The sequence below is a fragment of the Streptomyces sp. P9-A4 genome, assembly GCF_036634195.1.
Taxonomy (GTDB): domain Bacteria; phylum Actinomycetota; class Actinomycetes; order Streptomycetales; family Streptomycetaceae; genus Streptomyces.
Genome location: NZ_JAZIFY010000001.1, coordinates 2,650,396 through 2,705,451, shown reverse-complemented (window position 1 = coordinate 2,705,451; position 55,056 = coordinate 2,650,396). Strand labels below are relative to the sequence as shown.

Genomic DNA, 55,056 nt, shown 5'->3' with positions numbered 1-55,056 from the left:
CGGGGGAAGGGGAGGAGGGGGTGGGGGTGGTGCCTTGGGTGGCCGTAGGTCACGTCCGTGGTCACACCCCCTGCGATGTCCGTGATCACGCGCGTACCGCTTCGGAACCCACCGACAGCTCCGCCGCCAGCAGTTCCGAGGACTGCCGGGCCAGTGCCGCCACGACCCGGCCCGGCAGCCAGCCCGGGGCGAGGAGGGAGCCGGCCGAGTTCAGTACCGTCCCGTGGGTCGTCGGCGGGGCGAGGGCGGTCATCAGGGCGGCGGCCGTCGGCCGGTCGGCCGGGTCGCGGGCCAGGCAGGAGGCGATCACCGGGCGCAGGGCGGGCGGGAGTTCGTCGCGTTCGGGCACGGTGTGCCCGGTGGCGGCGTACGCGAGGACGGCGCCCAGCGCGAAGATGTCGCCCGGCGGGCGGGGGCGTCCGCCCGAGGCCTGTTCGGGGGCGAGCGCGCCCGGGTCGAGGCCCGGCAGGCCGGTGCGGGGCTCGCCGTCGGCGGAGGCGGCTCGTACGGCTCCGTAGCAGGTCAGGCGGGGTCCGTCGGCGGTGAGCAGGACGGCGGCGGGGGAGACCCCGGCGTGCGTGAGGCCCTGCCCGTGGGCCGCGGCGAGTGCCTCGGCGAGGGTGGCGCCGACGGCCCGGACGGTGGCCTCGGGCAGCGTGCCGCCGTGGACGGCGAGGGCGACGGGGAGCGGGAGGGCGGGGACGTAGGGACTGGCGTACCAGGGCGTCTCGCCGGGGCCGGCCATCGCCGTCACGGGCGCGATCCAGGGGCCGATGAGCCGGCGGCCGGCGTCGGCCTCGACGGCGAAGCGGCTCGGGTCGGTGCCCGGGAGGGGGGTGTTGAGGAGCACGGTCTGCTCGCCGTCCTCGCTGCGGGCGACGAACCGGCGGCAGGGGAGCGGGGATCCGGGACGGGACGGGTCGAGGCGGGTGATCAGCCGGTACGGGCCGATCCGCCGCGCGGACTCCTGCTGCGTGCGCGCCCGTTCCACCGTTCCTGCCCCCCGTCGTCCGTGCACCCCGTGGTGACGGGGGCGGGGTCGAGCCTATCGAGGCGGGGGCGGTGGCCGTGCCCGGAGGGGGGTCCGGCGGTGGGGGCGGAGCGACGGCGGGCCCGGGAAGTCCGAGGTGTCCGAGTTGCGATGGTGAACCATGTGTACGGACGTCGCGAAGACGTCCGGGGTGGCGTCGATTCCAGTTGGGACAAGCTTCAACAGGTGCTTGTGGCGCTACGATCGTCGTGCTTTCGGGGCAGGGAACTTGCTGAGGCGAAGCCGAAACGATCATCGTACGGGGGAGAATATGTCGTTCGAGCGGGAATGGGCGTCGGTGCGGTCCACGGCCACGGCCCCTGTGGGCATGAGGCTCAACCAGGTCGCCCCCGGGCCCGGCGGTGGCGGCGGAGGCAAGGCCGACCTCGGCGTCGACCAGGACAAGCTGGGAGCCATCGGCAGCGCCGCGTACGCGCTGCACGGCCGGCTGGCCAAGGACGGCAACCACGCGCGTACGAGCACCACGGAAGCGGCCACGGGCCTGTCCGGCCACGGCTTCCTCACCGGCTCCGCGCTGACGACCGTCCAGGAGACGTGGGGCTCGCAGCTGAACACGCTGCTCGACGCCTGCGCGAACATCTCCAACCACCTCGACTACAGCGCGGCCTCGCACGCGAAGGAAGAGGCGGACATCGCGGCGGCCCTCTCGGCCTCCAGGATCAACGAGTACCTCAAGTAGGCGGGGGACCTGCTGTGCTGACCTTCGACAACGTGTACCACGCCCCGCTGGACAGGATGAAGGCCTCGGCCGACGACTGGGCCGCGATGAAGGGCAAGCTCGACACCCTCGCCGAGGACGCGCGGTCGACGATGGCCGCGAAGGCCAGGGACGACTACTGGCGCGGGGTGAACGCCGAGGTCACCAAACCCTTCGTGGACAGGACGGCCAAGGAGTTCGCCGACGCTGCCAAGGCCGCCGACGGTATCCACAAGGTCCTGGAGGACGGGTACAACGCCTTCAGGAAGGCGAAGGACGACCTGAAACGGATCGTCGACACGGAGGCCCCCGCGAAGGGCTTCTCGGTGAAGGCCGGCAGGGTCGAGGCCGTCGATCCGCTGGCGCGGACGAAGGACCAGGGGATGCGGCACGACCCCGACTTCCAGGAGATGGTCCGCAAGGAGCGCGCCGACATCGAGGCCATGCAGCGGCGGATCGACGCCATCGTCGAGACCTGCGACGACGCCGACGTGTCCTGCTCGAACGCGCTCAAGGCCGACATCACCGGCGACACGCACGACTTCAGCGCCCCGAAGTACACGAGCCTCGACGCCGAGGAGGCGCAGCGCGCCGTCGACCTCGCCAAGAAGGGCCGGGACATCTCCCACGAGGAGCTGACGCGCCTCAACGAGCTGCTGGGGGACAACAGCGGCTCCAAGGAGTTCTCCAGGACCTTCTACGACGGCATGGGCCCGAAGGGCGCGCTGGAGTTCTTCGGGCAGCTGTCCACAGACACGTACGACCCCACGAAGGCCGACAAGGAGCGCCTCGCCGACGTCCAGGACCTGCAGAAGAACCTGGGCCTCAACCTGGCGACGGCGACGCGGGGCGGCGACGCGTGGACCGAGAAGTGGTCCGCCGACATGCGCAAGCTCGGCACGGAACGCATCCCGCTGGTCAAGTACGACAACAACCCGGCCTTCGGCTACCAGCTGCTCGGCGGCATCATGCGCTACGGCGACTACGACAAGAAGTTCCTCGTCCCGATCGCCGAGCACGTCACCCAGCTCCACGCGAAGGACCCGTACCTCTTCGCCAACAGCAAGCCGTTGATCGGCGGCGGGCTGCAGAACCAGTACAACCCGTCGGGCGTCAACGGCGCGGGCTTCGACCCGATGATCTCGATGCTGGAGGCGCTGGGGCACAGCCCGGAGGCGGCGAAGGACTTCTTCTCGAAGGAGTCGCTGACGTCGTACAAGGAGGACGGCAGCGTCGGCGGCGAGCTGAACCTCGGGAAGGGCAAGGACGGCAAGCCGATCGAGAACTACCTCGACTTCTTCGCCAACGAGAAGTACGACCTCTTCCCCGACATCGACGGGCACGATCCGGACGCCGCCAAGAAGTCCGCCGACTACATGCCCGACGCGCTCGGCCACGCCCTGGAATCGGCGACGCTGGGCCATGCCTGGGACGACTCGACGCCGGAGCTGAAGCGCGACGGGGACACGGCGAAGATCATGACGCAGGTCGTGGAGAAGTACGGTGGCGACGCCGAACTGCTCAAGAAGTGGCAGTCCCCGTTGGCGGACAGCCTGGGCAACATGGGTGCCGGCTACATCGACGACCTCAACTGGGGTCTGGACAAGAACACTCCGGACAGTTCCTTCATGCCGGGGAAGGACAGGGCGGCCCACCCCGAATTCGGGCGGGACGCGACGATCAGGTTCCTGAGCAGCCTCGGTCAGCACCCGGACGCCTACGCCACGGTCTCCACGGCCGAACGCCTCTACTCCACGAGCGTGCTGGAGGCGCAGGTCGGTCCGGACGGCAGGATCGACGAGGGACGCGCGCGGGGCATCGTGTTCACGGGTGCCATGCTTCAGGGCGTACTCGACGAGTCCCGCGGCGGCCAGGTCGAGGCCGAGGGCATGAAGAAGCACGAGGAGTACGAGAAGGCGCAGGCCGCCAAGGCCGGCTGGGTGGGGCTCGGTGCCACGGTGGGCATCGCGGCCGGTGTCGCCTTCCTGCCGGCCACCGCCGCGGTCGGCGCGGCCGCCGTACTCGTGCCGCTCGCCGTCGACACCGGTTCGGGGGTCATGGAGCAGCTCGCCGGGCAGGTCATCGGTGACTGGTCGGACAAGTCGATCGAGGACCACAAGGACAAGGCCGAGGACGAGATCCACGAGAGCAACAAGGCCATGTACACGGCCGGCCGGTACAGCGCCGAGTCCCCGATGGAGCGGTTCCTGTCCGAGCACCGCAGCCAGGTGAGCAGCGACTTCCGCCAGGACATGATCGAGTCCGTGAGCAACGGCTACGGGCGGGGCAACGACCAGGCGAAGCAGGAGGGCAACGCCCCCGAGACCGGCTGAACCTCCGCCCCCGACTTCATGAGGAATCCCGAGGCACCCCGATGAGAAGAGCGTCCGCATCCGTATCGACCGCGCTTGCCCTCGGGCTGCTCCTCACCGCGTGCGGGAGCCAGGACGAGGAGGAGCCGCCTCGGGTCACTGCCGCCCAGCAGTGCGACGGTACTCTCTCGCCCGCGGCGGCCGCCGCGCTCGAGTCGGTGCTTGGTACGAAGAGGTTCGCGGGGGCCGGAAGCGGTGGTCTCGGGCGGACGGTGAACGTGCTGATCGAGGATCAGGCGAGGGAGCACAGGCCGCCGGGCCATCCCGCGATGTGCGAGGTCGACGCCGCCGCCTCGCCGAAGAACGAGGTCCGCATCAACTTCACGCTGCACGACCGGGGTGCCCTGTACGACGACGGCACCAGGTGGTGGGCCTTCGGCCGGAGCCTCTACGCGATGGGCCGGGAGGCGAGCGCGGACAACAAGTCGGCGTCCCTGTTCGTCACATGTGTCAGTCCGCGCCTGAAGGGGTCCGACGAGGAGCCGACCCCCATCGGCGCGACGCTCGGGTTCGACAAGTCGCTGAAGGGCGCCTACCCGGCCAACACGCCCGCCACCCGCGAGGCCTACCTCACCGTCCTGCACTCCACCATGCTCGCCGTCGTGAAGGGGCTGGGCTGTGAGAACGACGCCGGGCTCGGCGAGAAGCCCGTCTTCGACACGAAGAAGTGGCGCGGCGAGCCGTAGGCCCTCCCCCCCCGTCAGTCCTCCGCCGTCTCCGCCGCCGGAGACAGCTGCGACAGCAGCACCACCGTCGCGCGGGTGATCAGCGCCGCGAGGAGGATCGTGCCCAGGCCCTCGACGCGGAGGTCGGACATCTTCGGGCCCAACCAGGAGATCAGCCACCAGATCAGGGCGTCCTGGACGAAGCCCGCCAGGCCGAAGGCGAGCAGCGCGGGGAGCGGGACGCGGCCGGACGGGCCGATGAGGATCAGCTGGGTGAGGACCGCCAGGACCACGGTGGCGAAGAGGACGGAGAAGGCCGCGTCGACGGTCTCCGCGCCCAGCGTGATGCCGGGCAGCAGGGCCCCGGCGAGGGAGACGCCCACGAGGACGCCCAGCTTGCGTCTGCCTTGATCGCTCATGCGCGGACTGTGGCACACCCGAAGGCCGGATGTGAAGGTTCCGTAAGGAAGATCATTAAGGGCCCCCGTCAGGGGTGCCCATCAGGGGCGCCCATCAAGGGCGCCCCTCAAGGATCTCCATTCAGAGACCGTGGCGGGAATTGAACCCACGTAACTCGCTTTGCAGGCGAGCCCCTCAACCACTCGGGCACACGGTCGTGCGGTGCATGAGCAGAACCGTAGAACGGCGGCCGGGAGGGGCTCAAGGGTTCCCGGGGGCGTGCCATGCGACTGCAATGGCGCTGCCACACCCCGTTCACAGTCGTACGGCCAAGGGCTGAGGCCGACCGGGACTCCTGACAGGGGTCACCGGGGCATTGACCTCTTACCCTGGGGGAATGAGCGCCCTCGAACCCCGCGACGCAGCGGCCGACCCCGACATGGCCGTCACCACCGACGTCGCCCCCCGCCCCGGCCCCAGGGCCGCCCTGCCCGACGGCGACGGGGCCAAGGACTCCGTCCTCGACTCCGCCCACCGGGCGCTCAGTATCGGCATCGTCTCCGTCGTCCTGCTCATCGCCTTCGAGGCGACCGCCGTCGGCACCGCCATGCCCGTCGCCGCCCGCGAGCTGAACGGCGTGTCCGTCTACGCCTTCGCCTTCTCCGCGTACTTCACCACCAGCCTCTTCGCCATGGTCCTGGCCGGGCAGTGGTCCGACCGGAGCGGGCCGCTCGCGCCCCTCACCGTCGGCATCAGCGCCTTCGCCGCCGGACTGCTGCTCTCCGGGACCGCGGGCACCATGTGGCTGTTCATCCTCGGCCGGGCCGTGCAGGGCCTCGGTGGCGGGCTCGTCATCGTCGCCCTGTACGTGATCGTCGGCCGGGCCTACGCCGAACACCTCAGGCCCGCGATCATGGCCGCCTTCGCCGCGAGCTGGGTCGTCCCCTCCGTCGTCGGCCCCCTCGCCTCCGGAACCGTCACCGAGCACCTCGGCTGGCGCTGGGTCTTCCTCGGCATCCCCGTCCTCGTCGTCTTCCCGCTGGCCCTCGCGCTCCCCGCGATCCGCCGCACCGCCTCAGGACCCGCCGACCCGACCGTGCCCGTCGCCCCCTGGGACCGGCGCCGCATCCGGCTCGCGTTCGGCATCTCGGCGGGCGCGGCCCTCCTCCAGTACGCGGGCCAGGAGCTGCGCTGGCTCGCGCTGGTCCCGGCCGCCGTCGGCGTCGCCCTCCTCGTGCCCGCCGTCCGGGGGCTGCTCCCGCAGGGCACCTGCCGGGCCGCCCGCGGCCTGCCGTCCGTCGTGCTGCTGCGGGGCATCGCCGCCGGCGCGTTCATCGCGGCCGAGTCCTTCGTGCCGCTGATGCTGGTCACCCAGCGTGGCCTGAGCCCCACCCTGGCCGGGCTCTCCCTCGCCATGGGCGGCCTCACCTGGGCGCTGGGCTCCTGGATCCAGGCCCGGCCGTGGACGGAGCCGTACCGGGAACGGATCGTCGTTCTCGGCATGGTCCTGGTCGCGCTCGCCATCGCCGCCGCACCGAGCGTGCTGATCACGGCGGTGCCGGTGTGGGTGCTCGCGGTGGCCTGGGCGCTCGGCTGCCTCGGCATGGGCGCGGTGATCGCCTCCACGAGCGTGCTGCTGATGAAGCTGTCCGCGCCGGAGGAGGTCGGCGCGAACTCGGCCGCCCTCCAGATCTCGGACGGCCTCTCCAACGTGCTGCTGCTCGCGGCGGGCGGCGCGGCGTTCGCGGCGCTGGGCGGCGGGGCGGTCGGCCACGCGGTCACGACCGCGACGGGCACGGGCTCCCACCCGGGGGCCTTCGTGGCGGTCTTCCTGCCGATGGCGGGGGTGGCGGCGGCGGGAGCGTGGGTCGCTACGCGGCTGCACGGGAGCGAGGCTCGGGCCTGACGAATTCAGTACCACTCCGGCCCCGACGTGAGCTGAATCGCAACCGGGCCACACCCCGCCCCGTTCGTACGAGGTTCCGGCCGGGCCACCGGTAAGGTGGCCCGGTTGTCATATCTGGACGAGCGTCGAACCCGGAGATCGTGACTACTACCACCACCTCCTCCCATCACCTCTCTCCCGCCTTCCCCGGACGGGCCCCCTGGGGTACCGCCGGCAAGCTGCGTGCCTGGCAGCAGGGCGCGATGGAGCGGTACCTCCAGGAGCAGCCCCGTGACTTCCTCGCCGTCGCCACCCCCGGCGCCGGCAAGACGACCTTCGCGCTGACCCTGGCGTCCTGGCTGCTGCACCACCACGTGGTGCAGCAGATCACCGTCGTCGCGCCCACCGAGCACCTCAAGAAGCAGTGGGCCGCCGCCGCCGCGCGCATAGGGATCAAGCTGGACCCGGACTACAGTGCCGGGCCGCTCAGCAAGGAGTACGACGGGGTCGCCATCACCTACGCCGGCGTCGGAGTCCGGCCCATGCTCCACCGCAACCGCTGCGAACAGCGCAAGACCCTCGTCATCCTCGACGAGATCCACCACGCCGGAGACTCCAAGTCCTGGGGCGAGGCCTGCCTGGAGGCCTTCGAGCCCGCCACCCGGCGGCTCGCCCTCACCGGCACCCCCTTCCGCTCCGACACCAACCCGATCCCCTTCGTCACGTACGAGGAGGGGAACGACGGCATCCGGCGGTCGTCGGCGGACTACACGTACGGCTACGGCAACGCCCTCGGCGACGGCGTCGTCCGGCCCGTCATCTTCCTCTCCTACAGCGGCAACATGCGCTGGCGCACCAAGGCCGGCGACGAGATCGCCGCCCGGCTGGGCGAGCCGATGACGAAGGACGCCGTCTCGCAGGCCTGGCGCACCGCGCTGGACGCCAAGGGCGACTGGATGCCGAACGTGCTGCGCGCCGCCGACCAGCGGCTCACCGAGGTCCGAAAATCGATCCCCGACGCGGGCGGCCTGGTCATCGCCTCCGACCAGGACTCGGCCCGCTCCTACGCCAAGCTGATCCGCGAGATCACCGGCACCAAGGCCACCGTCGTCCTCTCCGACGACACCGGCGCCTCGAACCGCATCGACGAGTTCAGCGAGAACAACGACCGTTGGATGGTCGCCGTCCGCATGGTGTCCGAGGGCGTCGACGTACCCCGTCTCTCCGTCGGTGTGTACGCGACGACGATCTCGACCCCGCTGTTCTTCGCGCAGGCCGTCGGGCGCTTCGTGCGTTCACGCAGGCGCGGCGAGACCGCCTCCGTGTTCCTTCCGACGGTTCCCAGCCTCCTCGGTTTCGCCAACGAGATGGAGGTCGAGCGCGACCACGTCCTCGACAAGCCCAAGAAGCAGGGCGAGGAGGACCCGTACGCCGAGTCCGAGAAGGAGCTCGCGGAGGCCGAGCGCCAGCAGGACGAGGACACCGGCGAACAGGACATGCTGCCCTTCGAGGCGCTGGAGTCCGACGCCGTCTTCGACCGCGTCCTCTACAACAGCGCCGAGTTCGGCATGCAGGCCCACCCCGGCAGCGAGGAGGAGCAGGACTACCTCGGCATCCCGGGCCTCCTCGAACCCGACCAGGTCCAGCTGCTGCTGCAGAAGCGCCAGGCCCGGCAGATCGCGCACAGCCGCAAGAAGCCGGACGACGAGGCGGACCTGCTCGAACTTCCCGCCGAGCGGCGCCCTGTCGTTTCCCACAAGGAGCTGCTCGAACTGCGCAAGCAGCTCAACACGATGGTCGGGGCGTACGTCCACCAGACCGGCAAGCCGCACGGTGTGATCCACACCGAGCTGCGCCGGGTCTGCGGCGGTCCGCCGAGCGCGGAGGCCACCGCCGGCCAGATCCGCGAGCGGATCAAGAAGGTGCAGGAATGGGCCACCCGGATGCGGTGACCCGCCCCGGCGGGGGATGTGGCTGAGACTCGTCCCCGCGGAGCACATGGCTGAGGCCCGTACGACGGCGTTCGTACGGGCCTCACTCGTCCCACCGCGGCGGAACCGGCATGTGCGGGACCGGCCTGCGGGACCGGCATCGGAGACCGGCCCCCACGGTCGGCCTCCGGGCGCCTCCCACGCTACGTGCACGACAAAGCCGATCTTGTCCGCCAAAGTCCCGCGTGCGACCGACGAAAGTCCCGAACCCTCTCTATCCGGTCGCCGACGCCCGGATTCTGGACGAGGTCTTCCGCTGAGCGGAGCGGGTCGCTACTGTCCCGGCTCAAAAGCAATCGCCCCGTGGCAGCGCCGCCGCGGAGCGCAGCCGGTGTACCCCTTCCTGCCGGCGGCCTCTGACGTGCGTCGCCGACGGGACCGGCGACGCAATCCCGTGAGAGCCCGCCGCCACTCACTCCGAAGGAGAGGGCGTCGTGACCGCGGAGACCTCCCAGACGCTCGACCGGGGACTCAGAGTCCTCAAACTGCTCGCCGACACCGACCACGGCCTGACCGTCACCGAGTTGTCCAACAAACTCGGTGTCAACCGGACCGTGGTCTACCGTCTGCTGGCCACCCTCGAACAGCACGCCCTCGTCCGCCGCGACCTCGGCGGGCGCGCCCGCGTCGGCCTCGGAGTGCTGCGGCTCGGCCGCCAGGTCCACCCCCTGGTGCGGGAGGCCGCGCTGCCCGCGCTCCGCTCGCTCGCCGAGGACATCGGGGCGACGGCCCATCTGACGCTGGTCGACGGGGCGGAGGCGCTCGCGGTCGCGGTCGTCGAACCGACCTGGACCGACTACCACGTCGCCTACCGGGCCGGATTCCGCCACCCGCTCGACCGGGGCGCGGCCGGCCGGGCCATCCTCGCCGCCCGCCAGGGCGGCCTGATCGAACCCGGCTTCACCCTCACCCACGGCGAACTGGAGGCCGGTGCCAGCGGCGCGGCCGCACCACTGGTCGGCGTGACGGGTGTGGAGGGCAGCGTCGGCGTCGTGATGCTCGCGGACGCGGTACCGGAGCGGGTCGGCCCGAGGGTGGTGGACGCGGCCCGAGAGGTCGCGGACGCGCTGCGGTAGGCCGTGGGGCGCGGCTGCGGCCGTCGCCACGGCTACGGCGCCGCCGGCAGCGTGCCCAGGGCCGTGCGTGCGTGGTGGACCGATCTCCCCGTGCGGGTGGTCGTGATCAGGCCCGCCGCGCGGAGCGCCGCCGCGTGGGGCTCGGCGGCGCCCGGCAGCGCGCGCAGCAGCCTGCTCCGCCAGCCCCCGAAGAGCAGCCCCTCGTGCGGGGCGCCGAGCATCATCAGGGCCGCGTGCAGCTCCGGGAGGGGTGACGGCCGGGGCGCGATCCGCACCCGGGTGAGGTCCTCCGCCGTGAAGTGGATGCCCAGCACCCCGTCCGTCCCCCTCCGCCGTCGTTCCGCAAGCCTTTCGGGCCGAGCCTGAACCTTCGCGCACGCCCCCGCCCCGGCACCGGCGCGTGTCCCAGTAGATTGGGGGCGTGCTCTCCGGTCTCTCCCGCCTCTCCCGTCCCCGCGCGCTCGCGGTGTGCGCCCTGCCCGTCGCCGCGCTCCTCGCCGTCGTCGCGCTCGCGCCGCTGCCGTACGCCATCGCGCAGCCCGGCACCACCGCCGATGTGCTCGGCGAGGACCAGGGGCGGGAGGTCATCACCATCACCGGCGCCCCGGTCCGCCCCACCAAGGGGCAGCTGCGGATGACGACCATCCTCGCGACCGGGCCGTCCACCGAGGTGGACCTGGCGGACGTGACCGACGCCTGGTTCCGTACCGACCGGGCCGTCCTGCCGCACGACTCCGTCTACCCTTCGGGGAAGTCCGACGCCGAGATCGAGAAGCACAACCTCGGGCAGATGCAGGAGTCGCAGGACGCGGCCACCCTCGCCGCCCTCGGGTACCTCAAGAAGGACCCCGAGAAGGTGAAGGTGACCCTGCACCTCGCGGACATCGGCGGGCCCAGTGCCGGACTGCTCTTCTCCCTCGGCATCGTCGACAAGCTCGACGGCGACGGGAACGGCGGTGACCTCACCGGCGGCCGGACCGTCGCCGGTACGGGCACGATCGAACCGGACGGCACGGTCGGCGCCGTCGGCGGCGTCTCCCTCAAGACGCAGGCCGCCGCCCGCGACGGGGCCACCGTCTTCCTCGTACCGAAGGCCGAGTGCTCGGACGCGCAGGCAGAACTGCCCAAGGGGCTGCGGCTCGTCCCCGTCACCGCGCTCAGCGACGCGGTGTCGTCCCTCCGGAACCTGGAACAGGGACAGGAGTCGAAGGTTCCGTCCTGCTGACGCCGCCTTCGCCGTCCCCCTTGCCCTCGCCTTCGCTCTCGACCGCGACCTCGACCTCGGCCTTGCCGACGGCCGGCGCGGCGTGCGGTGCGTCCATCGCCCGCCAGGAGGGGAAGACCAGCGGGCAGAGCGTGGCCAGGAAGTACACCCCGGCGAGGCTGAGCAGCGTCGTGGTGATCCCCACCCGCTCCACCAGATAACCGGCCGCGAGCCCGCCGAGCGGGGTCGTGAGCAGCACACTGGCCGTACTGGCGCTGCCGACCCGGCTGCGCAGCCCCTCGGGGACTATCTCGTAGAAGACGGCGCCGAGGATCGGGTTGAGCACCCCGGCGCCGAGACCGCCGAGCGCCATCACCACCAGCAGCGGCGGGGTGGTGTCGGTGACGGCCGCCGTCACGTACACGGGGGCGCCGCAGAGGAGGAAGCCGACCGCGAGGACCGGACGGCGGGGGAAGCGATGACCGACCGCCGCGTACAGCAGGGCGCCTGCGAGGGCGCAGCCGCCGAACACGGCGACGAGCAGGCCGAGCGCCGCCGAACCGCCGAGCTCCTCCCGGGCGTGCACCGGCAGCAGGACCGAACTCCAGCTCTGCGCCAGGCCGTTGGTGATCATCACCATGAGGTTGACGCCGAGGAGCAGCCGGGTGCGCAGCATGAACGAGTAGCCCTCGCGCAGGTCGGCCCGGTATACGGCCAGCGACAACGGCGGTGCTCCGCGCGCCGGTTCGGCGGAGGGGACCCCGCGCAGGCCTATGAGGACGAGGAGCGCGGAGACGGCGAAGGTCGCGGCGTCGATGTACAGCACGGTGTCGGCGCCGAGGAAGGCCACGAGCAGGCCGGCGAGGGCGGCGCCGGTCATCCTGGCGCCGCGCGAGACGGCGTCGTAGAAGCTGGTGGCGCGGGAGAGCGGGGTGCCGGCCCGCTCGGCCAGGTCGGGCGTGAGGACGTTGCGCGCGGTCTCGCCGGGGGCGTGGAAGAGGCCGGTGACGGCCATCAGCGCGCACAGCATCCAGAACCGGAGCACGCCCGCGTGGTTGAGCAGCGGGATGGCGGCGAGCGCGAGGGCGCAGACGAGGTCGGAGGCGATGGAGACCCGGCGGCGGCCGATCCGGTCGATGACGGGGCCGCCGACGATCGCGGAGAGTATGACCGGCAGGGCGGCGCAGAAGGCGACGAGGCCGGCCTTGCCGGGGCTGCCGGTGGTCTCCAGGGCGAACCAGGGGACGGCGATGAGAGTGAGTGAATTGCCGCTGATGGAGATGGCGTTGGCGGCCAGTACAGTGGCCAGCGGTGCCCGGTCGTTCCGCTTCGTCGTCACGTCGTGTCCCCCCGGTCCCCCCGCCCCGGTCACGCGGCCAGAGTGGCCGGTCGCCCGGCGGGCGTGACCATGTGAAGCCCCAGCTCGACGAGCTTCCAGCCGAGCTGGACGCGGAGGGGCGGCGAGGTCACGGTGGGGACCTCGACGGTGCGGTCGGCGGTGCGGTGGAGTTCGGCGGCGCTCAGGTGGTGCAGCTGGAGGTGGATGTCGGCATGCATGGTCGCGTGGTTCCTTCCGTCAGTTCTCGTGCTGCGGGAACGCGTGCAGGTGCATCCGGACGCGCTCGGCGCCGGGAGCGTCCGGGTCGGCGGTGTCGCGGTAGTCGTTGATCAGCGCGTGGATCTTCAGGTTGAGCTCGCGCAGCCGCTCGGGCGGCAGGGTGAGCGTGAAGTCGCTCATGTTCGAGGCGCCGTACCAGGCCTCGTCCCAGGTGTCGCGGGTGCCGAGCCAGGTCGACATCTCCTGGGAGTGTATGGACGCGATCTCGTGCACGTAGACCTCGACGGCCCCCTGGACCTCGGGGTCCGGGTTCGTGTACAGCGCTTCGTCGAACGTCGTGCCCTGCTGGGCCGCCTTCCACCACCGCTCCCGCCCCTTGCCGCGCGTCGGGTCGTCCTCGACGAAGCCGTGGGCGGCGAGCTGGCGCAGGTGGTAGCTGGTGGCGCCGCTGGATTCACCGAGCCGGTCCGCGAGCTGGGAGGCGGTGGCGGGTCCGTGGCGGCGCAGGGCGCGCAGCAGCTGGATGCGCAGCGGGTGGGCGAGCCCGCGCAGGGAGCGCGGGTCGAGGCTGCGGCTCAGGTATTCCTCGGGCTCGGACATGACTCAACCGTAGAGTTGCAAAGGATGAGTTGCAACCCCTTTTTTGCAACTCATCCTTTGCATTCACTCCTTTGCGCTCGCCGCCTCGCGGTGCCTCCCGTGTGACGCGCCTTCGAGCGGCGCGCCGCCGCGCTACAGCGGCTTCCCGCTCGCCGCCTGTTCCACCAGCGGGATGATCCGCAGCGGCACCGGGTTCTCCATCACGATCGCCGTCGACGCCCGCACGATCCCCTCGAAGGCGACCACCTTGTCGATCACCCGCTGGAGGTCCGCGTTGGAGCGGGCGACCAGCCGGCAGAGCATGTCGCCGTGGCCCGTCGTCGTGTGCAGTTCCAGCACCTCCGGCACCGTCGCCAGATGTTCCCGTACGTCCGCGCCCTGCCCCTGCTTGATCTCCAGGGTCGCGAAGGCCGTCACCGGATAGCCGAGCGCCGCCGGGTCCACCTGCGGTCCGAAGCCCCGGATCACCCCGCTCGCCTGGAGCCGGTCGAGCCGCGCCTGCACCGTGCCCCGGGCCACGCCCAGACGCCGGGAGGCCTCCAGGACCCCGATGCGCGGCTCGCGCGCGAGGAGCCCGAGCAGTCGTCCGTCCAGATGATCGATCGCCACAGCGGCCTCCCCATGGTCAGGATGTACAAGTCGCACGGCCATACTCGCCGGTTGCTGTGCACATTGACCAGCAGATCAACGAACTATTGCGCACCTTGCGAAGCGGCGGGACGCTTCTCCCATGACTGAGACCATCGATCACACCCCTTCCACCGCGCGTGAGGCCGATCCCTTCCCGGTCAAGGGAATGGACGCGGTCGTCTTCGCCGTCGGCAACGCCAAGCAGGCCGCGCACTACTACTCCACGGCCTTCGGCATGAAGCTGGTCGCCTACTCCGGACCGGAGAACGGCAGCCGCGAGACCGCCAGTTACGTCCTCACCAACGGCTCCGCCCGTTTCGTGTTCACCTCCGTCATCAAGGTCTCCACCGACCATGGCCGCTTCCTCGCCGACCACGTCGCCGAGCACGGCGACGGCGTCGTCGACCTGGCGATCGAGGTGCCGGACGCGCGCGCCGCGTACGCCTACGCCGTCGAGCACGGCGCCACCGGCCTCACCGAGCCCCACGAGGTCAAGGACGAGAACGGCACCGTCGTCCTCGCGGCCATCGCCACCTACGGCAAGACCCGCCACACCCTCGTCGAGCGCTCCGGCTACGACGGCCCGTACCTCCCCGGTTACGTGGCCGCCGACCCGATCGTCGAGCCGCCGGCCAAGCGCACCTTCCAGGCCATCGACCACTGCGTCGGCAACGTCGAGCTCGGCAAGATGAACGAGTGGGTCGGCTTCTACAACAAGGTCATGGGCTTCACGAACATGAAGGAGTTCGTGGGCGACGACATCGCGACCGAGTACTCGGCCCTGATGTCGAAGGTCGTCGCGGACGGCACCCTCAAGGTGAAGTTCCCGATCAACGAGCCGGCGATCGCGAAGAAGAAGTCGCAGATCGACGAGTACCTGGAGTTCTACGGCGGCGCCGGCGTCCAGCACATCGCCCTCGCCACCAACGACATCGTCGCCTCGGTGCGGGCGATGCGGGCGGCGGGCGTGCGGTTCCTCGACACCCCCGACTCGTACTACGACACCCTCGGCGAGTGGGCCGGCGAGACCCGGGTGCCCGTCGAGACCCTGCGCGAGCTGAAGATCCTCGTCGACCGCGACGAGGACGGCTACCTGCTGCAGATCTTCACCAAGCCGGTCCAGGACCGTCCGACCGTCTTCTTCGAGATGATCGAGCGCCACGGCTCGATGGGCTTCGGCAAGGGCAACTTCAAGGCCCTGTTCGAGGCGATCGAGCGCGAGCAGGAGAAGCGCGGCAACCTCTAGTCGCCCGTCAAGCACGTGTACGCCGTGGGCCCGGGGCACTGTCGCCCCGGGCCCACGCGCGCGTACCGCCCGTCCCTAGCCCCCGGCGGGCTTCGCGGCCGGCTCCGGAGCCGGCTTCGTTTCGGGCTTCGCCGCCGGCTTCTCCTGCCGCGCCCGCTGTCTCGCAGGCTCCTCCTGCGGGGCCTCCCTCGGCCGCAGTTCCTTCGGGAGTTCGTCCGAGGGCTCGCCGAGCGCCGCCACCGCCTCCGTCGCCCTCGGCGCCAGCAGCGGCGAGAAGGCCGGGTTGATCCGCAGCGCCTCCGCCAGATGGCGGCGGGCCGGGCCGGTCAGCTCCAGCGTCCGTTCGATCTCGCCCCGGTGGTACGCGAACAGCGCACTCCGCAGCCCCTCGTCCGTGGCCCGCTTCGCGTACTCCAGCGCCTCCTTGGACTCACCCGACCGGTGCAGCGCCCAGCCCAGCGCGTCCGCCACCGCCACCGAACGGTGCCCGCGCGCCCACTCCGCCCGCATCCGCCGCACCGCCGCCGCCGGGTCGCCGTGGTCCGCGTCGAGCAGCGCGAGGGCCACCTCCCCGCGCGCCCACGTGCCCGTCCGCAGCCGCTCGTACAGCGCCCGCGCGTCCCCGTCCAGGCCGACCGCCTCATGCAGCTCGCCCGCCTCAAGGACGTACTCCGGCAGCGGCAGCCGGTCCAGCGCCGCCCGCCAGTCCCGCAGCGCCTCGTCCGTACGGCCGAGCCCCGCCAGCGCCCGCGCCCGCCCGGCCAGCGAGGGCCCGTGGTCCCGTACGAGCCGCAGCGCCGCCCCGAACTGCGACAGCGCCTCCTCCGGCTCGCCCCGCTCCCACGCCAGGTCCCCGAGCCGGGCCAGCGAAGCCGCCTTCTCCGCGTCCGTCTCCGCGAGCGCCGCCGCGTCCAGCGCCGCCGCGTCGGCGTCCTCGCGCCAGCCCCGGTCCCGGAAGGACTGCGCGGCCCGGGAACGCGTCAACGCGCCCGCGTGGAGCCCTTCCAGACCCTCCATGGCCTTCCGGGCCGCCCCGTACTCCCCGAGGCCGTTGTACGCGTCGATCAGCACCGGGTACACCGGCCAGCGCTTCGGATCCGCCTTACGCACCCGCTCGCCCCACTGCTTCGCCGCCCGCCAGTCGCCGCGCGCCCCCGCGAGCGCCCCGAGCCCCAGCTGCGCGTCCAGGTTCCCGCTCGCCGCCGGCCGTTCCGCGAGGGACCTGCGCAGCGCCCGCTCGGCCCGCGGATAGTCCCGTACGTCCCCGAGGCGGGTGCCCCGCTCCGTGTACGCCGTCCCGAGCGCCGCCCAGGAGGCGTCGTCGTCCGGGTGGGCGCGCAGCCACCCCTCACGGTCGGTGATCAGCGCGGCCAGGTCCGGGAGCGCCGCCTGCGCGCCCGCGTGGGCCGCGATCTCCGCCCGCTCCGCCGGTCCGGGCGGGGGCGGCGGACCCTGGCCGACGAGCTCGGGGACGTACAGCAGGGCCGTCGCCGCGAGCACCGCGCCCACTCCGGCCGCCAGGACCGTCCTCGACACGTTCTGGGTCTTCATGGCGCTCACTGTGCGCCCGTCCGCACCTGTACGAAGAGCACACGATGCGCCTGCTCCGGCGGGTTCACACCGATGGCCCCGGGTGCCACGCTGGAGGCATGGACGATCTTCTGACGCGGCTGAGCGCCGGGCTTCCCGCCGAGGCGCTGCTCACCGATCCGGACGTGACGGACTCCTACTCCCGCGACATGGCGAGCTTCTGCGCGGCGGGCACCCCCGCCGTCGTCGTGCTCCCGCGCACGGTCGAACAGGTCCAGCACGTCATGCGCACCGCGACCGAACTCCGCGTCCCCGTCGTGCCTCAGGGGGCCCGTACCGGCCTGTCCGGCGGCGCGAACGCCTCCGAGGGCTGCATCGTGCTCTCCCTGGTCAAGATGGACCGCATCCTGGAGATCAACCCGGTCGACCGGATCGCCGTCGTCGAACCGGGCGTGATCAACGCCGTGCTGTCACGGGCCGTCGCCGAACACGGCCTGTACTACCCGCCGGACCCGTCCAGCTGGGAGACGTGCACCATCGGCGGGAACATCGGCACCGCCTCGGGCGGCCTGTGCTGCGTGAAGTACGGGGTGACCGCCGAGTACGTCCTCGGCCTCGACGTCGTCCTCGCCGACGGTCGCCTCCTGCGCACCGGGCGCCGCACCGCCAAGGGCGTGGCCGGCTATGACCTGACCCGGCTGTTCGTCGGTTCCGAAGGCAGCCTCGGTGTCGTCGTCGGCGCGGTGCTCGCGCTCCGGCCGCAGCCCCCGGTGCAGCTCGCGCTCGCCGCCGAGTTCCCCTCCGCGGCCGCCGCCTGCGAGGCCGTCTGCGCGATCATGGAGCGCGGCCACACCCCGTCGCTGCTCGAACTCATGGACCGCACCACCGTCCAGGCGGTCAACAAGCTGGCGCGCATGGGTCTGCCGGACACCACCGAGGCCCTGCTCCTGTGCGCCTTCGACACCCCGGACCCGGCCGCCGACCTGGCCGCCGTCGGGGAGCTGTGCACGGCGGCGGGCGCCACCGAGGTCGTCCCGGCCGCCGACGCCGCCGAGTCCGAACTGCTCCTCCAGGCACGCCGGCTCTCCCTCACCGCCCTGGAGACGATCAAGTCCGCGACGATGATCGACGACGTGTGCGTGCCGCGGACGCGGCTCGCCGAGATGCTGGACGGCACGGCGGCCGTCGCGGAGAAGTACGGCCTGACCATCGGCGTCTGCGCGCACGCCGGTGACGGCAACACCCATCCCGTCGTCTGCTTCGACCACACCGACGAGGACGAGTCGCGGCGCGCGCGGGAGTCCTTCGACGAGATCATGGCGCTCGGGCTCGCGCTCGGCGGCACGATCACCGGCGAACACGGCGTCGGCGTCCTCAAGAAGGAGTGGCTGGCACGGGAGCTCGGGCCGGTCGGTCTGGAACTCCAGCGCGGGATCAAGGCGACCTTCGACCCGCTGGGGCTGCTCAACCCCGGAAAGCTCTTCTGAATCCGCCTCCACGCGTACGCGTGCGGGGGTCACAGCTCGCCGTCCTGCGACTCGTCCGACGGCCACGGGTCGCGCAGCCACAGGTCGTCGGCGATCACGGTGGTCGCCAGGAGTTCGGCGAGCCCGTCGTCGATGCCGAGGCGCTCGGACTCGGTGCCCGGCGGCACCGCGCGCAGGGTCCGCTCCAGCCAGGCGGACACCTGCGCCGACGGGGCTTCCAGCAGGGCGTCGCCGTCGGGGGAGGAGAGCGCCATCAGGATGACGCTGCGGCCGTCGACCTTCGTCGGCCAGATGCGGACGTCACCGTGCCCGCAGGCCCGGAACACGCCCTCGACGAGCAGTTCGCGCGCGAAGGTCCAGTTGACCGGGTGCTCCGTGCCGATGTGGAAGGTGATGCGCACGGCGTACGGGTCGTCGGTGCGGTAGGCGAGCCGGGCGGGGACCGGGATGGCCTGCTCGGGGGAGAGGACCAGCTTCAGTTCCAGCTCGCGTTCGACGGTGGTGTTGTCGGTGTTCTGCATGGCCGTGCTCCCTCGCGTGGACGGGCCCCGGACGGGCCTTCACATGGAGAGAGCGGGGTACCCGCGACTCATTACGCGACTTCGGGAAGTTTTTTCGAGAAGTTTTTTCCGGGGGTCACATGGGTAGGTCGACAGCCGGGCGTGGGCGGGGCGCGGGACGGGCGCGGATCGGTCACGCGGACGGTACGAGCGCCTGATGTACCGGCCCGAACATCGCGGGGAGTGACCGATTCCGGTACGTGTCCCCCCGAAGGCGTCCTTTCTCGCGGGCTCTTTGTTCCCTCGGGGACGTTCTTCGTTACTGTCCTCCTTGGGCGCGGCACGCCCGGCACGCGGCCGCGCGGTTCAAGGGCGTTGTGACTGAACGGAGTCGGGGCAGTGGCTACTCCACCCGGAGGCGGCGGAGAGGTTCCGCAGGCGGGGTACTACCCGGACCCGTCGATTCCCGGATACATCCGGTACTGGAACGGGGGCGCCTGGGTTCCCGGTACGAGCCGGCCCGCGCCCACGGACGGTGCCGTTCCGTCCCGTCCGCCGGCCTCGGCGGCCCCGGCCGGCCCGATCCTGGCCTCGGGCCCGGCGCCCGCGCCGGTCGTGGCGCCGGCGCAGTCCTCCACCACGGCCCCGACCCAGGTCCAGGCCCCCGCACACGTACCTGCCCAGGCGCAGACACCGGATCAGGTACCGGTTCAGGCACCGGTTCAGGCATGGACCGAGGCACCGGCGCGCGCCGAGGTCCCCGCGCAGAGCCCGGCCCTTGCTCCCACCCCGGCTCCGACTCCGGCGCCCGCACCCGCCGCCCCCGCCCCCGTACCCGCCGTCGAGGAGACCGGCCCCGTCTTCTTCGACGAGGAGCCGGTCGCCCCGGAGCGCGTCGCCCCCGAGCCCGCCTCCGCCTGGCAGGCCGACACCTCCCGGCAGACCGGGTTCGGCGGCGACCGTGACCAGAAGGTCTCCTGGGGCGCGCCCCAGGGCCCCGTGACCCCCGTGAGCCCCCAGACCCCCGTGAGCCCCGCGCCCGACCCGCGCACCCCGGCGGACTGGCCGGTCGCCGGTGGCGGGGAGCCCGCCGAGGCGGCGCCCGCGCGGGCCGCGGACCCGCGAACCGCCGCGGGAGCCGCGCGACTCGGCGGCATGCCCGTCACGCCGATCCCCGGGCCCGCCCCGGCACCGCAGCGGCCCCGGCCCGAACCGCAGCCCCGCCCGGCCCCCGAGCCCGCGCCGGCCGCCGCCGCCCCGGCGCCCACCCCTGTACGGCAGGCGCCCGCGCCCGCCCCCGTACCGCAGGCCCAGGCAGCCCCCGCGCCGCACGTCCAGGCGGCCCCCGCCACCCCCTCCTGGGCCCAGCAACCGCCGCAGGAACAGCAGCAGCCGGTCGCGCCCTGGAAGCCGCCCGTCGACGACGTGTTCGTGCGGGCGGCCCGCGAGCAGTCCTCCGCGCGCCCCGCCGGGCTCGGCAGGCGGCTGCTCGCCCGAGTGATCGACACGGTCGTCCTCGGCGCGCTCTCCGGCGCCGCCGCGTACCCCTTCGTGACGGCGGCCCTCGACCACATCGACGGCAAGATCGAGGAGGCCAAGCAGTCCGGCGTCACCGTCCAGGTCTGGCTGGTGGATTCGACCACCTCGGTGCAGTTCGGCATCGCGCTGGCCGCGCTGGTCCTCCTCGGCGTCCTGTACGAGGTGCTGCCCACCGCCCGGTGGGGGCGGACCCTGGGCAAGAAGCTGTGCGGGATCGAGGTGCGGGACATCGAGGCGCACCAGCCGCCGGCGTTCGGCGCGTCGCTGCGCCGCTGGCTGGTCTACGGCGTCCTCAACCTCCTGGTCGTCGGTGTCCTCAACGTCCTGTGGTGCCTCTTCGACCGCCCGTGGCGCCAGTGCTGGCACGACAAGGCGGCCCGTACCTTCGTGGCGCGCTGACGGGGCGGCGACACGCCCGCGCGTGGCTCCGCGCGGGCGGGCGTCCCCCGAACGGGGGGTGATTCCTTGCGGGGGCGTCGTGCCCGGGATGCACTGCCCCCATGAGCACCGACGAGCCGCCGCCCGGCCAGCCGCCCGAGGAGGACCCGTTCCTCAAGAAGCCGCAGGAGCCCCCGCCGCCCTCCGCCGGCCAGCCTCCGCCGTCCGGGCCGCCGCCGGAGGGGCCCCCGCCGGGAGGTCCGCCGCCGGGCAACCCGTACGGCCCGGCGGGTGGCTCCCCGTACGGATCCTCCGGCGGTTCCCCGTACGACGGCGGCGGCATGCCGCCCCCGCCCCCGTACGGCGGTGGCTACGGCGCCGGTTACGGCGGGTCGGATCCGCTCTCCGGGATGCCGCCGCTCGCCGCGTCCGGCAAGCGTATCCTCGCCCGGTTCATCGACTGGCTGCTCATCGCGATCCCGCTGGCGGTCATCGGCATCCCGTTCCACATCTACTCGCGGGCGACCGATAGGGGCAACGACTTCGGTGACACGGTCAGCAGCCTCAACGGCGGGAGCCAGCTGGTCTTCCAGCTGATCACGATCGTCGCGTACGTCGCGTACGACACGGTGATGACGGCCAGGAACGGCCAGACCCTGGGCAAGAAGTGGATGAAGCTGCGGGTCGCGATGCTCAACGACGGCTCGACGCCCCCGATGAGCCAGTCGCTGCTGCGTGCCGTCGTGCTGTGGCTGCCGGCGCTGATCTGCTGTGCCTGCCTGTGGCCGCTGCTGATCCTGATCCTGATCCTGGTCGACAAGCCCTACAAGCAGGGTCTGCACGACAAGGCGGCGAAGACGGTGGTGGTCTCCGTCCCGCAGTGAGGGACGTGTGAGTACGCCCCGGACGAAGCACCCCGGCGAAGCGTCACAGACGAAGCACCCCGGACGAAGCGTCACAGACGAAGCGTCACGAACCGGTCCGGGTATCGGCCCCGGCGCCCATGCGCGCGGCCGGTACCCGGACCGGTTCGTTCGCGGTCGGCGGAGCCACGCGCGCGGCGGTCTTGACGACCGTCGTCCGTACCGGCATCGTCACCGCCACGAGCAGTCCGAGCAGCAGTCCGGCGAGGCTGATCACCGTGATGCCCAGCGTGGTCGTCGTGCGGGAGAGCAACAGCAGGGCGACGGTCGCGAGGACGACGGTGGCCGAACCGTAGGCGAGCTGCGCGGCGTTCGGACGCTGCATGACACGTACCGCCTTCTCAGGACAACGGTTCGACTGTATGACGGGTGGATGCCCGGGCGGAACCGAAGTAAGCGTCACCTCACCCGGAGCGCGGGTGCACGGGGGGCGCACGGAGTCACGGGCCACGTGATCTTTGTCTTAAGGTGCCCGTCGACCGTCCGATAATCGGAATTCATCTCCCGCATAGTGCAGTTGGTATGTGCAAGTCAAGATCTGTCTTTTCTTGTCTCACTCCGGTCGAATGTCGTCACTTGTGACGCGCGACCCCGCCGGACGGACACCCCACCTTCGGTCCCAGGGCGCGGGCGCCGGGGAGGACAACTTCAAGTGACCAACAGACGACGGGCGATCAGAGCGTCCGCAGTGGTTGTGGCGCTCGCGGCTACCGCCGCCACCGCCTCGACCTTCACCACCGCCTGGGCCGACAATCACGGCAGCGTGAACGCGGCCGATGTGCGTCACGATCCGGCGCCGGGCGCCGAGGTCGACAAGACGGCGGTCGACCACGACCTCGACGGTCCGTACAGCAAGCAGCAGGCGCAGCAGCGACAGGCTGCCCTGGAGCAGGTGCTGAGCGGCGAGTCCAAGGTGGAGCGCCGTAACGGCTCCCAGGTCGTCAAGCTCGACAGCAAGAAGTACGTCGAGCTGGGCCGGGAGAAGACCGACAAGATCTTCACGATCCTCGTCGAGTTCGGTGACAAGGTGGACAACACCACCCTCGTCAACCGCGCCGACGACGACACGGACGAGCTGAAGCCGAAGTTCGGCGGCACGCCCGGCCCGCTGCACAACCAGATAGCCAAGCCCGACCGTGCGAACGACAACTCCACGGAATGGCAGGCCGACTACAACCAGCAGCACTTCCAGGACCTGTACTTCGGCACCGGCAAGGACGCCAAGGGACAGCCCAAGCAGTCGCTGAAGACCTACTACGAGAAGACCTCGTCCGGCCGTTACTCGGTCGACGGCGGCGTCTCCGACTGGGTCAAGGTCGAGTACAACGAGGCCCGTTACGGCTCGAACTACTGCGGCAACAGCAACTGCGCCAACGTCTGGGACGCCGTCCGCGACGGTGTCACGGCGTGGACCGCGGACCAGAAGGCCAAGGGCCGCACCGACGCCCAGATCAAGGCCGACCTGGCGCAGTACGACCAGTGGGACCGTTACGACTTCGACGGTGACGGCAACTTCAACGAGCCCGACGGCTACATCGACCACTTCCAGATCGTCCACGCGGGCGAGGACGAGTCGGCCGGCGGCGGCGCCGAGGGCACCAACGCCCTGTGGGCCCACCGCTGGTACGCCTACGGCACCAACGCGGGCAAGACCGGCCCGGCCAACAACAAGGCCGGCGGCACGCAGATCGGTGACTCCGGCATCTGGGTCGGCGACTACACGATGCAGCCGGAGAACGGCGGCCTCGGCGTCTTCGCGCACGAGTACGGCCACGACCTCGGCCTCCCGGACCTGTACGACACCTCGGGCCTCAAGGGCGCCGAGAACTCGACGGGCTTCTGGACGCTCATGTCCTCCGGTTCCTGGCTCGGCCGCGGCAAGGACGCCATCGGCGACCTGCCCGGCGACATGAACGCCTGGGACAAGCTGCAGCTCGGCTGGCTGAACTACACCAAGGTCGCCAACGAGGCCCGTGCCTGGAACTCCACGCACAAGCTGGGTGTCTCGGAGTACAACACCAAGAACCCGCAGGCGCTCCTCGTCGAGCTGCCGAAGAAGCCGGTCACCACCGAGGTCGTCGCGCCCGCCGAGGGTGCGACGCAGTGGTGGAGCGGGATGGGTGACGACCTCAAGAACACCCTCACCCGTTCCGTCGACCTGACGGGCAAGACGTCCGCCTCCCTGGAGCTCCAGGGCTGGTACGACATCGAGGCCGACTACGACTACCTCTACACCGAGGTGTCGACCGACGGCGGCGCGAGCTGGACGGCCCTGGACGGCACCGCCGACGGCGTGGCCCTCCCGCGTGACGCGAGCGGCGCCCCGGCGCTGACCGGTGTCTCGGCTGCGCAGAAGAAGCTCGTCTACGGCCTCGACGCCTACGCGGGCAAGAAGTTCGACCTCCGTCTCCGCTACCAGACGGACGGCGGCGCCGGCGGCAAGGGCTTCACGGCCGACGCCTTCACGCTGACCGCCGACGATGCCGCCCTGTTCTCCGACAACGCTGAGAACGGCGACAACGGCTGGGCCGCGAAGGGCTTCTCGCGGATCGGCAAGGGCTTCACCAAGGAGTACGAGCAGTACTACATCGCGGAGAACCGCCAGTACGTCTCGTACGACTCCACCCTCAAGACGGGCCCGTACAACTTCGGGTTCGCGGGTGACAAGACCGGCTGGGTCGAGCACTACCCGTACCAGAACGGTCTGCTCGTCTGGAAGTGGGACCTCTCCCAGAAGGACAACAACACCGCCACCCACCCGGGCAGCGGCCTCATCCTTCCGGTCGACGCCCACCCGACCCCGCTGAAGTGGTCCAACGGCGCCCTGATGCGTAACCGCGTCCAGGCGTACGACTCCACCTTCGGCACCTACCGCACGGACGGCCTGCTGCTCCACAACCAGGACGTCCCGACGTGGATCGCGTCGCAGCCGGGCAACCCGGTCTTCGACGACCGCAAGGGCACCTACTGGTACCCCGAGACGGCGCGTGCCGGTGTCCAGGTAACTGACACCAACACCAAGATCCAGGTCGTCAAGGAGCCGAAGAACGGCGAGACGATCACGGTCCGCGTGGGCCCGTCCACCAAGTAATCGGTAAAACTGCAGTTCAAACCATGATCGGCCGTCGCCCCCTAGCGGGCGGCGGCCGATCGTGTTTAGGTGCGTCTGACAGTTCTCGAAGCAGTTCTTATTGACAGTCGATCCACGGGGGAGTGGTTCCGCATGCCCAACGGAGGGTTCTGCAAACTGCCGGGAGGCAGTGTCGTCGTCGCCATAGGGCTGCCGAGCCCGGCCCGCGACGGGGCCACCGTCCGCTTCCTCGTCCATGCCGCGAACCGCGCCCGCGCCCTGACCCGGCTGCGCAACCTCGGGCTGCGGGCGGTCTACCTCCGGGGCAACAGCGAGCCGCCCACGCCCGACGAGGTCACGGCCGTCCTGCACCACCCGGACGGGCTGCTGTGGAGATCCACCCCGGGCGCCGCGCAGGAGCTCTGGCACCCCGTACGGTCCCTCCCCAGGGAACCCGCGGTGTGAGCCCGGCGCGAGCCGCAGGCAGGCCCCGAGCCACCGCGGGCTTCACGCCACCGCGGGCTTCCCGGTCAGTTCCACGCCCGCCGTCCGCAGCTCCTCCAGGGCCCGGCCCGTCGTCTCCTTCGCGACGCCCGCCGTCAGATCGAGCAGCACATGGGTCCGGAAACCCTCCCGGGCCGCGTCCAGGGCCGTCGCCCGCACACAGTGGTCGGTCGCGATGCCCACGACGTCGACCTCGGTGACCTCGTGCTCCCGCAGCCACTCCGCGAGCGTCCGCCCGTTCTCGTCGCGCCCCTCGAAACCGCTGTACGCGGCGTCGTAGGCGCCCTTGTCGAAGACGGCGTCGATCGCCCCGCTGGCGACCGCCGGCGCGAAGTTCGGGTGGAAGCCGACCCCCTCCGTCCCGGCCACGCAGTGCACCGGCCAGGAGGTGACGTAGTCCGGCTCCTGGCCGGCCGGGGCGAAGTGCGCGCCCGGGTCGACGTGGTGGTCACGGGTGGCGACCACGTGCCGGTAGGAGGTGCCCGCCGTCTGGCCGACCAGGTCGGTGATGGCGGCGGCGACGTCCGCGCCCCCGGTCACCGCGAGGCTGCCGCCCTCGCAGAAGTCGTTCTGAACGTCCACAACGATCAATGCGCGGTGCATGGCGGGTGTCCTTAGCGCGTCGGGGAGGGGCGGGTTCGAGCCTAGGCTCTGTCCCCTCCCATCGGGAGGGGGCGTCGGCCCGCGTCTTGGACCGACCGGCAAATGGGGGGCGGCGTCGCGGGGCCCCCATTTGCCGGTCGGTCCTACACGTACTCCGTCGGCAGGACCGGCTCACCCCGCGAGAGCTGGATGGCCGACATCGGCAGCCCGGCGCGGGCCGTGATGTGCCGGGCCCTGGCCGCGTCGAGGGGCTCCCTGGCCACCACGTCACCGCCCTTGACCAGCTCGACGAGCAGCTGGTGGTCGGCGAGCTCCGGCGGCACCGGCCCGGTGCCGACCACCTCCGCCTCGGCGATCCCGGCCGCGTCGGGACGGCGCGCCGCCCACTTGCGCCCGCCGACCGAGGCCTTGCCGCCCAGCGACTTCTTGGCCACCGCGGTGAGCGGCGCCCGGGGGTCGGTCGAGGGGGCCCGCGCGACCAGCTTGTAGACCATCGAGCAGGTCGGGTGGCCGCTGCCGGTGACCAGCTGCGTCCCCACCCCGTACGCGTCGACCGGGGCCGCCGCCAGCGAGGCGATGGCGTACTCGTCGAGGTCGGAGGTGACGACGATCCGGGTGTCCGTGGCGCCCAGCTCGTCGAGCTGCGCCCGTACCCGGTGCGCGACGAGCAGCAGGTCGCCGGAGTCGATCCGGACGGCCCCGAGCTCGGGCCCGGCGACCTCCACGGCGGTCCGGACGGCCTCGGCCACGTCGTAGGTGTCGACGAGCAGGGTCGTACCGCGTCCGAGGGTCTCGACCTGCGCGCGGAAGGCGTCCCGCTCGCTGTCGTGGAGGAGCGTGAAGGCGTGGGCGGAGGTGCCGACGGTCGGGATGCCGTACCGGAAGCCGGCCGCGAGGTCCGAGGTGGCCTCGAAGCCGCCGACGTACGCGGCGCGGGAGGCGGCCACGGCCGCCAGCTCGTGGGTGCGCCGGGCGCCCATCTCGATCAGCCGGCGCCCGCCGGCCGCCGCCGACATGCGGGAGGCCGCGGCGGCGATGGCCGAGTCGTGGTTGAGGATCGAGAGGATCACCGTCTCCAGGAGCACGCACTCCGCGAAGGAGCCCTCGACGCGCAGCACGGGCGAGCCGGGGAAGTACACCTCGCCCTCGGGGTAGCCCCAGATGTCGCCGGAGAAGCGGTAGCGCGCCAGCCACTCCAGGGTCGGCTCGTCGACGATGCCGCGCTCGCGCAGGAAGTCGAGGACGGCGGGGTCGAAACGGAAGTTCTCGACGGCGTCCAGGACCCGGCCGACACCCGCGAGGACGCCGTAGCGCCTGCCCTCGGGCAGCCGTCGGGTGAAGACCTCGAAGACGGACTGCCGGTCGGCGGTGCCGGCCCTGAGGGCCGCCTGGAGCATGGTCAGCTCGTACTGATCGGTGAAGAGCGCGGTCGACGGCACGCCCACCCGTCGCCCGCCACCGCCCTTCGGTCGATGCGCTTCGCGCGCTTCCTCATCCGGCAGCCCAAGGTCCGCAGCGTTCATGGCAGCGATGCTAGCGCAGAAATCGTCAGAGTGACGATTTCTATTGCCGTACGCGTTCCGCCGTGGGCGCGCCCCGTTTGTGCGACGGGGGCCCAGGGGTGACAACATGGGGTGAGTGAGCGTCGCGCCTATTGAGATCGAACGTACGGAATCGGCCGAGGAGGTCTCTGCGGTCGTCGAACCGGATGTGCCCTGGGTGACCCTCGTGCACAACGATCCGGTCAACCTGATGAGCTACGTGGAGTACGTCTTCCAGTCGTACTTCGGATACTCCAAGGACAAGGCGCACAAGCTGATGCTCGACGTGCACAACAAGGGCCGCGCGGTGGTGTCCAGCGGCACCCGCGAGGAGATGGAGCGCGACGTGCAGGCGATGCACGGCTACGGCCTGTGGGCCACTCTCTCCCAGGACCGCTTCTGATGGCCGGGCACTTCGAGACGCTGCCCGGCGGCGGTGCGGCCGTGGTCCTCGACGACGTCGAGATCTCCATCCTCCGCTCCCTCGCCGTCCAGCTCATGGAGCTGATCGGGCCCGGCGAGGAGCCCGCGCCGGACGCCGACCCGCTGGCCGCGCTCTTCGCCGAGGGGCCGAGCGAGCCGCCGTCCGACCCGGCGCTCAAGCGCCTCTTCCCCGACGCGTACGGGGACGACAGTGAGGAGCTGCGGGCCGCCGCCTCCGACTTCCGCCGCTACACCGAGAACGACCTGCGGGCCCGCAAGCGCGAGGACGCCCTCCTCGTGGTGCGCGCCATGGACTCCCTCTCCACCGACGCGGCGGGCGAGGGCGGCGCGGTCCTCAAGCTGACCCCGGACGAGTCCCGGGCCTGGCTCGGCGCGCTCAACGACCTCCGGCTGACCATAGGCACCCGTCTTGACGTCACGGACGACGAGGAGAGTGAGCGGCTCTACCGGCTGCCGGACTCCGACCCCCGCAAGCCGATGGTGATGGCGTACCTCTGGCTGGGGGCGCTCCAGGAGTCGCTCGTCGCGACGCTGCTGCCGTAGCGCCACCCGCGACAGGTGATGTGTTCGCTCAGCGGACGCTCAAATCCGGATAACGAATGCGTTATCAGAGCGTCCGCTTTGTCGTCTTGCACCCCTTTTTTCCGTCGCTTTTCGTGACGTGCGCCACACGCAACTCAGTCGATCACGCCCCACCCCGTGATAAATCTTCACGACCGCTCGGGGACGCCACCCCTGTTCCCGAGGGCGCTTTGGCCGGCTGACCGCCGGTGGCACTCCATCCATATCCGGGGGGATCAGGAACTGGTCCGCGGCGGACGCACTCGCAGTCGCGCGGATCGGCATGGAGAAAGGCGCACCACCATGACCTCTGTGCAGGTCGACAAGCAGCACGACGGCGACGAGGCCGCGGACTCCGCACCGGGCGAGGGCTACCACCGGGCACTCGGCGCCCGTCAGATCCAGATGATCGCGATCGGCGGCGCCATCGGCACCGGTCTCTTCCTCGGCGCCGGCAAGGGCATCTCCATCGCGGGACCGAGCCTGATCCTCGCGTACGCGATCGCGGGCCTGGTCATCTTCTTCATCATGCGGGCGCTCGGCGAACTCCTCATGTACCGCCCGGTCTCGGGCTCCTTCTCGGAGTACGCACGCGAGTTCATCGGCCCCTTCGCGGGCTTCGTGACCGGCTGGACGTACTGGCTCTTCTGGGTCGTCACCGGCATCACCGAGGTCACCGCCGCGGCCACCTACATGACGTACTGGTGGGACATCCCCCAGTGGCTCTCCGCCCTGGTCTTCACCGTGATCCTCTACGGCGCCAACCTGATCTCCGTGAAGCTCTTCGGTGAGCTGGAGTTCTGGTTCTCCATGGTCAAGGTCACCGCGATCGTCGGCATGATCCTGATCTGCGCCGGCATCCTCACCCTGGGCTTCTCCGACGCCGGCGACACCGCTTCCGTGACCCACCTGTGGGACCTCGGCGGCTTCTTCGCCGGCAAGGACGGCATCGGCTCGACCCTGATGACCCTCCAGATGGTCATGTTCGCCTTCCTCGCCGTCGAGCTGGTCGGCGTCACCGCGGGCGAGTCCAAGGACCCGAAGACGGTCCTGCCGAAGGCGATCAACACCGTGCCGTGGCGCATCGCCGTCTTCTACGTCGGCGCACTGATCATGATCCTGTCGGTGGTGCCCTGGACCGAGTTCCAGCCGGGCGTCTCCCCGTTCGTCGCCGCCTTCGAGAAGATGGGCCTCGGCGTCGGCGCCGCGATCGTCAACTTCGTGGTGCTGACCGCCGCGCTCTCCTCCTGCAACTCCGGCATGTACTCCACCGGCCGCATGCTGCGCGACCTCGCGCTCAACGGCCAGGGCCCGAAGGCCTTCACCAGGCTGACGAGGAGCGGTACCCCGCTGGTCGGCACCACGGTCTCCGCCGCGCTGATGACGGTCGGCGTCTGGATCAACTACCAGTGGCCCGGCGAGGCGTTCGACTACGTCGTCTCCTTCGCCACCATCTCCGGCATGTGGGCCTGGATCGTCATCCTGATCTGCCAGATCCGCTACCGCCTCAAGGCCGACCGGGGCGAGTTGCCCCACTCCTCCTTCAAGGCGCCCGGCGGCATCTGGTTCAGCGTCTTCTCGCTCTCGTTCATCGGCATGGTCCTGGTGACGATGGGCATGGACAAGGACAACCGCGTGGCGCTCTACGGCGCGCCGGTGTGGGGCCTGCTCCTCGCCGTCGCCTATCTGGTCCTCAAGGCCCGCGACCCCGAGGGCGCGGCTTTCGCCAAGCGCTCCTGACCTGCAAGGTCTCAGCATCCGGGCCGTTCTGTACCAGTTGTCGGTACGGAACGGCCCGTCTGCTTATCCTGTCGGCATGCTGACCATCACCCGGGCCCTGTACGACCAGATCGTGGAACACTCCCGCGCGGACCACCCCGACGAGGCCTGCGGCGTGGTCGCCGGCCCGGTCGGCAGCGGCCGCCCCGAGCGGTTCATCCCGATGCTGAACGCCGCCCGCTCGCCCACGTTCTACGAGTTCGACTCCGCGGACCTGCTCAAGCTCTACCGCGACATGGACGACCGGGACGAGGAGCCCGTCATCGTCTACCACTCGCACACCGCGACCGAGGCCTACCCGTCCCGTACGGACATCTCCTACGCGAACGAGCCGCAGGCCCACTACGTCCTCGTCTCCACCGCCGACGCCGACGGCGCCGGCCCCTTCCAGTTCCGCTCCTTCAGCATCGTCGAAGGCGTCGTGACCGAGGAGGACGTGAAGGTCGTCGAGGAGTACGACGCCTGAGAGACTGACCGGGACCAACGGGCGGCAGGGCCCAGGAAGCCGGTGCGAATCCGGCACGGTCCCGCCACTGTGACCGCCTCCTCCGGGAGGCGGAAGCCAGGAACTGGCCTGCCGCCTTCTCAGCACCGATCGGGGACGTGGAAATCCCCGGAGGAGGCACGTTCCGTCATGTCCCGGCCCCGCCGCGCCCAGCTCCGTAGCCCTTGGTCCCGCCGCACCCTCCTGCCCGCCGCCGCCCTGCTCCCGCTGCTCGCCGCCTGCTCGGCCCCCACGGCGCAGACCCCCGCCGCGAAGGCCGCCCCGGGATTCCCGTACACCGTCACCAACTGCGGTGTGAAGACGACCTACCAGGCCCCGCCGAAGCGTGCGGTCACCATGAACCAGCACGTCACCGAGATCATGCTCGCCCTCGGTCTGGAGAAGTCCCTCGTCGGCACCGCCTACCTCGACGACGCGATCCTCCCCGCGTACAAGAAGGCCTACGACTCGGTCCCGGTCCTCGCGAAGGAGTACCCCTCCAAGGAGGCCCTGCTCGCCGCGAACCCCGACTTCGTGTACGGCGGTTACTCCTCCGCCTTCGCCGCCAAGGACGGCCGGAGCCGGGACGACCTCGAGCGCGCGGGCATCGACACCCGGCTCGACACCGAGTACTGCCCCTCCGGTTCGACCTCCGTCGACGACCTCTACCGCGAAGTCCGCGAGACCGGCCGGACCTTCGGCGTCCCCGACCGGGCCGAAGCCTGGATCCGCGAGGCCCGCGCGACCCTCGACGCCACCGGGAAGCGCGTCGGGGGCGTCGAGCCGGTCTCCGTCCTCGTCTACGACAGCGGCGACAAGACCGCGTTCACCGCGGGCGGCAAGGGCATCGGCAACGAGATCATCACCCGCGCCGGCGGCCGGAACGTCTTCGCCGACCTCGACAAGCCCTTCGGCGACGCCACCTGGGAACAGGTCGTGGCCCGCGCGCCCGAGGTCGTCGTCATCTACGACTACGGCTCCACCACCGTCGAACAGAAGAAGAAGCGGCTCCTCGACGACCCGGCCCTGAAGGACGTCCCCGCGATCAGGAACCGCCGCTTCGCCGTCATGCCCCTCTCGGACACGGTCCTCGGCGTCCGCGTCCCCGCGGCCGTCGGCAAGCTGGCCGCCCAGCTCCACCCCGCGCGATGAGCACGGCCGTCCGCGAGGCCGGGACCCCGACGCCCGTCCCGGCCCCGGCCCCCGCCCGCCCCCTCCGGTACGCCCTCGTCGTCACCGGACTCCTCGTCGCCCTGGCCCTCGCCGCGCTCGCCTCACTGGCCCTCGGCTCCGTCCGCATCCCGCCCGGCCAGGTGCTCGACGCCCTCACCGGGCGCGCCGGGCCCTCCCCGTACCGGACGATCGTCCTCGACGTACGGCTGCCCCGGGTCCTGCTCGGCGCGGTCGTCGGCGCCGGGCTCGCCGTCGTCGGCGCCGTCCTCCAGGCCCTCGTCCGCAACCGGCTCGCCGACCCCTTCCTCCTCGGGATCTCCTCCGGCGCCTCCGCCGGCGCCGTCCTCGTCCTGGTCGTGGGCGGGGGAGCGGGCCTCGTCGGCGGGGTGACCACCGCCGTCGCGCTGCCCGCCGGGGCCTTCGCCGGGGCCCTGCTCGCCCTCGTCCTCGTCTACGGGCTCGCCCGAGGCGGCGGCACCATGACCGGCACCCGGCTCGTCCTCGCCGGGGTCGCCGTCTCCTACGTCCTGTCCGCGCTCGCCACCCTGCTCCTGGTCGTCGCCGGACGCCCCGAACAGTTCCAGGAGGCCATGTTCTGGTCCCTCGGCGGCCTCGGCAGCGCCCGCTGGGACACCCTCGCCCTGCCCACCGCCGTCCTCGTCCTCGGCGTCGGCGTCCTCCTCACCCTCGCCCGCCCGCTCGACCTGCTCCTCGTCGGCGAGGAGGGCGCCACCGTGCTGGGCCTGGACACCGCCCGCTTCCGCGCCGCCGTCTTCGTCCTCGCCTCCCTCGTCACCGCCGTCATGGTCGCCGCGAGCGGCGCCGTCGGCTTCGTCGGCCTGATGGCCCCGCACGCCGCCCGGCTCGCGGTCGGCGCCCCGCACCGCCGCCTCCTTCCGGTCGCCGCGCTCGGCGGCGCGCTCGCCCTGGTCCTCGCCGACCTCGCCGCCCGGACCGTCGCCGCACCCCAGGACATCCCGGTCGGCGTCCTCACCGCGCTCACCGGAGGACCGTTCTTCCTCTGGCTGATGCGCCGCCGCCCGGACGGAGCCGGCCCGTGACCGAACTGCGCCTGCACGGGCTCTCGTACGAGGACCGGCTCCGCGCCGCCGACCTGACCGTCCGCCCCGGCGAGACCGTCGGCCTCATCGGCCCCAACGGCAGCGGCAAGACCACCCTCCTGCGCTGTGTCTACGGCACCCTCGTCCCCACCTCCGGCCGCGCCCTCCTCGACGGCGACGACCTCCACGCCATCGGCCCCAAGGCCCGCGCCCGCCGCGTCGCCACCGTCCCGCAGGACAGCGCCACCGAGTTCGAGCTGACCGTCCGCGAGCTGGTCGCCCTCGGCCGCTCCCCGCACAAACGGTTCTGGGAGGGGGACACCGGCGCCGACCGCGAGCGCGCCGGGGCCGCCCTCGCCCGCGTCGGCCTCGCGGAGCTCGCCGACCGCCCGTACCCCACCCTGTCCGGCGGCGAACGCCAACGCGCCCTGGTCGCCCGCGCCCTCGTCCAGGACCCGGCCCTGCTCGTACTCGACGAACCCACCAACCACCTGGACATCCGGCACCAGCTCGACGTCCTCGCCCTCGTCCGGGGCCTGGGCACCACCAACCTGCTCGCGCTGCACGACCTCAACCTCGCGGGGGCGTACTGCGACCGGCTCTACGTCCTGGAGCGCGGCCGGGTGGTCACCGGCGGCACCCCCGCCGAGGTCCTCACCCCGGCCCTCCTGGAGGCCGTCTACGGGGTGGACGCCGAGGTCATCCCGCATCCCAGGACCGGCAGCCCGACCGTCCTCTACCAGCACCGTCCGGCAGATGGTCAGAAACTATCCACCATATGAGATCACATTCCGGAACCCGGACCGGGAATCGATACGATGAGCCCATGGTTTCCCACGACGTGAGCGAAGAGACCCCGGGCACGGTCATGCTCGTCGGCCGCCTGCACGTCGACCTGTGCCGCCTCGCCAGCGCGATCTGTCCTGCCCGCGCTGCGCTCTGAGCGACCGGCCGAGCGCACTTCCGCACGACCCCTCCTCCGCGCGGGGGCCCCAGCAGCGCGCCCATCACGCCACTTCCGACAGGAGCCCACGCCATGGCCATCGAGGTCCGCATCCCGACCATCCTCCGCACCTACACCGACGGCGCCAAGGCCGTCGAGGGCAGCGGCGAGACCCTCGCCAAGCTCTTCACCGACCTGGAGACGCGCCACCCCGGGATCGAGGCCCGCATCGTGGACGACGGCAAGCTCCGCCGCTTCGTCAACGTCTACCTGAACGACGAGGACGTCCGCTTCCTCGACGGCATCGACACCAAGCTCACCGACGGCGACAACGTCACGATCCTGCCGGCCGTCGCCGGCGGCATGGTCTGATCCACATGCGCTACGACTCCTCGCTGGCGGCGGTCGGCAACACGCCGCTGGTCCGCCTCCCCCGGCTCTCGCCCTCGGACGACGTCCGCATCTGGGCGAAGCTGGAGGACCGCAACCCGACCGGCTCGGTCAAGGACCGCCCCGCGCTCCACATGATCGAGCAGGCGGAGAAGGACGGCCGTCTCACCCCCGGCTGCACCATCCTGGAGCCGACCAGCGGCAACACCGGCATCTCCCTCGCCATGGCCGCCAAGCTCAAGGGCTACCGCATCGTCTGCGTCATGCCCGAGAACACCAGCGAGGAGCGCCGCCAGCTGCTCGCCATGTGGGGCGCGGAGATCATCTCGTCCCCCGCGGCGGGCGGCTCCAACACGGCGGTGCGCGTCGCCAAGGAGCTCGCCGCCGAGAACCCGTCCTGGGTGATGCTCTACCAGTACGGCAACCCGCACAACGCCGCCGCCCACTACGCCACCACGGGCCCGGAGATCCTCGCCGACCTGCCCTCCATCACCCACTTCGTGGCCGGCCTCGGCACCACCGGCACCCTCATGGGCGTCGGCCGCTATCTGCGCGAGCAGAAGCCCGACGTCAAGATCGTCGCCGCCGAGCCGCGCTACGACGACCTCGTCTACGGTCTGCGGAACCTCGACGAGGGCTTCGTACCGGAGCTGTACGACGCCTCCGTCCTCACCACCCGCTTCTCCGTCGGCTCCGCCGACGCCGTCACCCGCACCCGCGAACTCCTCCAGCAGGAGGGCATCTTCGCGGGCGTCTCCACGGGCGCGGCCCTGCACGCGGCCATCGGCATGGCCAACAAGGCGGTGAAGGCGGGCGAGAGCGCGGACATCGCCTTCGTCGTCGCCGACGGCGGCTGGAAGTACCTGTCGACCGGCCTCTACACGGCGGCGACCACGGAAGAGGCGATCGCGGCGGTCCAGGGCCAGCTCTGGGCGTAGCCGCCCGTGTGCCCGTAGAACGTCAGCGCGCCAGATGGCGGACCTGGTCCCACACGACCGGGTCCGCCGTTCCCACTCTGCGGCGGAAGTCCGTCACCGGCACCTCCCGCAGCTCGTCCGTCTCCAGGAAGCTCGGCCGCCCCTGCGCGTCGCCCACCGCCCCCGGCGGCAGCGCGATCACCCCGGGCCGCTCGTCGTGGTACTTGCTGGTGATCTTGGCGACCAGCGCCCGGTCCCCGCGCAGCGACAGCACCAGACACGGCCGGTCCTTCGAACCGGGCCCGTCCTCGAACGGCACCTCGGCCCACCAGATCTCCGTCGGCCTCGGCAGCCGCGCCGGAGCCTTCCGCGGCCCCGAAGGCGCGCGCGGGGGACGGCCGGGCGGCCGGGTCCGCCCCGAGGGGCGCCGCCGCTCCGGCCGGCGCGACGAACGCTTCCGTCCGTCGGCGAGCGCCACGACCAGCGCGATCACCACGACCGCGGCCAGCGCGGGCCACCATGACGTGTCCATACCTCAAGACGGTACCGGCGAGCCACCGACGGCGCCGACGCGCCCCGCCATCCATCCGAACCGGTGACAGAGCCCGTGAGTTCGCCCACAACGGGCCACCACGAAGGAGCGACAGGCCCGGGTGCGCCTTACGCTCGACTGACCGCACAGCCTCCCCCTTCCTCAGCGCGCTTTCCGTATCCGTCCACGGAGGTTCACGCTCCATGAAGCTCACCGTCGTCGGCTGCTCCGGGTCGTTCCCGTCCGCGGATTCGGCCTGTTCGAGCTACCTCGTCGAGGCCGACGGCTTCCGGCTGCTCCTCGACATGGGCAACGGCGCCCTCGGCGAGCTGCAGCGGCACATCGGTCTGTACGACCTCGACGCGATCTTCCTCAGCCATCTGCACGCCGACCACTGCATCGACATGTGCGGGTACTTCGTCGCCCGCTACTACCGGCACGACGGCGGGCGCTGCGACGCGATCCCCGTCTACGCGCCGGAGGGCGCCGAGCAGCGGCTGACCACGGCGTACGCGGACACCCCTTCGCCCACCTCGATGAGCGAGGTCTTCGACTTCCACACCCTGAAGTCGGGCGCCTTCGAGATCGGCCCGTTCTCCGTGCGTACGGAGAAGGTGTGCCATCCGGTCGAGGCGTACGGCATCCGCGTCGAGCACGAGGGCCGCTCGCTCACGTACTCCGGGGACACCGGGACCTGCGAGGCGCTGCACGAGCTGGCCGAGGGCACCGACCTCTTCCTCTGCGAGGCCTCCTTCACCCACGGCAAGGAGGACGTCCCGGCTCTCCATCTCAACGGCCGGGAGGCGGGCGCCGAGGCGGCCCGCTCCTCGGTGGGCCGGCTCGTCCTCACCCACATCCCGCCGTGGACCGACGCCGAGCGGAACCTGGCGGACGCGCGCGAGGTGTACGCGGGGCCGTCGGAGCTGGCGCGGCCGGGCGCGGTCTACGAGATCTGAGCTTTCGTACGCGTACGGGGAAGGCCCCGGAACCTTGGGTCCCCCTGCTCCTTCAGAGCTTGGGGGAGGTTCCGGGGCCTTCCCTTCGTACGGGCGGGGGCTCACGCCTTGGTGAGGTCCTCGAGCTCCTCGTCGGACTCGCGGCCCGGCGTCGGGAGGTTGAACTTGGTGATCGCGAAGCGGAAGACCACGTAGTAGATCGCCGCGAAGACGAGACCGATCGGGATGATCAGCCAGGGCTTGGTCGCCAGGTTCCAGTTCAGCAGGTAGTCGATGCCGCCGGCCGAGAAGGTGAAGCCCGCGTGGACACCGAAGGCCCAGGTGACGGCCATGGAGACGGCGGTCAGGACCGCGTGGATCGCGTACAGGACCGGCGCGATGAACATGAAGGTGAACTCGATCGGCTCCGTGATGCCGGTGACGAAGGAGGTCAGCGCGAGGGAGACCATCATGCCCATCACGGCCTTGCGGCGCTCGGGGCGAGCGGCGTGGGCGATGGCGATGGCGGCGGCCGGGAGGCCGAACATCATGATCGGGAAGAAGCCCGACATGAAGATTCCGGCGCTCGGGTCACCGGCGAAGAAGCGGTTGAGGTCACCGTGGACGACCTCGCCGGCGGCGTTGGTGAAGTCACCGATCTGGAACCAGGAGACGGTGTTCACGAACTGGTGCATGCCGACCGGGATCAGCGCGCGGTTGATGAGGCCGAAGAGGCCGGCGCCACCGGCGCCGAGGCCGGTCATCCACTCGCCGAAGCTGGAGATGCCTTCACCGATGGGCTCCCAGACCAGACCGAACACGACACCGACGGCGGTGCCGACGAAGGCCATGATGATCGGGACGAGACGGCGGCCGTTGAAGAAGCCGAGCCAGTCCACCAGCTTGGTGCGGTGGAACTTCTGCCACAGGACGGCGGAGAGCAGACCCATCAGGATGCCGCCGAGGACGCCCGGGTTGTTGAACGTCGCGGCGACGTCGACACCCTTGTTGGCGGTCGTGTTGACGACGGCCTCGGTGATGGGGAAGGCCTTCAGCACGTTGCTGTAGACCAGGAAGCCGACGAGCGCGGCCAGGGCGGTCGAGCCGTCCGCCTTCTTGGCGAAGCCGATGGCGACGCCGATGCAGAAGAGCAGGGGCAGGTTGTCGAAGACGGCGCCACCGGCGGTGGCGAAGACGGAGGCGACCTTGCCCCAGCCGAGACCGTCCGCACCGAAGACGTCGGGCTGGCCGAGACGGAGCAAGATACCCGCGGCCGGCAGAACGGCGATCGGCAGCTGCAGGCTGCGACCGATCTTCTGCAGGCCCTGGAACAGGCCGGATCCGCGCTTCTTCGCGGGAGCGGCGGCCTGGGCGGTGGCCGTACTCATCAACTTCCTCCAGTAAGGCAAGGCGCCGCCAGAGGACAGTGAAAGGGGGGACGGCGACGTCTCGTGGAACGCGGTGGTCTGGACCGCGTGGTCTACACCAATGAGTGGTGTAGACCAGTTGTAGCACGTGAGACTTAGATAAGGAACCTGCGAATTCTGTGCACTCGGCCATAGCTGGAAATGCACGACATAAGGCCCCTGGACCGTCAGGTCCAGGGGCCTTGTGCGGGCCTTACGGGAGGGACGAAAGCCCCGTACCGGTCAGGCCTCGGAGGGTGCGCGCGGGGTCACTTGACGTTCTCCCGCTCCATCTCGTCCCCCACCTCGTCCGGCTCGCGGCCGGGGGTCTGGAAGTTGAACTTGGTGATCGCGAACCGGAAGATCGCGTAGTACACGACCGCGAAGCCGAGACCGATCGGAATGATCAGCCAGGGCTTCGTCGCCAGGTTCCAGTTGATCACGTAGTCGATCAGGCCGGCCGAGAAGCTGAAGCCGTCCTTCACGCCGAGCGCCCAGGTCACCGCCATCGAGGCACCCGTGAGCACCGCGTGGATCGCGAACAGCACCGGCGCGACGAAGAGGAACGAGTACTCCAGCGGCTCCGTGATGCCGGTGACGAGCGAGGTCAGCGCCACCGAGAGCATCAGACCGCCGATCTCCTTGCGGCGGTGCGGCTTCGCGCAGTGGGTGATCGCGAGCGCCGCCGCCGGCAGCGCGAACATCATGATGGGGAAGAAGCCCGTCAGGAACTGGCCGGCGTTCGGGTCGCCCGCCAGGAACATGGGGATGTCGCCGTGGACGGCACTGCCGTCCGGCTTCGTGTACGTGCCGAACTGGAACCAGATGGGCACGTTCAGGAACTGGTGCAGGCCGATGACGAGCAGCGCCCGGTTCGCCACACCGAAGATGCCCGAGCCCCAGGCGTCGAGGCCGACCAGCCAGTCGCTGAAGTTCTCCAGGGCGTCACCGATCGGCGGCCAGATCCACAGGCAGATCGAGGCGAAGCCGATCGCCACGAAGGTCATGATGATCGGGACGAGGCGGCGGCCGTTGAAGAAGCCCAGCCAGTCGACCAGCTTCGTCCGGTGGTAGCGCTGCCACAGGTAGGCGGTGAGCAGGCCCATGACGATGCCGCCGAAGACACCGGGGTTCTGGTACGTGTAGCCCGCGAAGGAGTCGTCGACGCCGAGGCAGCCGCCGCTGATGTCCTTCGTGCCGGTCGGGCAGTCCTTCGGGAACTGCCGCAGCACCGTGTAGTAGACGAGGAAGCCGACGACGGCCGCGAGCGCGGTGGAGCCGTCCGACTTCTTCGCCATGCCGATCGCGACACCGATGCAGAAGAGGATCGGCAGGCCGAGGCTGCCGTCGAGGAGGGCGCCGCCCGCGCCCGCCATCACCTTCGCGACGTTGTCCCAGCCGAGACCTTCCGCGCCGAAGACGTCCGGCTGGCCGAGGCGGTTGATGATGCCGGCGGCCGGCAGGACGGCGATGGGGAGCTGGAGGCTGCGGCCCATCTTCTGCAGGCCCTGGAAGAGTCCGCCCCACATGGACTTCTTCGGCCGCGCCGCGGCGGCGCTGTCCGTACTCATCGGCGTCCTCCCTGCCCGGGGCAAGCCGGGTCCGCGTCTCGTTGCAGACTGGTGTAGACCAGTTGCGATAGGCTCCGGGAACCCGCTGAGGGCAGGCCGCCGGTGATCGTCATCATTCGGCAGAACGGCGGCACTCGCTCGCGAAGTTGGGCCAACCGTGGGTTACCGTGACAAAGCGGACCACAGGTGCGCCGAGATTCGCGTCCTCGCGAACGGAACGGACAGGGAGAGACACATGGCCAGCAAGGCTGAGAAGATCGTCGCCGGGCTCGGCGGCATCAAGAACATCGAAGAGGTCGAAGGCTGCATCACCCGCCTGCGCACCGAGGTCGTGGACCCCGCCCTGGTCGACGAAGCCGCCCTGAAGGCCGCCGGCGCCCACGGCGTCGTCAAGATGGGCACCGCGATCCAGGTCGTCATCGGCACCGACGCCGACCCGATCGCCGCCGACATCGAAGACATGATGTGAGCGACTGACTCACGTCAGCCGACCCACATCGACGAGGGCCCGTTCCGGCAGGGGAACGGGCCCTTCGTCATGTCCGGCACCGGGCCCTCCCCGTGACGGGAACGGGCCCTTCGTCATGTCCGGCACCGGGCCCTCCCCGTGACGGGAACGGGCCCTTCGTCATGTCCGGCACCGGGCCCTCCCCGTGACGGGAACGGGCCCTTCGTCATATCCCGCACCGGGCCCTCCCCGAGACCGGGACGGCCCCTTCCCCGTATCCCGCTAGGCTCGTCCCATGTCTCGTATCGACGGCCGTACCCCCGAACAGCTCCGCCCCGTGACCATCGAGCGCGGATGGAGCAAGCACGCCGAGGGCTCCGTCCTCGTCTCCTTCGGCGACACCAAGGTCTTCTGCACCGCCTCCGTCACCGAAGGCGTCCCGCGCTGGCGCAAGGGCAGCGGCGAGGGCTGGGTCACCGGCGAGTACTCCATGCTCCCGCGCGCCACCAACACCCGCGGCGACCGCGAGTCCGTCCGCGGCAAGATCGGCGGCCGCACCCACGAGATCTCCCGCCTCATCGGCCGCTCGCTGCGCGCGGTCATCGACTACAAGGCGCTCGGCGAGAACACCATCGTCCTCGACTGCGACGTCCTCCAGGCCGACGGCGGCACCCGCACCGCCGCCATCACCGGCGCGTACGTCGCCCTCGCCGACGCGGTCACCTGGGCCCAGGGCAAGAAGCTCGTCAAGGCCGGCCGCAAGCCGCTCACCGGCACCGTCGCCGCCGTCTCCGTCGGCATCGTCGACGGAGTCCCGCTCCTCGACCTCTGTTACGAGGAGGACGTGCGCGCCGACACCGACATGAACGTGGTCTGCACCGGCGACGGCCGCTTCGTCGAGGTCCAGGGCACCGCCGAGGCCGAGCCCTTCGACCGCAAGGAGCTCAACGCCCTCCTCGACCTCGCGTCCGGCGGCTGCGCCGAACTCGCCGAGATCCAGCGCAAGGTGCTCGAAGGAACCCTCTGACGGCCGGCTGCGTCCTGACGGGCGGGCGCACGGGTACGATCCGTGCGCCCGCCCGTTCGCATGTCCGTACGTATCTGGGGAGGACCCGCCTTGAAGCGCCGTCTCGCACTCGCCATGGCCACGGCCGCCGCGCTCACCACCGTCCTGAGCGGCTGCGGAGCCCTCGACACCGCGATGGACTGCGTCAAGACCGCCGACGCGATAGCCACCTCGGTGAGCAACCTCCAGCAGGCGGTCTCCAACGCCTCGAACGACGCCACGCAGATCGAGGAGTCCCTGGACTCCATCTCCACCGAGCTGGGCAACCTCAAGAACACCACGGACAACGCCGACCTCTCCAAGGCGGTCGACGACCTCACCAAGGGCGTCGACTCCGTCCGCACGGCGGTCAAGAACGGCGACACGACCCCGGACATCACCCCGATCACCGACGCGGCCGGCGAGGTCGCCAAGGTCTGCACCCCGGGCTGACCGGACCGGGCCCCGCGGCCCGGATAATCGAGGGCATGACCCGTCTGATCCTCGCCACCCGCAACCCGGGCAAGATCACCGAACTCCACGCGATCCTCGCCGACGCAGGTCTCGACCTGGAACTCGTCGGCGCGGACGCGTACCCGGAGATCCCCGACGTCAAGGAAACCGGCGTCACCTTCGCCGAGAACGCCCTCCTCAAGGCCCACGCCCTGGCCCGGGCCACCGGCCTGCCGGCCGTGGCCGACGACTCCGGCCTCTGCGTCGACGTCCTCAACGGTGCCCCCGGCATCTTCTCCGCCCGCTGGGCCGGCGCCCACGGCGACGACCGCGCCAACCTGAACCTGCTGCTCGCCCAGCTCTCCGACATCGCGGACGAACACCGGGCCGCCCACTTCGCCTGCGCGGCCGCCCTGGCCCTGCCGGACGGCACGGAACGCGTGGTCGAGGGCCGCATGCCGGGCACCCTCCGCCACACCCCGAAGGGCACGAACGGCTTCGGCTACGACCCGATCCTCCAGCCGGACGGCCACGACGTGACCTGCGCGGAACTGACCCCGACGCAGAAGAACGCGATCAGCCACCGGGGCAAGGCCTTCCGGGCGCTGGTGCCGGTGGTGCGGGAGCTGTTGGGCTGAACACGCGAGAAGGGCCGCTCCGTTGGAGCGGCCCTTCCGTCGACGTGCGGCCGGTGGGACTCGAACCCACACGGGCTTTCGCCCACTGGGACCTAAACCCAGCTCGGCTGCCAGTTACGACACGGCCGCGTGCACGCCCATCGTAGTGGCCACCCGCCCGGCCGGGGCGAGCACGTCAGAAGTTCGGTCCCGGCACCCGGCCGTCGTCTCAGCCCTCGACGCCCAGGTCTCGGATGATCTTGGCCACGTGGCCGGTGGCCTTCACGTTGTAGAAGGCGTGTTCGATCTTGCCGTTCTCGTCGACGACGACCGTCGAGCGGATCACGCCCGTCACCGTCTTGCCGTACAGCTTCTTCTCGCCGAAGGCGCCGTACGCCTCCAGGGTCTCCTTCGACGGGTCGCCGACCAGCGTGACCTTGAGGTTCTCCTTCTCGCGGAACTTCGCCAGCTTCTCCGGCTTGTCCGGCGAGACGCCGATGACGTCGTAGCCCGCCGCCGCGAGGACGTCCAGGTTGTCCGTGAAGTCGCAGGCCTGCTTCGTGCACCCGGGGGTGAGCGCGGCCGGGTAGAAGTAGACGATGACCTTGCGGCCCTTGTGGTCCGCGAGGGAGACCTCGTTGCCGTCCGCGTCGGGCAGGGTGAAGGCGGGGGCGGTGTCGCCGGGCTGCAGTCGCTCGCTCATGGCTCTCCTCGGGATGGTTCGCGTACGCATTCAGAGCCTAATGGGGGTCGGGGACAGCCTCATGGCGATCGAGCTGACAGACTGTCCACAACGACCGGATCACGACTACGGAGGCAGCGCGGTGTCGGAGGCCAGGACCCCTGCGCAGATCGAGGCGGACATCGTCCGCCGGCGCGAGCAGCTCGCCGTCACTCTCGACGAGATCGGCATTCGGATGCACCCGAAGACGATCATCGGGGACGCGAAGGCCAAGGTCGCCTCGACGGTCGACCAGACCGCCGGACGCGCCTTCGTCGCCGTCAACCGGGTGGTCTCGGATGTGAAGGCACGTTTCACCCATGAGGACGGCGCCCCCCGCCTGGAGCGCGTGGTGCCGGTGGCCGTCGTGGCCGTGGCGATCGTCGGGCTGCTCGCCGCGTCCTCCCGCAAGAAGAGGGGATGACCCCTTCCTGCCACGGGTGTCCCGCCCGGGCGGGTAGGTTCACCCCGTGAGCGAGAACACGCACGACAAGCTGCCCATCCGGATGCTCCACGACCGGGTCCTGGTCCGCACCGACTCCCCGGAGGGGGAGCGGCGTTCCGGCGGCGGCATCCTGATCCCGGCGACCGCGGCCGTCGGCCGCCGCCTCGCCTGGGCCGAGGTGGTCGCGGTCGGCCAGAACGTCCGCACGGTCGAGATCGGTGACCGGGTCCTGTACGACCCCGAGGACCGTGCCGAGGTCGAGGTGCGGGGCACCGCGTACATCCTGATGCGCGAGCGCGACCTGCACGCGGTGGCCGCCGACCGGTTCCAGGGCACCTCGGACTCCACCGGGCTGTACCTCTGACCCCACGGGCACATGACGCGAGGGCCCTTGGTGACCATGGTCACCAAGGGCCCTCCACCGTTCTTTGCTAGCCTGGAGACACCCGACGAGACGCGCCGTACCGGGATTCCGACAAGACGACGCACCCCTGTTGTTCCGTCTCGCGGAGGTTCGTCGTCATGGCCTGGGTTCTGCTCATCATCGCCGGTCTGCTCGAAGTCGGCTGGTCGATCGGCATGAAGTACACCGAGGGCTTCACCCGTCTCTGGCCCAGCGTGTTCACCGGTATCGGCATCGTCGCGTCCATGGTGCTGCTGTCGCAGGCCGCCAAGACGCTGCCCATCGGTACGGCGTACGGCGTGTGGGTCGGCATCGGCGCGGCCGGTGCGGCGGTGTTCGGCATGGTGGTGCTGGGTGAGCCCGCGACCGCCGCCCGGATCTTCTTCGTCTGTCTGCTGCTCGTCGCCGTCGTGGGGCTCAAGGCGACCTCGGGGCACTGACCCCGGGTGCCGACCCGTGGTCACCGACCCGGATGGCCGTACGAGGGACGGTCATCGGTCATCGACCCGGACGGTCGTATCAGGGGCCGTCCGGGTCGATGACCCGGACGGCCGTACGCGCCCCGGTCGCCCGTCATTGACCCCGTACGGGCGTAGGCGAGGGCAGGGGTCCGCGCGACGCCGCGCCCGGCCCCGCCTCGCCCGTCAGGTACGACTCCGAGGACCCGCCCGGGTCCTGCGGCCCGTCCGGCGTCGGCGGCACCGCCGGCATCGCCTCCGCCCCCGGCATCAGCTGGAGCTCGAAGTCCCGCGGCGCCGTCCCCGCCAGCGCCTCCCGGGTGAACCGGCCCCAGATCTCGGCGGGCGCCCCGCCGCCGTTGATCCGGGGCAGTCCCAGTGCCCCGTACAGCGACTCCTGCCGCCCCGACTCCGGGTCCTGCCCCATCAGCGCGACCACCGTCGCCAGCTCCGGGGTGTAGCCGGCGAACCAGGCGGCCCTGTCGTCCTCCGCCGTGCCCGTCTTGCCCGCCGCGGGCCGCCCGGCGGCCTGCGCGGCCGTTCCGGTGCCCGCTTCCACGACGCTCCGCAGGATCGACGTGGTCGTGTCCGCGGCCTCCCGGCTGACGGCCTGCCGTCCCTCGGCGGCCGGGACCGCCAGCTCCTGGCCGTCCCGGCTGATCCGCCCGACCAGCGTGTACGAGCCGTGCCGGCCGTGCGCGGCGAGCGTCGCGTACGCCGTGGCCATGTCGAGGACGCTGGCCGTGGCCGGCCCGAGCGCGATGGACGGGGAGGCGGTGAGGTCGGGGGTGGAGCCGGGCAGTCCGAGGGCGACCGCGGTGCGCCGTACGTGCCCGGGGCCGACGTCGACCGCCATCTGGGCGTACACCGCGTTCACCGACAGATCGGTGGCCGCGCCGACGGCGATCTCGCCGTAACTCGCGTCGTCCTCGTTGGCGGGGTCGTACGGGCTCCCGCTCCAGCCCTCCACGGGACGCCGGTTGCTGCCGTCGTACACCGTGTACGGGGTGATCGGCTCGCCCCGCTGGGTCTGCGCCCCGCTCTGCACGGCTGCCGTGAAGACGAAGGGCTTGAAGGTGGAACCGACCTGGTAGTCGCGGCGGGTGGCGTTGTTGACGTACTGCTGGGTGTAGTCGACGCCCCCGTACATCGCGAGGACCTCGCCGTCCGCAGGGTCGACGGCCGCCGCGCCGACCCGCACGTTCCGGTCGGCGGGGGAGACCGCCGGGTCGAGCCGGGACATGACCTGCTCCTCGACGGCCCGGACGAGCGCCTCCTGCTTGGCGGGTTCCAGGGTGGTGGTGATCCGGAAGCCGCCGCCGGCGAGGGTCTTCTCGTCGATGATCCCGTGCCCGGTGAGGTACTCCTCGACGGCCTGGACGAGATAGCCGCGCTGCCCGGACAGGCCCGTCGCGGGCCGCGCGGTCTGCGGGGCGGGGAAGCGGACGGCGGCGCGGTCGGCGCGGGTGAGCCAGCCCTCGGTGACCATGCCGTCGAGCACGTAGTTCCAGCGGGCGACGGCCGTGGCGCGGTTCTCGGGGTGGGTGGTGACGTCGTAGGCGCTGGGGGCTTTGAGGAGGGAGGCGAGGTACGCGCCCTCGGCGGTGTCGAGCTGCTCGACGTCCTTGCCGTAGTAGGCGCGGGCGGCGGCCTGGACGCCGTACGCGTTCCGGCCGAAGTAGCTGGTGTTCAGATAGCCCTGGAGGATCTCCTCCTTGCTCTTCTCGCGGCCCAGCTTGATCGCGATGAAGAACTCCTTCGCCTTCCGGGTGAGGGTCTGCTCCTGCCCCAGGTAGTAGTTCTTGACGTACTGCTGGGTGATGGTCGAACCCGACTGGCGGCCCTTGCCGGTGACGGTGTTCCAGGCGGCGCGGAGCATCGCCTTGGGGTCGACGGCGCGCGAGGTGTGGAAGTCGCGGTCCTCGGCGGCGAGGACGGCCTGCCGGAGGGAGAGCGGGACGCGGTCGAGCCGTACGTTCTCGCGGTTGACCTCGCCGTCCCGGGCGAGGGTGGAGCCGTCGCGGTAGAGGTAGACGTTGGACTGGGCGACGGCGGCGGTGTTGGCGGGCGGGATCTCCACGAGGAGGTACCCGGCGGCGAAGGCGCCGAGGAGCAGGAGCGAGCCGAGCAGGAACAGCCCGATGAGGGCCCGGAGGAGGCGCCGGGGACGGGAGCGCTTCGGGGGGCGCTCGGGGGCGCGCCTGGGGTCGGTCTCGGGGGTGCGCCTCGGGTCGCGCTCGGGATCGTGCTTCGGGCCGGGGAGGGAAGGGTCCCTCGGCTCCCAGCCCGGCGTGCGGGATGGCCGGGGGGCGTCGGGGTCGCTCGTACCGGAGGAAGGGGGCATGGCACCTCATATTGCCCGGAATGTGACGAAACTCCCGGACGCGACCCGAAACGGACCCGAAGGTGACGGGAAATCCCCTCGCGGGCGCGGGGACTCCTCGCTAGGGTCGTGCGCTTCGGTGTTTCCCGATGCTTTTCATCGCTTCCCGGTGTTTACCGGCGTTTCCCGGGGTTTTTCAGCTCTCTACGGACGGGGGAGGGGCATGCTGCGGCTGTACGCGACGGTGGCCGCGGGTGGCTTCCGGCGCCATGCCACCTATCGGGTGGCGACGGCGGCGGGCGTCTTCACCAACAGCGTCTTCGGCCTGGTCCTCTCGTACACCTACATCGCCCTCTGGGACGAACGCCCCGCGCTCGGCGGCTACTCGGTGGACGACGCCATCGCGTACGTATGGATCGGACAGGCGCTCATCACCGTCTGCGGACTGATGGGCGGCGGCTTCGAGGAGGAGCTGATCGAGCGCATCAGGACCGGCGACATCGCCGTCGACCTCTACCGCCCGGCCGACCTCCAGGCCTGGTGGTTCTCGGCCAACGCGGGCCGGTCCGCGTACCAGCTGATCGGCCGGGGCGTCCTCCCGATGACGATCGGCTGGCTCGTCTTCCGCTTCGCCCTGCCACCGGGCCCCGGCACCTGGCTCGCCTTCCTGGTGGCCGTGGCGCTGGGCTCCACCGTCAGCTTCGCGATCTGGTACCTGGTGGCGATGAGCGCGTTCTGGCTGCTGGACGGCCAGGGAGTGGCGCAGGTGGCCTGGCTGAGCGGCCTGTTCTTCTCCGGGATGCTGCTCCCGCTGAACGTCTTCCCCGGCGCGCTCGGCGAGATCGCGCGGACACTGCCGTGGGCGTCCCTGCTCCAGGTCCCGGCGGATGTGTACCTGGGGAAGTACCGGGGCTGGGAACTGGCGGGGGCGTACGGCTTCCAGGCGGCGTGGGCGGTCGTCCTGCTCGGCGCGGGCCGGGTGGCGCAGAAGGCGGCGACGCGGAGGGTGGTGGTGCAGGGTGGGTGAGCCGCGCGCTGCGGCCGGGCCCCCGGCGGGCCTCGGCCCCGCCCCCGAATCCGTGAGGGACCCCGCCCCTGAATCCGTGAGGGACGCCGCCCCCGAATCTGTCAGGGATCCCGCCCTCGAATCTCTCAGGGACGCCGCCTTCGAGGCAGGTCGCTTCCCCGACCCTCCGCCCGGCCCCTGGAGCACGTACCGGATGGTGGCGGGCATGTGGATCCGGTCCACGATGGCCTACCGCTCCTCCTTCGCGCTGACCCTGGTCACCAGCTTCTGCGTCACCTTCTTCGACTTCGTCGCGATCCTCCTGATGTTCGGCCAGGTGAAGGGCCTCGGCGGCTTCTCGTTCGCGGAGGTCGCGCTGCTCTACGGGACGGCCGGCACGTCGTTCGGGATCGCGGACCTGACGATGGGCTCGGTGCAGCGGATGGGGAGGCGGGTCCGGGACGGCTCGCTCGACGTCTTCCTGATGCGCCCGGCACCGCTCATGGCCCAGGTCGCGGCGGACAAGTTCGCGCTGCGCCGCTTCGGCCGGGTCCTCCAGGGGCTGGTCGTCCTGGTCTGGGGCCTGCTGCTGCTCGATGTGGCGTGGACGCCGGTGAAGGTGCTGCTGCTGCCGGTGACGGTGGTCTGCGGGGCGGTGATCTTCTCGGCGCTGATGGTGCTGGGCGCGTCGGCGCAGTTCTGGATGCAGGACGCCGCGGAGGTGACCAACTCGTTCACGTACGGCGGGAACACCCTCCTCGGGTACCCGCCGACGGTGTTCGCGCAGGACCTGGTGCGGGGTGTCGTGTACGTCGTACCGCTGGCGTTCGTGAACTGGCTGCCCGCGCTGTACGTGCTCGGCCGGCCCGCACCGGCGGGGGTGCCGGAGGGGGCGGCGTTCGCCGCGCCGCTCGTGGCGGCGGTCTGCTGCGGGGTCGCGGGGATCGCCTGGCGGGCCGGTATCCGTTCGTACCGATCGACAGGGAGCTGACGTCCGCCATGCCGTTCATCGAGCTGGAGTCACTGGAGAAGGTCTTCACGGTCCGCCGGAAGACGGGCCCGTTCCGCCGGGAGAAGCGCGAGGTCAGGGCGGTCGACGGGATCAGCTTCGAGGTCGGGCGCGGCGAGATGGTCGGCTACATCGGCCCGAACGGCGCGGGGAAGTCGACCACCATCAAGATGCTGACCGGCATCCTCACCCCGAGCGGTGGCCGGCTGCGCGTCGCCGGCATCGACCCGGCGCGGGAGCGCACCCGGCTGGCCCAGCGGATCGGGGTGGTCTTCGGCCAGCGGACGACCCTGTGGTGGGACCTGCCGCTGAAGGACTCGTACCGGCTGATGCACCGCATGTACCGCATCCCCGACGCCCGCTACCGGGAGAACCTGGACCGCTGTGTGGAGCTCCTGGAGCTGGGGGAACTCCTCGACGTGCCGGTACGCCAGCTCTCGCTGGGGCAGCGGATGCGCGGCGACATCGCGGCGGCGCTGCTGCACGACCCGGAGGTGCTCTACCTCGACGAGCCGACGATCGGCCTGGACGTGGTGTCGAAGGCGAGGGTGCGGGACTTCTTGCGCGAGCTGAACGCCTCGCGGGGCACGACGGTGCTCCTGACCACCCACGACCTCACGGACATCGAGCAGCTCTGCTCGCGGGTGATGGTGATCGACCACGGGCGGCTGATGTACGACGGGGAGCTGGACGGCCTGCACGAGATGGGGGAGAGCGAACGGCTCCTGGTGGTGGACCTGGAGCGGGAGACGCCCCCGATCGAGGTGCCGGGAGCCCGCTTCGTACGGGCGGAGGGTCCGCGCCAGTGGCTCGCGTTCCCGGCCGCGGCGTCGGCGGCCCCGCTGGTCGCGGCGGTGGCGGCGACGTATCCGCTGCTCGACCTCTCGGTGCGGGAACCCGACATCGAGGCCGTGATCGCGAAGATGTACGGGGGAACTCGGGAGGACCGCCGGGAGTCTCTGACGTAGGAGGTCGAGTCGATGGTGAGTTTCTCGTACACGGCGGCGGACGAGGAGAAGAGCAGGGGCGTCCGCCGGATGAAGACGCTGGCGACGGCGCTGCTGCTGGCCGTGGCAGTGATCTACGCCCTGGCGACGTGGGCGAGGAACGCCGGCTGGGGCGCCTGGACGGGCTACGTCGCGGCGGCGGCCGAGGCGGGCATGGTCGGCGCGCTCGCGGACTGGTTCGCGGTCACGGCGCTCTTCAGACGGCCGCTCGGTCTGCCGATCCCGCACACGGCGATCATCCCGACGAAGAAGAACCAGCTGGGAGCGTCGCTGGGCCAGTTCGTGGGCGAGAACTTCCTCTCCGCCGACGTGGTGAGGGGCCGGCTGCACGCCTTCGGGATCGGCGGCCGGCTCGGCAACTGGCTGGAGGACCCGGCGCACGCGGACCGGGTCACGTCGGAACTCTCCACGGCGCTACGGGGGGCCCTGACGGTCCTGCGGGACTCGGACGTCCAGGCGGTCGTCGGCGAGGCGATCACCCGGCGGGCCGAGGCGGCGGAGATCGCGCCGGGCCTCGGCAAGACCCTGGAGAGGATCGTCGGGGACGGGGCCCACCACCGGGCCGTGGACCTGGTCTGCACACGCGCGCACGACTGGCTGGTCACCCACGGCGAGTCGGTGATGGACGCGGTGCAGGGCGGGGCGCCGGGCTGGACCCCCCGGTTCGTGGACCGCCGGATCGGCGAGCGGGTCTACAAGGAGCTGCTCCGCTTCGTGACGGAGATGCGGGACATGCCGGCCCACCCGGCGCGCGGCGCGATCGACCGCTTCCTCACGGACTTCGCGGCCGACCTGCAGGCGGACACGGACACCAGGGCACGCGTGGAGCGCCTCAAGTCGGACCTCCTGGCCCGCCCGGAGGTCCAGGACATCATCGCCTCGGCCTGGTCCTCGGTCCGCAACCTGATCATCGCGGCGGCCGAGGACGACCGCAGCCAACTCCGCCTCCGCGCCCGCGCCTCCCTGATCTCCCTGGGCAACCGCCTGTCGACGGACACCCGTCTCCAGTCGAAGGTCGAGGGCTGGGCGGAGGACGCGGCGACATACGTCGTCACGACCTACCGCCACGAGATCACGTCCCTGATCACGGACACGGTGGCGGGCTGGGACGCCGACCAGACGTCGAAGAAGATCGAGGCGAACATCGGCCGGGACCTTCAGTTCATCAGGATCAACGGCACGGTGGTGGGCGCGTTGGCGGGGTTGGTGATCTATACGGTGAGCAGGGGGGTGGGGGGCTGAGGGGGTTTGGCCTGGCGCGGGGCGGGCGGTCACGGGCTGAGGGGCCTGGCCTGGCGCGGGGCGGACGGCCACGGGCTGAGGGTTACGCCTTTCCGCGGGTGACGGCCCAGGAGGCGGCGGCCATGCCACCGGCGACGGAGAACACGGCGGGCCAGGCGCCGATCTTCTTGGCGAGCGGGTGGGACCCGGCGAAGGCGGCGACGTAGGCGGTCGTCAGCCCCACGGAAGCCTTGGCCCCACCCACCTGCTGCCACTCCCGCGCGGCCACCCCACCGGCGACGGCGAGCACGACCCCACCGAGCGGCCGCTTCTTGGTCCACCGGGCAACGGCGTATCCACCGACGAGCCCGGCGGCGGCTATGGCGGGGGAGGGGATGCGGGGCATGGCGGGGGCCTTTCGGTGGGGCGGGTGGTCCTTCGAGCGTACGAGGGGACGGGGCGTCAGCAGGATTCGAGGTGCCCTATGAGTGCACGGAGATCGGTGGCGTCCATACCCCAGGGTGCGAGGTCCTCCTCCGGATCTGCCAGTTCCCGGACCACGTCGTCATCCAGGATCTGGCCCATGAACTCAAGCTTTCGCCCGAGGCGTTCATGCACGATGTTGTCGACGGTGCCCTGGGCGATCAGCACGGTCACACGTGTCTCCGTGTCTGGGGCAAGACCGAGGCGGTGAATCCGGTCAAGGCTCTGCAGGTAGCGTCCCGCCGCGAAATCGCGGTCGAGGTAGACCGCGTCATGACAGACGTGGTGGAGGCTGATTCCCTCGCCGAGCGTGGCCGGGTTGGACAGGAGGACCATGCAGTCCGGGTCCTCCCGGAACCTGCGGATCTGCTCGTCACGGTCCGGAGTGCCGCCGTGGACCACTGCGGGCTGGAGGGGGTCCAGCGCCCTTGCGAGGGTGGTCAGGTTCCTCACGAAGGTCGACCAGACGAGCGTCTTGCGGCCTGCGCGGGCGTTGTCCGTCACGGTCCGGAGCACGGCTTCGTACTTCGGCGATGTCTCGTAGCGAGGCAGATCCCGCATGAGTTCCTTCAGCGGAAGGCCGTCCGCGGGCCGTAGCGGGGGCACGAAGAAGGGGAGGGGCTCGTAGCGGTCGGACCCGGATTCCAGCAGCGCCGGGTTCGTGCTGGCCATCAGAAGGTAGACGAGGACCTTGCCCAGCCGGGCGAACTCTTCCTGCTCCCGGTCCTGGAGGCCGGTCAGCTGGTTCCTGAGGGCCGAATAGAGCCTTCTGTGTGCCTCCGGGAGCTCCACGTACTTCACCCGCACGTCTACCGGCGGGAGCTGGAGCTCGCTTTTCGTGGTGCGGGTGAACAGCGGACGCAGCACCCGGCTCGCGTGGCTGAGGTCGCCTCCGCTCACCGCCCTGTCCACAGCCCGTCGTCCGTGGCCGGGCCAGACGAACGAGAGCAGGCTTTCCAGGTCCTTGGCGCCGTTGGGGGCCGGGGTCCCCGTCAGGATGAGCCGGTGCCGGGCCAGCGGCCCCAGCGCCATGCAGCTGGCACCGTAGGTGCCGCGGACACCGAGCTTCATCCGGTGAGCCTCGTCTAGCACCATCATGGACGGCGCGGAGACCAGCCAGTCGGCGAGGACGGCCTGGTACCGGCTCAGCCTCTCGTAGTTGACGAGCAGGATCTCCGCGTCGCTGTCCGGTCGCTGCGTGAAGACCCGGACGACTGGAGGCTCGGTGAAACAGCCGGCCGCCTCATCGGTCCACGCCTCGTACGCGGACTTCGGGCCGACCACGAGCAGTCTCCTGGCCTTCCCGGCGCGGCGGAGGGCCGTGTACACGGCCAGGGCGGTGCGGGTCTTCCCCGCCCCCGGCACGCTGAAGTTCGCCCCGTGGGTCAGGGACAGCAGCTTGCCGATGTCCCTCTTCTGAAAGCTGGTCAGCGGCGCCACCCAGGTGTCACCCAGGTGGTCGGCTATGGCGGAAGCGGAGATCTCTCCTGAGACCTCCGTGCCCTGAGTCCCGGCATTGATACGGGCCTCGACCGCCTGGGAGTCCCGCACCGACCCCTCCGCGAGTGACTGGAGGTCGGGTGCGAAGCGCACGCTGGCCGGATCGTGCCAGTGCCTGAGCAACGTGAGCTGTGAGAGGAACTCCTCCAGATCCACTTCTGCGGCCAGAGTGCCACGCTGGCTTCCGCTGCCGTACCGGGCGACGAACCGGACCAGGTGTTCCTGCCCATCAGCCTGGGCACGGAACACCACCTTGGTCCGGGTCTCATCGAAGTCCAGTCTGAGCGACGGCTCCTCGTCGCCGGCCACTTTCAGTCTCCGCTCGTCTTGATCAGCCAGGTGACGCCTTCGCCGTGGGTGGACACACCACGACTGGCCTGACGGGCCAGCTTCGCCAGACTTCCCCTGACCCTGAGGAGGGCGCTGTCGAAGCTCTCCTCGTCCAGGCTGTTGCTCCCGAGGGCCTGGACGAGGTCGCTCACGCTCTGGTCGATCGCGGCGCGTGCGTCGTCAAGGCGCTCGGCGGTGGTCTGCCGGACCTTCTTCAGGCGGTCGTCCCGCTCCGCCGCGTCCAGCGCACGGCGCATTCCCTTCCGCGCGGCGACCACTTCCCGCTGCGCTGCCTCACGCACGTCAGCCGTGAGGTGGCGGGATGTCTCGGTGGCGCGGGCCTGCAGGATCTGGTCGGTCACCGCCCGAGCCCGTACCACCGGGTTCGAGGGCGGGGCCACTGTGACCGAGAGGCCGGGAATCGCGATTCCCGCCGGCTCCGCCTCCTCGGCGTCGGTGGTCTGGAACAGGCTGGGGAGGCTCTCTTCCAGGTAGTTGCCCTGGAAGTCCTCTCCGATGACGCGTGTCTTCGTCTTGGCGAAGTCCAGGACGATCGCGGCGATCCTGTTCTCCTTGACGCGCTCCGCCTTCTCCTGACTGGATGCGTACACCTTCGTGAAGGTGCGGTGCAGTTCCTTCAGGTTCTCCTGGTGACCCTCGAAATCCGAAAGGGCGAGCTGGGCGCCATCTGGTGTGGCGCTGCGCTCGATCATGTCCCGGATCACACTGAGGATCCACCGCTCCTGCTTGAACGTCTTGAGCTGGATGTGGAAGTCGCGCGCGATGTCAGCCGCTTCGCGCCCCATGAGTTCCTGCTCTTCCATGGCGATCAGGCGGTTGATGTACGAGTAGTCCCGGCGCTTGTCGGGGCGCAGCTGAAGCGTCAGTTCAACCGCGTTGATGTCTTCCCAGGTAAAGGACTGGGGCAGTACACCGACTCGAATAGAGGACTGTCCCAGCCGGCGCAGGGCGGCCGCCCGGGTATTGCCGTTGACGAGGATGCCCTCGTGCGTCATCAGCCCTGGCTCCTGCTGGTCGACTGACCGCAGGCTCTCCATCAGTGCTTCGAAGTCCGGGTCGGTCTCGTCCGGGTTGGCGGGCTTCCCCATGAGCAGGCGGTGCAGGTAGTTCTGGCTCTCCGGCTGCCAGGGGTCTTCCTGCAATCCGCGGGCCAGTACGGGGTCGTGATCACGCTGAGCTCTGATCCGGTGTGTCGCCGGGTTGAAATACACGTCGCGCAACGGCATGTCGATGACACCGACATGAAGCGGCCGACCGTTCCATTCCACGGTGACGGTCTCGGGGACCGCGTCACCTTCCGTCGTCTCACGGAGCCGTCGCGCGACGAACTCGGTGTTCTTCTCGCCCTTCGGCGGAAGGTTGAACCTCAGCATCCCCACAGGTCTCCTCAACTCAGGGCCCCAGCCCTTCTTCCTTCCAGACCGGCCGGACCAGCACGCTACGAACGGCCGACCGCCGCGCGGACGGTCTCGCGAGATTCGGCCGGCAGGCTCCGGTACTCCCCCCAGAGCCTTTCCATGGCGCTGAAGTCGCGGCGGTCCGTGGCCACCCACTGCGCGAAGAGCTCGCGCTCCACCCCGCTCATCCTTCGCAGCCGGCTGAGCACGTCCGTCACATCAGTCTGCTGGCCCCGGCCACCGATCCTGCACCTGCGGCACTCGATGACCATTTCGATGACCTTGCCACCGGGCTTCAGTACCTCGCGGCGGGCGATGTCCAGCTGCGCGGTCTCGACGCCTCCGTCGTAGACCTCGCCGGCGGCGATACCGCAGACCCGGCAGAGGTGATCGTCCCTGTCGAGGATCTCACGGCGCTGCGGAGCGGTAACAGCGGCAGCGGCCGACTTGGCCCGTGCCTGTCCGGGCTTCCAGACCTCGGCGCCCATCTCGACGAATCGGTGCTCGTGAGGAGAAAGGGTGGG

The 55,056-nt window shown here is 70.9% G+C and carries 55 protein-coding genes, 2 tRNA genes, 1 pseudogene and 2 riboswitches (1 of these 60 only partly in view); of the genes and pseudogenes, 35 read left to right on the top strand and 23 right to left on the bottom strand.

The features are described from left to right. Positions 1 to 85 precede the first annotated feature (85 nt). Positions 86 to 991, bottom strand: a complete 906-nt coding sequence (locus V4Y03_RS12185) for a serine/threonine protein kinase (protein WP_332434930.1) — start codon at positions 989 to 991, stop codon at positions 86 to 88. A 310-nt stretch (positions 992 to 1,301) separates the two neighbouring features. Between V4Y03_RS12185 and V4Y03_RS12180 the strand changes: the two genes are divergently transcribed. The 3 genes from V4Y03_RS12180 (at position 1,302) to V4Y03_RS12170 (ending at position 4,806) form a co-directional block, all read left to right on the top strand. Beyond that, a complete protein-coding gene (locus V4Y03_RS12180; RefSeq protein ID WP_317874412.1) occupies positions 1,302 to 1,730 on the top strand; it encodes a hypothetical protein in 429 nt (142 codons plus the stop codon). A 14-nt stretch (positions 1,731 to 1,744) separates the two neighbouring features. Beyond that, entirely contained in the window at positions 1,745 to 4,081 is a 2,337-nt protein-coding gene (locus V4Y03_RS12175) for a hypothetical protein (protein ID WP_332434929.1), read from the top strand. 257 nt (positions 4,082 to 4,338) lie between these two features. Further along, positions 4,339 to 4,806, top strand: a complete 468-nt coding sequence (locus tag V4Y03_RS12170; RefSeq protein WP_332434928.1) for a hypothetical protein — start codon at positions 4,339 to 4,341, stop codon at positions 4,804 to 4,806. Between the two features lie 14 nt (positions 4,807 to 4,820). On the opposite strand, the gene V4Y03_RS12165 is transcribed toward V4Y03_RS12170, so the two are convergent. Both V4Y03_RS12165 and V4Y03_RS12160 read right to left on the bottom strand, forming a co-directional pair. Continuing rightward, positions 4,821 to 5,204: a hypothetical protein gene (locus V4Y03_RS12165; RefSeq protein WP_332434927.1), complete on the bottom strand. Its 384-nt coding sequence runs from the start codon at positions 5,202 to 5,204 to the stop codon at positions 4,821 to 4,823. Positions 5,205 to 5,329: 125 nt separating this feature from the next. Continuing rightward, positions 5,330 to 5,401: transfer RNA gene (locus V4Y03_RS12160), tRNA-Cys, on the bottom strand. Between the two features lie 180 nt (positions 5,402 to 5,581). Here V4Y03_RS12160 and V4Y03_RS12155 point away from each other — a divergent pair. The 3 genes from V4Y03_RS12155 to V4Y03_RS12145 all read left to right on the top strand — a co-directional run bounded on the left by V4Y03_RS12155 (position 5,582) and on the right by V4Y03_RS12145 (position 10,136). Then, positions 5,582 to 7,090, top strand: a complete 1,509-nt coding sequence (locus V4Y03_RS12155) for an MFS transporter (protein ID WP_332434926.1) — start codon at positions 5,582 to 5,584, stop codon at positions 7,088 to 7,090. 140 nt (positions 7,091 to 7,230) lie between these two features. Next, complete coding sequence (locus V4Y03_RS12150) at positions 7,231 to 9,021, top strand: DEAD/DEAH box helicase (protein WP_332434925.1); 1,791 nt, start codon at positions 7,231 to 7,233, stop codon at positions 9,019 to 9,021. Positions 9,022 to 9,494: 473 nt separating this feature from the next. Next, the gene (locus V4Y03_RS12145; protein ID WP_015033894.1) at positions 9,495 to 10,136 is read left to right on the top strand and encodes an IclR family transcriptional regulator; all 642 of its coding nucleotides are present in this window, start codon (positions 9,495 to 9,497) and stop codon (positions 10,134 to 10,136) included. Positions 10,137 to 10,168: 32 nt separating this feature from the next. Here V4Y03_RS12145 and V4Y03_RS12140 read toward each other — a convergent pair whose 3' ends face one another. Continuing rightward, complete coding sequence (locus tag V4Y03_RS12140) at positions 10,169 to 10,450, bottom strand: hypothetical protein (protein WP_332434924.1); 282 nt, start codon at positions 10,448 to 10,450, stop codon at positions 10,169 to 10,171. Positions 10,451 to 10,557: 107 nt separating this feature from the next. Between V4Y03_RS12140 and V4Y03_RS12135 the strand changes: the two genes are divergently transcribed. Next, entirely contained in the window at positions 10,558 to 11,361 is an 804-nt protein-coding gene (locus V4Y03_RS12135) for a S16 family serine protease (RefSeq protein WP_332434923.1), read from the top strand. Here the strand turns inward: V4Y03_RS12135 and V4Y03_RS12130 are convergent. The 4 genes from V4Y03_RS12130 to V4Y03_RS12115 all read right to left on the bottom strand — a co-directional run bounded on the left by V4Y03_RS12130 (position 11,294) and on the right by V4Y03_RS12115 (position 14,107). Further along, the gene (locus tag V4Y03_RS12130; RefSeq protein WP_332434922.1) at positions 11,294 to 12,679 is read right to left on the bottom strand and encodes an MFS transporter; all 1,386 of its coding nucleotides are present in this window, start codon (positions 12,677 to 12,679) and stop codon (positions 11,294 to 11,296) included. The two genes, V4Y03_RS12135 and V4Y03_RS12130, sit on opposite strands and share 68 nt — an antisense overlap. 29 nt (positions 12,680 to 12,708) lie before the next feature. Then, on the bottom strand, positions 12,709 to 12,897 hold the full coding sequence (locus V4Y03_RS12125; protein WP_317878030.1) for a hypothetical protein: 189 nt from the start codon (positions 12,895 to 12,897) through the stop codon (positions 12,709 to 12,711). 19 nt (positions 12,898 to 12,916) lie between these two features. Further along, positions 12,917 to 13,498 carry an ArsR/SmtB family transcription factor gene (locus V4Y03_RS12120; protein ID WP_332434921.1) on the bottom strand — a complete coding sequence of 194 codons (582 nt, stop codon included), beginning with the start codon at positions 13,496 to 13,498 and terminating at the stop codon, positions 12,917 to 12,919. Positions 13,499 to 13,630: 132 nt separating this feature from the next. Then, positions 13,631 to 14,107, bottom strand: a complete 477-nt coding sequence (locus tag V4Y03_RS12115; RefSeq protein ID WP_317878028.1) for an Lrp/AsnC family transcriptional regulator — start codon at positions 14,105 to 14,107, stop codon at positions 13,631 to 13,633. Between the two features lie 121 nt (positions 14,108 to 14,228). On the opposite strand from V4Y03_RS12115, the gene hppD reads away from it, so the two are divergent. Further along, positions 14,229 to 15,374 carry a 4-hydroxyphenylpyruvate dioxygenase gene (gene hppD / locus V4Y03_RS12110; protein WP_317878027.1) on the top strand — a complete coding sequence of 382 codons (1,146 nt, stop codon included), beginning with the start codon at positions 14,229 to 14,231 and terminating at the stop codon, positions 15,372 to 15,374. 75 nt (positions 15,375 to 15,449) lie between these two features. Here hppD and V4Y03_RS12105 read toward each other — a convergent pair whose 3' ends face one another. Then, a complete protein-coding gene (locus V4Y03_RS12105; RefSeq protein ID WP_332434920.1) occupies positions 15,450 to 16,925 on the bottom strand; it encodes a tetratricopeptide repeat protein in 1,476 nt (491 codons plus the stop codon). Between the two features lie 98 nt (positions 16,926 to 17,023). Here V4Y03_RS12105 and V4Y03_RS12100 point away from each other — a divergent pair, with 98 nt between their 5' ends. Then, positions 17,024 to 18,391 (top strand): FAD-binding oxidoreductase, encoded by a 1,368-nt coding sequence (locus V4Y03_RS12100; protein WP_332434919.1) that lies wholly within the window; start codon positions 17,024 to 17,026, stop codon positions 18,389 to 18,391. 29 nt (positions 18,392 to 18,420) lie between these two features. Here V4Y03_RS12100 and V4Y03_RS12095 read toward each other — a convergent pair whose 3' ends face one another. Then, the gene (locus V4Y03_RS12095) at positions 18,421 to 18,912 is read right to left on the bottom strand and encodes an SsgA family sporulation/cell division regulator (RefSeq protein WP_332434918.1); all 492 of its coding nucleotides are present in this window, start codon (positions 18,910 to 18,912) and stop codon (positions 18,421 to 18,423) included. Between the two features lie 378 nt (positions 18,913 to 19,290). On the opposite strand from V4Y03_RS12095, the gene V4Y03_RS12090 reads away from it, so the two are divergent. Together V4Y03_RS12090 and V4Y03_RS12085 are read left to right on the top strand one after the other, a co-directional pair. Next, the gene (locus V4Y03_RS12090) at positions 19,291 to 20,829 is read left to right on the top strand and encodes an RDD family protein (RefSeq protein ID WP_332434917.1); all 1,539 of its coding nucleotides are present in this window, start codon (positions 19,291 to 19,293) and stop codon (positions 20,827 to 20,829) included. 101 nt (positions 20,830 to 20,930) lie between these two features. Next, the gene (locus V4Y03_RS12085) at positions 20,931 to 21,692 is read left to right on the top strand and encodes an RDD family protein (protein WP_332434916.1); all 762 of its coding nucleotides are present in this window, start codon (positions 20,931 to 20,933) and stop codon (positions 21,690 to 21,692) included. A gap of 85 nt (positions 21,693 to 21,777) precedes the next feature. Here the strand turns inward: V4Y03_RS12085 and V4Y03_RS12080 are convergent, their stop codons facing one another. Then, on the bottom strand, positions 21,778 to 22,056 hold the full coding sequence (locus V4Y03_RS12080) for a hypothetical protein (protein ID WP_332434915.1): 279 nt from the start codon (positions 22,054 to 22,056) through the stop codon (positions 21,778 to 21,780). A gap of 327 nt (positions 22,057 to 22,383) precedes the next feature. On the opposite strand from V4Y03_RS12080, the gene V4Y03_RS12075 reads away from it, so the two are divergent. Together V4Y03_RS12075 and V4Y03_RS12070 are read left to right on the top strand one after the other, a co-directional pair. Next, positions 22,384 to 24,822 (top strand): immune inhibitor A domain-containing protein, encoded by a 2,439-nt coding sequence (locus V4Y03_RS12075; protein ID WP_332434914.1) that lies wholly within the window; start codon positions 22,384 to 22,386, stop codon positions 24,820 to 24,822. Positions 24,823 to 24,954: 132 nt separating this feature from the next. After that, positions 24,955 to 25,266: a hypothetical protein gene (locus V4Y03_RS12070; protein ID WP_317873760.1), complete on the top strand. Its 312-nt coding sequence runs from the start codon at positions 24,955 to 24,957 to the stop codon at positions 25,264 to 25,266. Between the two features lie 42 nt (positions 25,267 to 25,308). Here the strand turns inward: V4Y03_RS12070 and V4Y03_RS12065 are convergent, their stop codons facing one another. Together V4Y03_RS12065 and V4Y03_RS12060 are read right to left on the bottom strand one after the other, a co-directional pair. After that, entirely contained in the window at positions 25,309 to 25,908 is a 600-nt protein-coding gene (locus V4Y03_RS12065; RefSeq protein WP_317873759.1) for a nicotinamidase, read from the bottom strand. A gap of 143 nt (positions 25,909 to 26,051) precedes the next feature. Continuing rightward, a complete protein-coding gene (locus V4Y03_RS12060; RefSeq protein ID WP_443079777.1) occupies positions 26,052 to 27,431 on the bottom strand; it encodes a nicotinate phosphoribosyltransferase in 1,380 nt (459 codons plus the stop codon). Between the two features lie 115 nt (positions 27,432 to 27,546). On the opposite strand from V4Y03_RS12060, the gene clpS reads away from it, so the two are divergent. The 10 genes from clpS to V4Y03_RS12010 all read left to right on the top strand — a co-directional run bounded on the left by clpS (position 27,547) and on the right by V4Y03_RS12010 (position 35,222). Next, positions 27,547 to 27,852, top strand: coding sequence for an ATP-dependent Clp protease adapter ClpS (clpS, locus tag V4Y03_RS12055; RefSeq protein ID WP_041129438.1), 306 nt, complete (start codon positions 27,547 to 27,549; stop codon positions 27,850 to 27,852). Next, positions 27,852 to 28,436: a DUF2017 domain-containing protein gene (locus V4Y03_RS12050; protein ID WP_317873758.1), complete on the top strand. Its 585-nt coding sequence runs from the start codon at positions 27,852 to 27,854 to the stop codon at positions 28,434 to 28,436. Before clpS ends, V4Y03_RS12050 begins: the two co-directional genes overlap by 1 nt. A gap of 321 nt (positions 28,437 to 28,757) precedes the next feature. Then, a complete protein-coding gene (locus V4Y03_RS12045) occupies positions 28,758 to 30,194 on the top strand; it encodes an amino acid permease (RefSeq protein WP_317873757.1) in 1,437 nt (478 codons plus the stop codon). A gap of 76 nt (positions 30,195 to 30,270) precedes the next feature. Further along, entirely contained in the window at positions 30,271 to 30,699 is a 429-nt protein-coding gene (locus tag V4Y03_RS12040; protein ID WP_317873756.1) for a M67 family metallopeptidase, read from the top strand. Between the two features lie 9 nt (positions 30,700 to 30,708). Beyond that, a riboswitch (cobalamin riboswitch) is annotated at positions 30,709 to 30,825 on the top strand. A gap of 42 nt (positions 30,826 to 30,867) precedes the next feature. After that, a complete protein-coding gene (locus V4Y03_RS12035) occupies positions 30,868 to 31,869 on the top strand; it encodes an ABC transporter substrate-binding protein (RefSeq protein WP_332434913.1) in 1,002 nt (333 codons plus the stop codon). Next, positions 31,866 to 32,951, top strand: coding sequence for a FecCD family ABC transporter permease (locus tag V4Y03_RS12030; RefSeq protein ID WP_332434912.1), 1,086 nt, complete (start codon positions 31,866 to 31,868; stop codon positions 32,949 to 32,951). The genes V4Y03_RS12035 and V4Y03_RS12030 overlap by 4 nt, the downstream gene beginning before the upstream one ends. Further along, positions 32,948 to 33,733: an ABC transporter ATP-binding protein gene (locus V4Y03_RS12025; protein ID WP_332434911.1), complete on the top strand. Its 786-nt coding sequence runs from the start codon at positions 32,948 to 32,950 to the stop codon at positions 33,731 to 33,733. The genes V4Y03_RS12030 and V4Y03_RS12025 overlap by 4 nt, the downstream gene beginning before the upstream one ends. 44 nt (positions 33,734 to 33,777) lie before the next feature. Next, a complete protein-coding gene (locus tag V4Y03_RS12020) occupies positions 33,778 to 33,894 on the top strand; it encodes a putative leader peptide (protein WP_317873752.1) in 117 nt (38 codons plus the stop codon). 93 nt (positions 33,895 to 33,987) lie between these two features. Beyond that, positions 33,988 to 34,266: a MoaD/ThiS family protein gene (locus V4Y03_RS12015; protein WP_317873751.1), complete on the top strand. Its 279-nt coding sequence runs from the start codon at positions 33,988 to 33,990 to the stop codon at positions 34,264 to 34,266. 5 nt (positions 34,267 to 34,271) lie between these two features. Continuing rightward, positions 34,272 to 35,222, top strand: a complete 951-nt coding sequence (locus tag V4Y03_RS12010; protein WP_317873750.1) for a PLP-dependent cysteine synthase family protein — start codon at positions 34,272 to 34,274, stop codon at positions 35,220 to 35,222. Between the two features lie 22 nt (positions 35,223 to 35,244). Here the strand turns inward: V4Y03_RS12010 and V4Y03_RS12005 are convergent, their stop codons facing one another. Beyond that, positions 35,245 to 35,733, bottom strand: coding sequence for a type II toxin-antitoxin system PemK/MazF family toxin (locus V4Y03_RS12005; protein ID WP_332434910.1), 489 nt, complete (start codon positions 35,731 to 35,733; stop codon positions 35,245 to 35,247). 203 nt (positions 35,734 to 35,936) lie between these two features. Between V4Y03_RS12005 and V4Y03_RS12000 the strand changes: the two genes are divergently transcribed. After that, positions 35,937 to 36,689: an MBL fold metallo-hydrolase gene (locus tag V4Y03_RS12000; RefSeq protein WP_317873748.1), complete on the top strand. Its 753-nt coding sequence runs from the start codon at positions 35,937 to 35,939 to the stop codon at positions 36,687 to 36,689. Positions 36,690 to 36,790: 101 nt separating this feature from the next. Here V4Y03_RS12000 and V4Y03_RS11995 read toward each other — a convergent pair whose 3' ends face one another. Then, the gene (locus V4Y03_RS11995) at positions 36,791 to 38,056 is read right to left on the bottom strand and encodes a PTS transporter subunit EIIC (RefSeq protein WP_332434909.1); all 1,266 of its coding nucleotides are present in this window, start codon (positions 38,054 to 38,056) and stop codon (positions 36,791 to 36,793) included. A 287-nt stretch (positions 38,057 to 38,343) separates the two neighbouring features. After that, positions 38,344 to 39,645 carry a PTS transporter subunit EIIC gene (locus V4Y03_RS11990; RefSeq protein WP_332434908.1) on the bottom strand — a complete coding sequence of 434 codons (1,302 nt, stop codon included), beginning with the start codon at positions 39,643 to 39,645 and terminating at the stop codon, positions 38,344 to 38,346. A 235-nt stretch (positions 39,646 to 39,880) separates the two neighbouring features. On the opposite strand from V4Y03_RS11990, the gene V4Y03_RS11985 reads away from it, so the two are divergent. From V4Y03_RS11985 to rdgB, 4 genes are all read left to right on the top strand, one after another. Next, a complete protein-coding gene (locus V4Y03_RS11985) occupies positions 39,881 to 40,114 on the top strand; it encodes a PTS glucose/sucrose transporter subunit IIB (protein WP_317873745.1) in 234 nt (77 codons plus the stop codon). Positions 40,115 to 40,388: 274 nt separating this feature from the next. Next, positions 40,389 to 41,120 carry a ribonuclease PH gene (rph, locus tag V4Y03_RS11980; protein ID WP_317873744.1) on the top strand — a complete coding sequence of 244 codons (732 nt, stop codon included), beginning with the start codon at positions 40,389 to 40,391 and terminating at the stop codon, positions 41,118 to 41,120. Between the two features lie 60 nt (positions 41,121 to 41,180). Beyond that, a complete protein-coding gene (locus V4Y03_RS11975; RefSeq protein WP_442809534.1) occupies positions 41,181 to 41,591 on the top strand; it encodes a hypothetical protein in 411 nt (136 codons plus the stop codon). Between the two features lie 35 nt (positions 41,592 to 41,626). After that, positions 41,627 to 42,229 (top strand): RdgB/HAM1 family non-canonical purine NTP pyrophosphatase, encoded by a 603-nt coding sequence (gene rdgB, locus V4Y03_RS11970; protein WP_317873743.1) that lies wholly within the window; start codon positions 41,627 to 41,629, stop codon positions 42,227 to 42,229. 45 nt (positions 42,230 to 42,274) lie between these two features. Here rdgB and V4Y03_RS11965 read toward each other — a convergent pair. Both V4Y03_RS11965 and bcp read right to left on the bottom strand, forming a co-directional pair. Beyond that, a tRNA-Leu gene (locus V4Y03_RS11965) sits at positions 42,275 to 42,358 on the bottom strand. A 79-nt stretch (positions 42,359 to 42,437) separates the two neighbouring features. Then, entirely contained in the window at positions 42,438 to 42,911 is a 474-nt protein-coding gene (bcp, locus tag V4Y03_RS11960; protein ID WP_317873742.1) for a thioredoxin-dependent thiol peroxidase, read from the bottom strand. A gap of 121 nt (positions 42,912 to 43,032) precedes the next feature. Here bcp and V4Y03_RS11955 point away from each other — a divergent pair, with 121 nt between their 5' ends. The 3 genes from V4Y03_RS11955 to V4Y03_RS11945 all read left to right on the top strand — a co-directional run bounded on the left by V4Y03_RS11955 (position 43,033) and on the right by V4Y03_RS11945 (position 44,217). Then, positions 43,033 to 43,353 carry a DUF3618 domain-containing protein gene (locus tag V4Y03_RS11955; protein ID WP_332434907.1) on the top strand — a complete coding sequence of 107 codons (321 nt, stop codon included), beginning with the start codon at positions 43,033 to 43,035 and terminating at the stop codon, positions 43,351 to 43,353. Between the two features lie 46 nt (positions 43,354 to 43,399). Beyond that, complete coding sequence (locus V4Y03_RS11950) at positions 43,400 to 43,738, top strand: GroES family chaperonin (protein WP_317873740.1); 339 nt, start codon at positions 43,400 to 43,402, stop codon at positions 43,736 to 43,738. Positions 43,739 to 43,794: 56 nt separating this feature from the next. Next, positions 43,795 to 43,864: riboswitch (guanidine-III (ykkC-III) riboswitch) on the top strand. Between the two features lie 32 nt (positions 43,865 to 43,896). After that, the gene (locus V4Y03_RS11945) at positions 43,897 to 44,217 is read left to right on the top strand and encodes a DMT family transporter (RefSeq protein ID WP_056558352.1); all 321 of its coding nucleotides are present in this window, start codon (positions 43,897 to 43,899) and stop codon (positions 44,215 to 44,217) included. A gap of 133 nt (positions 44,218 to 44,350) precedes the next feature. Here V4Y03_RS11945 and V4Y03_RS11940 read toward each other — a convergent pair whose 3' ends face one another. Further along, positions 44,351 to 46,579, bottom strand: coding sequence for a transglycosylase domain-containing protein (locus V4Y03_RS11940; protein ID WP_332434906.1), 2,229 nt, complete (start codon positions 46,577 to 46,579; stop codon positions 44,351 to 44,353). Positions 46,580 to 46,784: 205 nt separating this feature from the next. Between V4Y03_RS11940 and V4Y03_RS11935 the strand changes: the two genes are divergently transcribed. From V4Y03_RS11935 to V4Y03_RS11920, 4 genes and pseudogenes are all read left to right on the top strand, one after another. Next, positions 46,785 to 47,585 (top strand): ABC transporter permease, encoded by an 801-nt coding sequence (locus tag V4Y03_RS11935; protein WP_332437161.1) that lies wholly within the window; start codon positions 46,785 to 46,787, stop codon positions 47,583 to 47,585. 193 nt (positions 47,586 to 47,778) lie between these two features. Beyond that, positions 47,779 to 48,555, top strand: a complete 777-nt coding sequence (locus V4Y03_RS11930) for an ABC transporter permease (RefSeq protein WP_332434905.1) — start codon at positions 47,779 to 47,781, stop codon at positions 48,553 to 48,555. Between the two features lie 8 nt (positions 48,556 to 48,563). Continuing rightward, entirely contained in the window at positions 48,564 to 49,541 is a 978-nt protein-coding gene (locus V4Y03_RS11925) for an ABC transporter ATP-binding protein (protein WP_332434904.1), read from the top strand. Positions 49,542 to 49,553: 12 nt separating this feature from the next. Beyond that, positions 49,554 to 50,822: pseudogene (locus tag V4Y03_RS11920) on the top strand (DUF445 domain-containing protein); the annotation flags it as partial. An 82-nt stretch (positions 50,823 to 50,904) separates the two neighbouring features. On the opposite strand, the gene V4Y03_RS11915 reads toward V4Y03_RS11920, so the two are convergent. From V4Y03_RS11915 to V4Y03_RS11900, 4 genes are all read right to left on the bottom strand, one after another. Beyond that, a complete protein-coding gene (locus V4Y03_RS11915) occupies positions 50,905 to 51,207 on the bottom strand; it encodes a hypothetical protein (RefSeq protein WP_317873736.1) in 303 nt (100 codons plus the stop codon). A gap of 56 nt (positions 51,208 to 51,263) precedes the next feature. Further along, a complete protein-coding gene (locus V4Y03_RS11910; protein WP_332434902.1) occupies positions 51,264 to 53,093 on the bottom strand; it encodes a DEAD/DEAH box helicase in 1,830 nt (609 codons plus the stop codon). Positions 53,094 to 53,095: 2 nt separating this feature from the next. Next, positions 53,096 to 54,508: a transcriptional regulator gene (locus V4Y03_RS11905; RefSeq protein WP_332434901.1), complete on the bottom strand. Its 1,413-nt coding sequence runs from the start codon at positions 54,506 to 54,508 to the stop codon at positions 53,096 to 53,098. Positions 54,509 to 54,573: 65 nt separating this feature from the next. Next, positions 54,574 to 55,056: the 3' portion of a hypothetical protein gene (locus V4Y03_RS11900; RefSeq protein ID WP_332434900.1), read on the bottom strand. The gene runs 204 nt beyond the window's last position; the window shows 483 of its 687 coding nt (coding positions 205–687); its start codon lies off the right edge, out of view — the gene reads right to left on this strand; the stop codon is at positions 54,574 to 54,576.

What these genes read in the sequence shown, in the direction of transcription:
- V4Y03_RS12100 (WP_332434919.1), top strand. Translation starts at nt 17,024, where the DNA reads ATGGACGATCTTCTGACGCGGCTGAGCGCCGGGCTTCCCGCCGAGGCG.
- hppD (WP_317878027.1), top strand. Translation starts at nt 14,229, where the DNA reads ATGACTGAGACCATCGATCACACCCCTTCCACCGCGCGTGAGGCCGAT.
- V4Y03_RS11925 (WP_332434904.1), top strand. Translation starts at nt 48,564, where the DNA reads ATGCCGTTCATCGAGCTGGAGTCACTGGAGAAGGTCTTCACGGTCCGC.
- V4Y03_RS11940 (WP_332434906.1), bottom strand. Translation starts at nt 46,579, where the DNA reads ATGCCCCCTTCCTCCGGTACGAGCGACCCCGACGCCCCCCGGCCATCC.
- V4Y03_RS12010 (WP_317873750.1), top strand. Translation starts at nt 34,272, where the DNA reads ATGCGCTACGACTCCTCGCTGGCGGCGGTCGGCAACACGCCGCTGGTC.
- V4Y03_RS11990 (WP_332434908.1), bottom strand. Translation starts at nt 39,645, where the DNA reads ATGAGTACGGACAGCGCCGCCGCGGCGCGGCCGAAGAAGTCCATGTGG.
- V4Y03_RS12125 (WP_317878030.1), bottom strand. Translation starts at nt 12,897, where the DNA reads ATGCATGCCGACATCCACCTCCAGCTGCACCACCTGAGCGCCGCCGAA.
- V4Y03_RS12085 (WP_332434916.1), top strand. Translation starts at nt 20,931, where the DNA reads ATGAGCACCGACGAGCCGCCGCCCGGCCAGCCGCCCGAGGAGGACCCG.
- V4Y03_RS12020 (WP_317873752.1), top strand. Translation starts at nt 33,778, where the DNA reads ATGGTTTCCCACGACGTGAGCGAAGAGACCCCGGGCACGGTCATGCTC.
- V4Y03_RS12000 (WP_317873748.1), top strand. Translation starts at nt 35,937, where the DNA reads ATGAAGCTCACCGTCGTCGGCTGCTCCGGGTCGTTCCCGTCCGCGGAT.
- V4Y03_RS11915 (WP_317873736.1), bottom strand. Translation starts at nt 51,207, where the DNA reads ATGCCCCGCATCCCCTCCCCCGCCATAGCCGCCGCCGGGCTCGTCGGT.
- bcp (WP_317873742.1), bottom strand. Translation starts at nt 42,911, where the DNA reads ATGAGCGAGCGACTGCAGCCCGGCGACACCGCCCCCGCCTTCACCCTG.
- V4Y03_RS11905 (WP_332434901.1), bottom strand. Translation starts at nt 54,508, where the DNA reads ATGCTGAGGTTCAACCTTCCGCCGAAGGGCGAGAAGAACACCGAGTTC.
- rph (WP_317873744.1), top strand. Translation starts at nt 40,389, where the DNA reads ATGTCTCGTATCGACGGCCGTACCCCCGAACAGCTCCGCCCCGTGACC.
- rdgB (WP_317873743.1), top strand. Translation starts at nt 41,627, where the DNA reads ATGACCCGTCTGATCCTCGCCACCCGCAACCCGGGCAAGATCACCGAA.
- V4Y03_RS11995 (WP_332434909.1), bottom strand. Translation starts at nt 38,056, where the DNA reads ATGAGTACGGCCACCGCCCAGGCCGCCGCTCCCGCGAAGAAGCGCGGA.
- V4Y03_RS12095 (WP_332434918.1), bottom strand. Translation starts at nt 18,912, where the DNA reads ATGCAGAACACCGACAACACCACCGTCGAACGCGAGCTGGAACTGAAG.
- V4Y03_RS11930 (WP_332434905.1), top strand. Translation starts at nt 47,779, where the DNA reads ATGGTGGCGGGCATGTGGATCCGGTCCACGATGGCCTACCGCTCCTCC.
- V4Y03_RS12065 (WP_317873759.1), bottom strand. Translation starts at nt 25,908, where the DNA reads ATGCACCGCGCATTGATCGTTGTGGACGTTCAGAACGACTTCTGCGAG.
- V4Y03_RS12105 (WP_332434920.1), bottom strand. Translation starts at nt 16,925, where the DNA reads ATGAAGACCCAGAACGTGTCGAGGACGGTCCTGGCGGCCGGAGTGGGC.
- V4Y03_RS11975 (WP_442809534.1), top strand. Translation starts at nt 41,181, where the DNA reads ATGTCCGTACGTATCTGGGGAGGACCCGCCTTGAAGCGCCGTCTCGCA.
- V4Y03_RS12070 (WP_317873760.1), top strand. Translation starts at nt 24,955, where the DNA reads ATGCCCAACGGAGGGTTCTGCAAACTGCCGGGAGGCAGTGTCGTCGTC.
- V4Y03_RS12045 (WP_317873757.1), top strand. Translation starts at nt 28,758, where the DNA reads ATGACCTCTGTGCAGGTCGACAAGCAGCACGACGGCGACGAGGCCGCG.
- V4Y03_RS12040 (WP_317873756.1), top strand. Translation starts at nt 30,271, where the DNA reads ATGCTGACCATCACCCGGGCCCTGTACGACCAGATCGTGGAACACTCC.
- V4Y03_RS11945 (WP_056558352.1), top strand. Translation starts at nt 43,897, where the DNA reads ATGGCCTGGGTTCTGCTCATCATCGCCGGTCTGCTCGAAGTCGGCTGG.
- V4Y03_RS12080 (WP_332434915.1), bottom strand. Translation starts at nt 22,056, where the DNA reads ATGCAGCGTCCGAACGCCGCGCAGCTCGCCTACGGTTCGGCCACCGTC.
- V4Y03_RS12120 (WP_332434921.1), bottom strand. Translation starts at nt 13,498, where the DNA reads ATGTCCGAGCCCGAGGAATACCTGAGCCGCAGCCTCGACCCGCGCTCC.
- V4Y03_RS12165 (WP_332434927.1), bottom strand. Translation starts at nt 5,204, where the DNA reads ATGAGCGATCAAGGCAGACGCAAGCTGGGCGTCCTCGTGGGCGTCTCC.
- V4Y03_RS12050 (WP_317873758.1), top strand. Translation starts at nt 27,852, where the DNA reads ATGGCCGGGCACTTCGAGACGCTGCCCGGCGGCGGTGCGGCCGTGGTC.
- V4Y03_RS12180 (WP_317874412.1), top strand. Translation starts at nt 1,302, where the DNA reads ATGTCGTTCGAGCGGGAATGGGCGTCGGTGCGGTCCACGGCCACGGCC.
- V4Y03_RS12005 (WP_332434910.1), bottom strand. Translation starts at nt 35,733, where the DNA reads ATGGACACGTCATGGTGGCCCGCGCTGGCCGCGGTCGTGGTGATCGCG.
- V4Y03_RS11985 (WP_317873745.1), top strand. Translation starts at nt 39,881, where the DNA reads ATGGCCAGCAAGGCTGAGAAGATCGTCGCCGGGCTCGGCGGCATCAAG.
- V4Y03_RS12035 (WP_332434913.1), top strand. Translation starts at nt 30,868, where the DNA reads ATGTCCCGGCCCCGCCGCGCCCAGCTCCGTAGCCCTTGGTCCCGCCGC.
- V4Y03_RS12155 (WP_332434926.1), top strand. Translation starts at nt 5,582, where the DNA reads ATGAGCGCCCTCGAACCCCGCGACGCAGCGGCCGACCCCGACATGGCC.
- V4Y03_RS12060 (WP_443079777.1), bottom strand. Translation starts at nt 27,431, where the DNA reads ATGAACGCTGCGGACCTTGGGCTGCCGGATGAGGAAGCGCGCGAAGCG.
- V4Y03_RS12015 (WP_317873751.1), top strand. Translation starts at nt 33,988, where the DNA reads ATGGCCATCGAGGTCCGCATCCCGACCATCCTCCGCACCTACACCGAC.
- V4Y03_RS12030 (WP_332434912.1), top strand. Translation starts at nt 31,866, where the DNA reads ATGAGCACGGCCGTCCGCGAGGCCGGGACCCCGACGCCCGTCCCGGCC.